Source organism: Aeromonas sp. 6P, assembly GCF_051919525.1.
Taxonomy (GTDB): domain Bacteria; phylum Pseudomonadota; class Gammaproteobacteria; order Enterobacterales; family Aeromonadaceae; genus Aeromonas; species Aeromonas veronii.
This window is the reverse complement of the sequence record NZ_JBQBEO010000002.1, coordinates 3062422-3120092: the sequence shown is the minus strand read 5'-3', so window position 1 is coordinate 3120092 and position 57671 is coordinate 3062422. Positions and strand designations below refer to the sequence as shown.

Annotated in this window: 46 protein-coding genes, 1 tRNA gene, 3 pseudogenes and 1 riboswitch (2 of these 51 only partly in view); of the genes and pseudogenes, 31 read left to right on the top strand and 19 right to left on the bottom strand. The window is 59.7% G+C overall.

Annotated features, from left to right (window positions below):
• On the bottom strand, positions 1–182 hold the beginning of the coding sequence (gene moeB / locus ACTG2J_RS14350; protein WP_113739138.1) for a molybdopterin-synthase adenylyltransferase MoeB. It extends 574 nt beyond the left edge of the window; the window shows 182 of its 756 coding nt (coding positions 1–182); it begins with the start codon at positions 180–182; its stop codon lies off the left edge, out of view.
• On the bottom strand, positions 179–1405 hold the full coding sequence (gene moeA / locus ACTG2J_RS14345) for a molybdopterin molybdotransferase MoeA (protein WP_113739139.1): 1227 nt from the start codon (positions 1403–1405) through the stop codon (positions 179–181). Before moeA ends, moeB begins: the two co-directional genes overlap by 4 nt.
• A gap of 308 nt (positions 1406–1713) precedes the next feature.
• Here moeA and folE point away from each other — a divergent pair, with 308 nt between their 5' ends.
• Positions 1714–2370: a GTP cyclohydrolase I FolE gene (folE, locus tag ACTG2J_RS14340; RefSeq protein ID WP_113739140.1), complete on the top strand. Its 657-nt coding sequence runs from the start codon at positions 1714–1716 to the stop codon at positions 2368–2370.
• A gap of 411 nt (positions 2371–2781) precedes the next feature.
• Positions 2782–4437 (top strand): methyl-accepting chemotaxis protein, encoded by a 1656-nt coding sequence (locus tag ACTG2J_RS14335; protein WP_113739141.1) that lies wholly within the window; start codon positions 2782–2784, stop codon positions 4435–4437.
• A 72-nt stretch (positions 4438–4509) separates the two neighbouring features.
• Here the strand turns inward: ACTG2J_RS14335 and ACTG2J_RS14330 are convergent, their stop codons facing one another.
• The gene (locus ACTG2J_RS14330; protein ID WP_201989056.1) at positions 4510–6240 is read right to left on the bottom strand and encodes a formate--tetrahydrofolate ligase; all 1731 of its coding nucleotides are present in this window, start codon (positions 6238–6240) and stop codon (positions 4510–4512) included.
• Positions 6241–6307: 67 nt separating this feature from the next.
• Here ACTG2J_RS14330 and ACTG2J_RS14325 point away from each other — a divergent pair, with 67 nt between their 5' ends.
• Complete coding sequence (locus ACTG2J_RS14325) at positions 6308–6736, top strand: hypothetical protein (protein ID WP_201989057.1); 429 nt, start codon at positions 6308–6310, stop codon at positions 6734–6736.
• A gap of 58 nt (positions 6737–6794) precedes the next feature.
• Here the strand turns inward: ACTG2J_RS14325 and ACTG2J_RS14320 are convergent, their stop codons facing one another.
• Positions 6795–7694 (bottom strand): LysR family transcriptional regulator, encoded by a 900-nt coding sequence (locus tag ACTG2J_RS14320; RefSeq protein ID WP_201989058.1) that lies wholly within the window; start codon positions 7692–7694, stop codon positions 6795–6797.
• A gap of 109 nt (positions 7695–7803) precedes the next feature.
• Here ACTG2J_RS14320 and ACTG2J_RS14315 point away from each other — a divergent pair, with 109 nt between their 5' ends.
• From ACTG2J_RS14315 to ACTG2J_RS14300, 4 genes are all read left to right on the top strand, one after another.
• Positions 7804–8364, top strand: a complete 561-nt coding sequence (locus tag ACTG2J_RS14315; RefSeq protein ID WP_005334411.1) for a YceI family protein — start codon at positions 7804–7806, stop codon at positions 8362–8364.
• Complete coding sequence (locus ACTG2J_RS14310; protein ID WP_201989059.1) at positions 8364–9101, top strand: hypothetical protein; 738 nt, start codon at positions 8364–8366, stop codon at positions 9099–9101. Before ACTG2J_RS14315 ends, ACTG2J_RS14310 begins: the two co-directional genes overlap by 1 nt.
• A 182-nt stretch (positions 9102–9283) precedes the next feature.
• Positions 9284–10408, top strand: a complete 1125-nt coding sequence (locus tag ACTG2J_RS14305; RefSeq protein ID WP_439997622.1) for an adenosylhomocysteinase — start codon at positions 9284–9286, stop codon at positions 10406–10408.
• 76 nt (positions 10409–10484) lie between these two features.
• The gene (locus ACTG2J_RS14300) at positions 10485–10793 is read left to right on the top strand and encodes a SelT/SelW/SelH family protein (protein WP_139410592.1); all 309 of its coding nucleotides are present in this window, start codon (positions 10485–10487) and stop codon (positions 10791–10793) included.
• A 114-nt stretch (positions 10794–10907) separates the two neighbouring features.
• Here the strand turns inward: ACTG2J_RS14300 and ACTG2J_RS14295 are convergent, their stop codons facing one another.
• Both ACTG2J_RS14295 and pepT read right to left on the bottom strand, forming a co-directional pair.
• Positions 10908–12617: a lysophospholipid acyltransferase family protein gene (locus ACTG2J_RS14295; protein WP_201989063.1), complete on the bottom strand. Its 1710-nt coding sequence runs from the start codon at positions 12615–12617 to the stop codon at positions 10908–10910.
• Positions 12618–12819: 202 nt separating this feature from the next.
• Complete coding sequence (gene pepT / locus ACTG2J_RS14290; protein WP_113739146.1) at positions 12820–14043, bottom strand: peptidase T; 1224 nt, start codon at positions 14041–14043, stop codon at positions 12820–12822.
• Positions 14044–15057: 1014 nt separating this feature from the next.
• On the opposite strand from pepT, the gene speA reads away from it, so the two are divergent.
• Both speA and ACTG2J_RS14280 read left to right on the top strand, forming a co-directional pair.
• Positions 15058–16959, top strand: coding sequence for a biosynthetic arginine decarboxylase (gene speA / locus ACTG2J_RS14285; RefSeq protein WP_005344160.1), 1902 nt, complete (start codon positions 15058–15060; stop codon positions 16957–16959).
• Between the two features lie 271 nt (positions 16960–17230).
• The gene (locus tag ACTG2J_RS14280) at positions 17231–17419 is read left to right on the top strand and encodes a hypothetical protein (RefSeq protein ID WP_005334402.1); all 189 of its coding nucleotides are present in this window, start codon (positions 17231–17233) and stop codon (positions 17417–17419) included.
• 74 nt (positions 17420–17493) lie between these two features.
• Here ACTG2J_RS14280 and ACTG2J_RS14275 read toward each other — a convergent pair whose 3' ends face one another.
• The 3 genes from ACTG2J_RS14275 to ACTG2J_RS14265 form a co-directional block, all read right to left on the bottom strand.
• Positions 17494–17787: a hypothetical protein gene (locus ACTG2J_RS14275; protein ID WP_162628361.1), complete on the bottom strand. Its 294-nt coding sequence runs from the start codon at positions 17785–17787 to the stop codon at positions 17494–17496.
• A 282-nt stretch (positions 17788–18069) separates the two neighbouring features.
• A complete protein-coding gene (locus tag ACTG2J_RS14270) occupies positions 18070–20076 on the bottom strand; it encodes a methyl-accepting chemotaxis protein (RefSeq protein WP_439989509.1) in 2007 nt (668 codons plus the stop codon).
• Between the two features lie 212 nt (positions 20077–20288).
• Entirely contained in the window at positions 20289–21584 is a 1296-nt protein-coding gene (locus tag ACTG2J_RS14265) for an amino acid permease (protein WP_021229327.1), read from the bottom strand.
• Between the two features lie 251 nt (positions 21585–21835).
• Between ACTG2J_RS14265 and ACTG2J_RS14260 the strand changes: the two genes are divergently transcribed.
• The 7 genes and pseudogenes from ACTG2J_RS14260 to ACTG2J_RS14230 all read left to right on the top strand — a co-directional run bounded on the left by ACTG2J_RS14260 (position 21836) and on the right by ACTG2J_RS14230 (position 30057).
• The gene (locus ACTG2J_RS14260) at positions 21836–22219 is read left to right on the top strand and encodes a Rid family detoxifying hydrolase (protein WP_005344164.1); all 384 of its coding nucleotides are present in this window, start codon (positions 21836–21838) and stop codon (positions 22217–22219) included.
• 22 nt (positions 22220–22241) lie between these two features.
• A pseudogene (locus tag ACTG2J_RS14255) lies at positions 22242–23530 on the top strand (L-cysteine desulfidase family protein).
• 64 nt (positions 23531–23594) lie between these two features.
• On the top strand, positions 23595–24248 hold the full coding sequence (locus tag ACTG2J_RS14250) for a helix-turn-helix transcriptional regulator (RefSeq protein ID WP_005334376.1): 654 nt from the start codon (positions 23595–23597) through the stop codon (positions 24246–24248).
• Positions 24249–24401: 153 nt separating this feature from the next.
• A complete protein-coding gene (locus ACTG2J_RS14245) occupies positions 24402–24989 on the top strand; it encodes a histidine phosphatase family protein (protein ID WP_201989076.1) in 588 nt (195 codons plus the stop codon).
• Between the two features lie 323 nt (positions 24990–25312).
• The gene (locus ACTG2J_RS14240) at positions 25313–26938 is read left to right on the top strand and encodes a methyl-accepting chemotaxis protein (RefSeq protein ID WP_019445953.1); all 1626 of its coding nucleotides are present in this window, start codon (positions 25313–25315) and stop codon (positions 26936–26938) included.
• 287 nt (positions 26939–27225) lie between these two features.
• Positions 27226–28419, top strand: coding sequence for an enoyl-ACP reductase FabV (fabV, locus tag ACTG2J_RS14235; RefSeq protein ID WP_005353312.1), 1194 nt, complete (start codon positions 27226–27228; stop codon positions 28417–28419).
• A 162-nt stretch (positions 28420–28581) separates the two neighbouring features.
• Positions 28582–30057 carry a YfcC family protein gene (locus tag ACTG2J_RS14230; protein ID WP_005334369.1) on the top strand — a complete coding sequence of 492 codons (1476 nt, stop codon included), beginning with the start codon at positions 28582–28584 and terminating at the stop codon, positions 30055–30057.
• A 63-nt stretch (positions 30058–30120) separates the two neighbouring features.
• On the opposite strand, the gene ACTG2J_RS14225 is transcribed toward ACTG2J_RS14230, so the two are convergent.
• Entirely contained in the window at positions 30121–31335 is a 1215-nt protein-coding gene (locus ACTG2J_RS14225; RefSeq protein ID WP_005334367.1) for a pyridoxal phosphate-dependent aminotransferase, read from the bottom strand.
• Positions 31336–31716: 381 nt separating this feature from the next.
• On the opposite strand from ACTG2J_RS14225, the gene ACTG2J_RS14220 reads away from it, so the two are divergent.
• The gene (locus ACTG2J_RS14220) at positions 31717–31929 is read left to right on the top strand and encodes a DUF1653 domain-containing protein (protein WP_005334366.1); all 213 of its coding nucleotides are present in this window, start codon (positions 31717–31719) and stop codon (positions 31927–31929) included.
• 270 nt (positions 31930–32199) lie between these two features.
• Positions 32200–32889, top strand: a complete 690-nt coding sequence (gene aqpZ / locus ACTG2J_RS14215) for an aquaporin Z (RefSeq protein WP_331378079.1) — start codon at positions 32200–32202, stop codon at positions 32887–32889.
• A gap of 92 nt (positions 32890–32981) precedes the next feature.
• Here aqpZ and ACTG2J_RS14210 read toward each other — a convergent pair whose 3' ends face one another.
• Positions 32982–33731: a lytic transglycosylase domain-containing protein gene (locus tag ACTG2J_RS14210; protein ID WP_414627608.1), complete on the bottom strand. Its 750-nt coding sequence runs from the start codon at positions 33729–33731 to the stop codon at positions 32982–32984.
• 328 nt (positions 33732–34059) lie between these two features.
• Here ACTG2J_RS14210 and ACTG2J_RS14205 point away from each other — a divergent pair, with 328 nt between their 5' ends.
• Positions 34060–34500, top strand: coding sequence for a GNAT family N-acetyltransferase (locus ACTG2J_RS14205; protein ID WP_041980377.1), 441 nt, complete (start codon positions 34060–34062; stop codon positions 34498–34500).
• A 5-nt stretch (positions 34501–34505) separates the two neighbouring features.
• Here the strand turns inward: ACTG2J_RS14205 and ACTG2J_RS14200 are convergent, their stop codons facing one another.
• Entirely contained in the window at positions 34506–35048 is a 543-nt protein-coding gene (locus ACTG2J_RS14200; protein WP_005353308.1) for a DUF1439 domain-containing protein, read from the bottom strand.
• Positions 35049–35145: 97 nt separating this feature from the next.
• On the opposite strand from ACTG2J_RS14200, the pseudogene cls reads away from it, so the two are divergent.
• A pseudogene (cls, locus tag ACTG2J_RS14195) lies at positions 35146–36628 on the top strand (cardiolipin synthase).
• Between the two features lie 107 nt (positions 36629–36735).
• Entirely contained in the window at positions 36736–37998 is a 1263-nt protein-coding gene (locus tag ACTG2J_RS14190; protein WP_113739158.1) for a DUF945 family protein, read from the top strand.
• Between the two features lie 79 nt (positions 37999–38077).
• On the opposite strand, the gene purU is transcribed toward ACTG2J_RS14190, so the two are convergent.
• Positions 38078–38914: a formyltetrahydrofolate deformylase gene (gene purU, locus ACTG2J_RS14185; protein WP_019445959.1), complete on the bottom strand. Its 837-nt coding sequence runs from the start codon at positions 38912–38914 to the stop codon at positions 38078–38080.
• A gap of 259 nt (positions 38915–39173) precedes the next feature.
• Positions 39174–39330: riboswitch (FMN riboswitch) on the top strand.
• 104 nt (positions 39331–39434) lie between these two features.
• On the opposite strand from purU, the gene ribB reads away from it, so the two are divergent.
• Positions 39435–40088, top strand: a complete 654-nt coding sequence (gene ribB, locus ACTG2J_RS14180; RefSeq protein ID WP_005334344.1) for a 3,4-dihydroxy-2-butanone-4-phosphate synthase — start codon at positions 39435–39437, stop codon at positions 40086–40088.
• 225 nt (positions 40089–40313) lie between these two features.
• Positions 40314–40556: an Lpp/OprI family alanine-zipper lipoprotein gene (locus tag ACTG2J_RS14175; RefSeq protein WP_005334342.1), complete on the top strand. Its 243-nt coding sequence runs from the start codon at positions 40314–40316 to the stop codon at positions 40554–40556.
• A 172-nt stretch (positions 40557–40728) separates the two neighbouring features.
• Here ACTG2J_RS14175 and ACTG2J_RS14170 read toward each other — a convergent pair whose 3' ends face one another.
• Positions 40729–41577: a tetratricopeptide repeat protein gene (locus ACTG2J_RS14170; protein WP_113739159.1), complete on the bottom strand. Its 849-nt coding sequence runs from the start codon at positions 41575–41577 to the stop codon at positions 40729–40731.
• The gene (locus ACTG2J_RS14165; RefSeq protein WP_113739160.1) at positions 41574–42296 is read right to left on the bottom strand and encodes a 4'-phosphopantetheinyl transferase family protein; all 723 of its coding nucleotides are present in this window, start codon (positions 42294–42296) and stop codon (positions 41574–41576) included. Before ACTG2J_RS14165 ends, ACTG2J_RS14170 begins: the two co-directional genes overlap by 4 nt.
• Before the next feature lie 275 nt (positions 42297–42571).
• Here ACTG2J_RS14165 and ACTG2J_RS14160 point away from each other — a divergent pair, with 275 nt between their 5' ends.
• The 4 genes from ACTG2J_RS14160 to ACTG2J_RS14145 all read left to right on the top strand — a co-directional run bounded on the left by ACTG2J_RS14160 (position 42572) and on the right by ACTG2J_RS14145 (position 46812).
• Positions 42572–43060: a C40 family peptidase gene (locus ACTG2J_RS14160; protein ID WP_005334331.1), complete on the top strand. Its 489-nt coding sequence runs from the start codon at positions 42572–42574 to the stop codon at positions 43058–43060.
• A gap of 148 nt (positions 43061–43208) precedes the next feature.
• The gene (rlmF, locus tag ACTG2J_RS14155) at positions 43209–44180 is read left to right on the top strand and encodes a 23S rRNA (adenine(1618)-N(6))-methyltransferase RlmF (protein WP_113739161.1); all 972 of its coding nucleotides are present in this window, start codon (positions 43209–43211) and stop codon (positions 44178–44180) included.
• Between the two features lie 245 nt (positions 44181–44425).
• The gene (locus ACTG2J_RS14150) at positions 44426–45151 is read left to right on the top strand and encodes a MaoC family dehydratase (RefSeq protein ID WP_019445964.1); all 726 of its coding nucleotides are present in this window, start codon (positions 44426–44428) and stop codon (positions 45149–45151) included.
• Between the two features lie 245 nt (positions 45152–45396).
• Positions 45397–46812 carry an SLC13 family permease gene (locus ACTG2J_RS14145; protein ID WP_113739162.1) on the top strand — a complete coding sequence of 472 codons (1416 nt, stop codon included), beginning with the start codon at positions 45397–45399 and terminating at the stop codon, positions 46810–46812.
• A 116-nt stretch (positions 46813–46928) separates the two neighbouring features.
• Here the strand turns inward: ACTG2J_RS14145 and ACTG2J_RS14140 are convergent, their stop codons facing one another.
• A complete protein-coding gene (locus ACTG2J_RS14140) occupies positions 46929–47915 on the bottom strand; it encodes a DUF481 domain-containing protein (RefSeq protein ID WP_113739163.1) in 987 nt (328 codons plus the stop codon).
• Between the two features lie 39 nt (positions 47916–47954).
• A complete protein-coding gene (locus ACTG2J_RS14135) occupies positions 47955–48863 on the bottom strand; it encodes a L,D-transpeptidase family protein (protein ID WP_234923082.1) in 909 nt (302 codons plus the stop codon).
• Positions 48864–49301: 438 nt separating this feature from the next.
• On the opposite strand from ACTG2J_RS14135, the gene ACTG2J_RS14130 reads away from it, so the two are divergent.
• A tRNA-Ser gene (locus ACTG2J_RS14130) sits at positions 49302–49391 on the top strand.
• Between the two features lie 86 nt (positions 49392–49477).
• Here the strand turns inward: ACTG2J_RS14130 and ACTG2J_RS14125 are convergent.
• Positions 49478–52612 (bottom strand): multidrug efflux RND transporter permease subunit, encoded by a 3135-nt coding sequence (locus ACTG2J_RS14125; RefSeq protein WP_439997621.1) that lies wholly within the window; start codon positions 52610–52612, stop codon positions 49478–49480.
• A 15-nt stretch (positions 52613–52627) separates the two neighbouring features.
• Entirely contained in the window at positions 52628–53785 is a 1158-nt protein-coding gene (locus tag ACTG2J_RS14120; RefSeq protein ID WP_439997620.1) for an efflux RND transporter periplasmic adaptor subunit, read from the bottom strand.
• 157 nt (positions 53786–53942) lie between these two features.
• Between ACTG2J_RS14120 and ACTG2J_RS14115 the strand changes: the two genes are divergently transcribed.
• The 3 genes and pseudogenes from ACTG2J_RS14115 to ACTG2J_RS14105 all read left to right on the top strand — a co-directional run.
• Complete coding sequence (locus tag ACTG2J_RS14115; RefSeq protein ID WP_439997619.1) at positions 53943–54671, top strand: response regulator; 729 nt, start codon at positions 53943–53945, stop codon at positions 54669–54671.
• On the top strand, positions 54668–55753 hold the full coding sequence (locus ACTG2J_RS14110; RefSeq protein WP_439997618.1) for an ATP-binding protein: 1086 nt from the start codon (positions 54668–54670) through the stop codon (positions 55751–55753). Before ACTG2J_RS14115 ends, ACTG2J_RS14110 begins: the two co-directional genes overlap by 4 nt.
• 421 nt (positions 55754–56174) lie before the next feature.
• Positions 56175–57671: pseudogene (locus tag ACTG2J_RS14105) on the top strand (SNF2-related protein); it runs 2378 nt beyond the window's last position.

Genomic DNA, 57671 nt, shown 5'->3' with positions numbered 1-57671 from the left:
AGGGTGAGCTGGCCAACTCCGGCTACCGCCAGATACTGGCTGGCGGCGCAGCCAAGGCCACCAGCGCCGATCACCAGCACACGGGCCTGCTTGAGCGCCTCCTGTCCCTCGAAGTCGAAGGATTTGAGGATGATCTGGCGGTTGTAGCGCAGCAGTTCGGCGTCGCTCAGGATCTCGCTCACAGCAGCAACCCCCCGAATGGCTCCACGGTCACCGTCTCGCCCGCGGCAACGCGGCCCCGTTCCCGTTCAAGAACGATGTAGCAGTTGGCTCGCGACAGTGAGCTGAACACGGCGGAGTCCTGCGAGCCGGTGCTGCGCACCTCGAGGCCGTTTGGCCCCTGACTCAGGATGCCGCGCTGGAAGTCGAGTCGGCCCGGGCTCTTTTTGAGTGGCTCGGCCGCAATGGCTTGCAGCTGGAGCGGGCGCTCGAAGTGCTGGCCCGCCAGCTTGGCCAGCGCCGGTTGCACCAGCTGATCGAAGGTGACCATGGCGGAGACGGGGTTGCCCGGCAGGCCGAAGAACCAGGCGCGGGGCAGACGGCCAAACGCAAACGGCTTGCCCGGCTTGATGGCAAGCTTCCAGAAGCCAATCTCGCCGAGCTCGTCCAGCAGTTGTTTGGTGAAATCCGCTTCCCCCACCGAGACGCCGCCGGTGGTGATGAGTACATCGGCCTCTTCGTCGGCGCGGATAAAGGCAGCGCGTAGCTGGGCCGGATCGTCGGGGATGATGCCAAGGTCGAGGCAGTCGCAGCCCATGCGCGCCAGCATGGCCCGCACGCCGTAGCGGTTGGAGTCATAGATATCGCCGTGGGCGAGCGGGGTACCGACCGGTTTGAGCTCATCGCCAGTGCTGAAGATGGCCACTTTCAGCGGTCGGCGCACCGCGACGGTAGCCACGCCGAGGGAGGCTAGCAGTGGCATCTCTCTTGGGGTGAGGCGAGTGCCGGCTGGCAGCACGCAGGCGCCCTTGCCGATATCGCTGCCGGTGCGGCGGATATTCTGGCCCGGTTCGGGTTGCGTAAGAAAAGTGATCCGATCGCCGTCGGCCTGCGTTTCTTCCTGCATCACCACCGCATCGGTGCCTGCGGGAACCGGGGCGCCGGTCATGATCCGCACGCAGTGGCCGGCGGGCCACTCGCCCTGATAGGGCTGACCGGCAAACGCTTTGCCCGCCATGATGAGCGGGGTGCCAGCAGTGAGATCCGAAAGGCGCACGGCGTAACCGTCCATGGCGGAGTTGTCGAAGGGGGGCACGGCGAGGGGAGAGGCGATGTCGCTGGCAAGAACCCGGCCAAGGGCCTCTGGCAGGGGCTGCTGCTCGCTGTCGCAGCAGCAGGCGAGTTGTTCCAGCATCCCTTGCAGGGCATCGCTTAAGGGGAGTAGTCCGCTGGTATCAAATCCCATCGTCATGACCTCTTTCTATGATTGAAGGCGGGATTATCACAAAAATCCCCGGGGATGGGCAGGTTATCTCAAGGATTCTCGGGGTAATCGGCGCAGAAACGGGGGTAGATGGCCATAAAGTATGAGGTGACGCACAAGTTGACTTGAATCTTGGCGGCAATGGCCGTTTACTATGCCGCCATAACAGATGGCCGTTACATCCCGAGTGGCGACCATTACAGCGATACCGTCGGCCCTGTACGCCGCCATAACATAAGGGGTTGCTCCTTGAGCGGCCCTCACAGTCCCTGAGCGTGGGAGAGAAGATAATGACAACCTTAAGTCCGGAAGCCTTGCTGGTCAGGGCTGCCCTCGAAGCCCAGGGACTGGAAACCCCCCTGGTCACCAACGAGCTGAACAGCCAGGAGAAGCGGGAGAAGATCGAAGGCCATATGCGCTCCATCATGGAGACCCTGGGGCTGGATCTGGCCGATGATAGTCTGGCCGAGACGCCGCATCGCATCGCCAAGATGTACGTCAACGAGATCTTCTCCGGCCTCGACTATTCCACCTTCCCCAAGGTGACGGTGATCGAGAACAAGATGCAGGTGGACGAGATGATCATGGTGCGGGACATCAGCCTCACCAGCACCTGCGAACACCACTTCGTCACCATCGACGGCATGGCCCATGTGGCCTATATCCCTCGTGGCAAGGTAATTGGCCTGTCGAAGATCAACCGAATCGTGCAGTTCTTTGCCCGCCGTCCCCAGGTGCAGGAGCGGCTGACCCAGCAGATCCTGCTGGCGCTGCAGACCCTGCTCGGTACCAAGGATGTGGCTATCAGCATCAAGGCGACCCACTACTGCGTCAAGGCACGCGGCGTGATGGACTCCACTTCCTATACCACCACCACCTCCCTCGGCGGGGTGTTCAAGACCCAGCCCGATACCCGGGCCGAGTTTCTCGGTGGCCTGCGCGGATAAGATGGCGGTTGTTTTGTAACCGCCACGCTGAATAAACGAGACGCCAGCAGCCATTGCTGGCGTTTTTCATTGGTCCCGGATGAGAGTGGCGGCCTGCAACGGCTTGGCCCGTGTGGCTTGCCTTATGCAAACGTTATGCATTTTTCCGATTTATTCATCTGAGCGGTATATTTAATCGAACACGAAAAACCCCTCGTTTTCACCTTACAAAAAGTAACCGGGCAGACTCTTTCCGAACCGTCACAATCCGGTTACTCTAGCGCCCCCTCACGGCTCTCGCTGCCGCTCATGGAATTCAGAGATATTCATCAAGGTTGGATGGTGCGCCACTGAACAGGTGGCCAGATAGTTCATGCCAGGAGGGCGTGAACCGGACGAGTGCTACGAATTTAACGACCACCAGGATATCCCATGAATACCAGTTCCATGACCATAGGCAAAAAACTCACCGCCGGCTTTGCCGTGCTCGGTTTGATGGTCGCCTTTATCGGCGGTTTTTCCCTTGTCCAGTTTGGCAACATGAATGATGTTGCCATCCGGTTTACCGACAGCATCTTGCCAGCGGTCAATCGCACCAGCGCGATCGGGGATTCTCTCGGTGAGTTGCGTCGTTATGAGCTGGGTTATTTCGTGGTGGCTGCCGAGCCGCTGAAAAGGGCTGAATATCGGAGTATTGCCAGTCAACAGCTTAACTCGATCGCGCAGCAGCTGATTGCCCATGACAAGACGATCTGGCCTGAGGATGTGGCGGAGCGCCGTACCTTCGATACGGTGAAATCTGACTGGGATCGTTACGTCGCCCTGCACCAGCGAGTCAAACAGCTGCAAGACAGCGATCAGCTTGCCGAAGCCCAACGCATCTTCCTTGAGGAGGGAGTTCCCCTTTACACCGCGCTGAGCAAGTCAGTGGCCTCCCTTATCCAGATTAACCATGGTTATGCGTCTGAATCCCGCAGCGACATTGTCGACTCTTATCAATCCGCCAACCTGAGCGTCACCATCGCACTGGTGCTCGGTCTGCTTCTTGTGGTGGTGCTCTCCGTGGTACTGACCCGCCAGATCCGCGACCCGCTGATCATGCTGGCCCGTCAGGCCCAGCGTATTGCCAATGGCGATCTGGGTCAGGGCGAACTGCAGCAGTGGATCCGTGACAGCCGCTTCAACCGTGATGAACTGGGTCAGCTGGGCTCCGCCATCAACCGGATGCAGGGCTCCCTCTCCGATCTGGTGAGCGAGATCGCCGGCTCCGTGAGCCAACTCAGCAGCGCAGTGGAGGAGGTGAGCGCCATCTCCAGCCAGTCTGCCAGCGGCATGGCCATCCAGCAGAACGAAGTCTCCCAGGTGGCGACAGCCATGAACGAGATGCAGTCCACCGTCAACGAAGTGGCCCGCAACACCACGGATGCCATGAGCGCCGCCAAGGATGCCTCCCGCACCTCCGCTGCCGGCAGCGAAGTGGTACGCAGCTCCATTGCCAGCATCGAAGAGGTGTCGGTCAAGATTGAACAGGCAGGCACAGTGGTGCAGCAGCTGGAGGCCGACAGCGCCAACATCAGCGTGGTGCTGGATGTGATCCGCGATATCGCCGGTCAGACCAACCTGCTGGCCCTTAACGCCGCCATCGAAGCGGCCCGTGCCGGTGAGCAGGGTCGTGGTTTTGCGGTCGTTGCGGATGAAGTGCGCTCCCTAGCCCAGCGTACCCAGGACTCCACCGCCGAGATCAGCAAGATGATCGAGCTCTTGCAGAGCCGCGCCGCCGAGGCGGGCAACGCCATGCAGCTGAGTCGTCACCAGATGCAGGAGAGTGTCGGTCTGGCGCGGGATGCCGGTACCAGTATCGAGACCATCAACGGTGCCGTGGTGCGCATCACTGACATGAACACCCTGATCGCCACCGCCACCGAAGAGCAGAACGCGGTGACCGAAGAGCTCAATCGCAGCATCGTCAACATTCACAATGCCGCTGACGAGAATGCCCAGGGCGCTCATCAGATCGCCCAGGCTTGCGTCGAGCTGAGCAAGCTGGCCAACACCCTGCACCATATGACCCAGCGCTTCACCCTCTAAGGGGTGATGCATGGATAACAGAAGGCCCCGCCAATTGGCGGGGCCTTGTTGTTTCTGGCGTTGTGGAAGGGCTCAGCTCAGGCCGACTATCTCGCCGTTCTCATCGATATCGATATGGCGATAGGCAGGCAGACTGCCCAGCCCCGGCATGGTCATGATGGGGCCCGCCAGCGCATAGACGAAGCCTGCACCGGCGCAGAGCTTCACCTCGTCGATGGGCACCTCGAAATCGGTCGGTACTCCCTTGAGGGCGGGGTCATGGCTGATGGAGAGCGGCGTCTTGGCCACGCAGATGGGCAAGTGATCCCACCCTTCGGCGGAGAGCTGGGCCAGCTGCTGGCGCGCTCTGTCGGAGAGCTGCACTCCGCGGCCGCCGTAGCCGCACTCCACCAGGGTCGCCAGTTTGGCGTCGAGGCTCGCCTCGTCGGGGTAGAGCAGTTTCACCTTACCGGGTTGCTCGCAGGCGGTGACCACGGCGCGGGCCAGCTCGCTGGCACCGGCACCACCCTGGGTGAAGGCGTTGGAGATGGCTGCGCCACAGGCGCCGGCTTGCTGCGCTTCATGGGCCAGCAGCGCCAGTTCGGCCTCGCTGTCGGTGGGGAAGCGGTTGATGGCGACCACCACCGGCACCCCGTAGCGGCGGGCGTTCCTGATATGCCAAGCGAGGTTGGCGCAGCCCTGCTTGAGGGTCGGCAGATCTTCCCCTTGCAAGCTGGCTGGCAGCGGCTGGCCCGGGCGGATATCGAGCAGGCCGCTGTTGGCCTTGAGACCGCGCACCGTGGCCACCAGCACCACGCAGGCGGGGGTAATACCGGATTGGCGGCTCTTGATGTTGAAGAATTTCTCCAGCCCCATGTCGGAGCCAAAACCTGCCTCGGTCACCACATAGTCGGTCAGGCCAAGGGCGATGCGATCGGCGATCACCGAGGAGTTGCCGTGGGCGATGTTGGCAAAGGGGCCGGCGTGTACCAGCACCGGTGTCTGTTCGGTGGTCTGCATCAGGGTCGGTTGCAGCGCATCTTTGAGCAGCACCGTCATGGCGCCCGCTACTTCCAGCTGTTCGGCGGTGACGGGCTTGCCGTGAATGTCGCGGGCCAGCTGGATGCGGCCGATGCGATCGCGCAGATCCTTGAGATCGCTTGCCAGCGCCAGAATGGCCATCAGTTCGGAGGCGGCGGTGATGACGAAGCGATCGCTGCGCTCCACACTATCGGCAGCGCCCCCCTGTCCAATCGTGAGGTGGCGCAGGGCGCGGTCATTCATGTCGAGGGTGCGCGGCCAGAGGATGTTATCGGCATCGATATCGAGCCGCGGCAGGCCGGTTTTGGCGGTGAACTTGGCACCCAGTTTCTGTTCGTGGAACAGGCGGGCATCGAGGGCAGCTGCCGCCAGATTGTGGGCCGCCGTTAGGGCGTGAAAATCGCCGGTGAGGTGGAGGTTCATCTCCTCCATCGGCACCACCTGGGCGTGGCCGCCACCGGCTGCCCCCCCCTTGACCCCGAATACCGGCCCGAGGCTCGGTTGGCGGATGGTTGCGATGCTGGGCTGGCCGATATGGTTGAGCCCCATGGAAAGGCCAAGGGTGGTCACCGTTTTCCCTTCACCGAGCGGGGTAGGGGTGATGGCGCTCACCAGTACCAGCTTGCCGCTCTGTGTGGGCTGAGACTTGAGCAGGTCGAGGCTGAGTTTGCCTTTGCAGTGGCCATGAGGGCTGAGCAGGTGCTGGGGGATGGCGAGGCGTTCGGCCAGCGCGTGAATGGAGAGACGGGGGGACTGGCGGGAGATCTCGATATCGCTTAGCATCAGCACCTCGTTGGCATATCGGGGTAAAATATGCGGCGCAGTCTAGTGGAATATAACGGGTAATCCAATGACGAAAACGATTTTATTTGGTGAGGGTGAGGTTCGTCAGAATCCTGTTCTGCTGGATCTCAACGAACTCTATCATCCCCCCAAGCAGCCGATGACGGCGCTGGGGATTGTCAGCGCGCTGGTGCCGCTGTTCGGTTTCGGCTGGCAGGCGATGACCCAGGACCCCGAAACCCAGCTGCGCCACGAGATCCGCAAACGGGTCAACAAGCACAAGACCGACGAGGCAAACCTCATTCTGATCCTGCAGCTGGCCGCCATGTTTGACTGCCCCGAGATTGAAGTGGCGCTCCCCTATGCCCTGAGTGAGCCGCAGTTGTCGGTTGTCCGCACCCGACTGCCACGCTGGCAGTTGCACCCCGAGCAGGAGCGTCTGCTAGCCAAGCTCACCCCTGTTGCCGCATCCACCACCGCACTCGACCAGCGTTAGGCTTCAAGCCGGACCAGCAGGCCGGACAGTCAGGCCGTATCCTCTGCTCTGGCAATCATCACGGCTTATCCCACTGTTGCGGGGCGAGATAGCGCTCCTGCACGAACTCGATAAAGCAGCGCACCTTGGCCGAGACGAAGCGGCGGTGCGGATAGACCGCATAAAGTCCCACCTCTCCCTTGTCCCACTCTGGCAGCAGGCTGACCAGTTGCCCTGCCCGCAGCGCCTCCCCCACGATAAAGGTGGGTTGCAATATGATGCCCTGATCATCACAAGCGGCGCGGGTCAGCGCCACCCCGTTGTTGGCCCGCAGCGGCCCCTGTGGCCGGATGCTCTGCTGCTCGTTTCCCCGTTTGAAGTGCCACTCCGGCTGGGTCAGGGTGTAGATCAGACAGTCGTGCTGCTTGAGATCCTCGGGTTTTTCCGGTCTGCCCTTGCGTGCCAGATAGGCGGGGCTGGCGCAAAGCTCGACCCGAATGGTGGCCAGTTGGCGCGCCACCAGCGAGGAGTCGCTGAGGTGGCCGATCCGCAGCGCCAGATCGAATCCCTCTTCCACCAGCGCTACCCGTCGGTCACTGTACTCGATATCGAGCTTGAGATCGGGAAAGCGCTGGCGAAACAGCGGCAGGGCGGGGGAGAGGTGCAGATAGCCAAAATCCATCGGCACCGAGAGCTTGAGGGTGCCGTTCGGCTGCTGGTTGTGGTGGGTCAGCTGGCTGTGGGTCTCTTCCAGCTCTGCCAGCAGGGCGAGGGAGCGCTGGTAGTAGAATTGGCCCGCTTCGGTGGGATTGACCTGACGGGTGGTGCGCGACAGCAGCCGGGTGGCGAGGGACTCCTCCAGCTGCTGCATCAGTTTGGAGGCCATGGCGACCGAGATGCCGAGCTGGTTGGCGGCCTTGGTAAAGCTCTGGCACTCCACCACCTTGATAAAGGTGCGCATGGCGGCGATCTGGTCCATTTTCCATCCTCAGTAAATAATGAATTTAATAAATCACTGATTATTCATCTTCAGAACGAGGTTAGCATTTTAACCACTGATGTGAACCCCAAGATGAAGGAACGAACGGATGAAAATGACCAAGGCTCTGCTGGCCTCCTGCCTGTTTATGGCTACCCCTCTGATGGCGGCGGATTACGATGTGGATGCGGCGCACACCACGGTGCAGTTCAAGGTGGGTCACCTGGGCTTCTCCGAGCTGGTGGGTCGCTTCAACACCTTCAGCGGCACCTTCAGCATGGATGACGCCAACCCGGCGGCGGCCAAGGCGAGCTTTGAAGTGGATGCCGCCAGCGTCGATTCTAACCACGAAGCCCGCGACAAACACCTGCGCAGTCCTGACTTCCTCGACGTGAAGCAGTATCCCAAGATGACCTTCGTCAGCTCCGCTTACGAGGGCACCAAGGATAAAGGCGTGCTGAAAGGGACCCTGACTCTGCACGGCGTATCCAAGGAAGTGGCCTTCGATCTGGTCAAGATCGGTGAGGGCAAGGATCCCTGGGGCGGCTACCGCAGCGGCTTCAACGCCTCCACCACCATCAAGCGCAGTGACTTTGGCGTGAGCTACATGCTGCCCGGCATCCCGGACGAGATGAACATCAACCTGTTTGTCGAAGGCGTGCGCAAGTAATGGGCGCGGAACTTCTGCTGCAAACCCTGGCGGCTCCTCTGGGAGCCGCTTTGCTATCGTGGCGCTGGCCGCGACTGGGTTATCTGTGGGGCGCCCTGGCGCTCTGGCTGGTGGGCTCCTTGCTCGGCGGTCTCTATGGTATTCCGGCCAAGGCGTGGCAGTGGCTGCCGCTGACCCTGCTGGTGCCCGCCATTGCGGCTCAGGTGAACTATCAGCGCGGTTCGCTGCTGCTCTTTGCGGTGTTCAGTGCGCTGGTGTGGTGGCAGGGATTGGCCTCGGTACTGGCGAGCGAACCCGGGATCTGGCTGGCGCTGCTGCCCGCCATCCTCTGGTTTGGCTGGAGCACCTTGCGCTGTGATAGCCGCGAGGGGCTCGGGTTTGCCCTCGGTTTTATCTGGCTGGCGCTGGTGATCGGCATCGATGGCAGTCTGCTGATTGCCCAGCTGGCCGGTGCGCTGGCCGCTTTCGCCGGTTTTCGCGCCCTGCTTGCCACCTTTGTTGGCATCAAGGTAGCACCCGCCGGTCTGGCGCTGGCCCTCGCCTTCGTCCAGATGCTCGCCTGGCAATATGTGGAGGTGCCGCTGGTGGTGTTGCTGCCGGTCTGGTTGCTGCCGCTGCTGGAGTGGGCATTGCGTGACAAACCGTTGCCAGTGCGTTGGGTGGGACTGATCCTGCTCGCTGCCGCGGGAACCGGGCTCAGCCTGTGGTGGGTGTGGCCTGCTGCTTCTTTGTACTGATTTTTGCATGAAAAACAGGCAATTACAGTCATTTTTGCATACCCGCTCATACTCTTGGCAGATAATGATTGAGCCACCTATGTGTTTCAGATAAAAAGGTTTTTCATTTTATTTGGACACACACAGAACCCGGCCGCGCCGGGTTCTGTTTGCCTGCTTTGCGGCACATAAGGAGGCCACAGTTGCGCAGTCAAGGATCTGAGCATCTGTTTTTTCGCCATTTCACCGGACAGGGACGTATCGATGGTCTCTGTATTCTGCTGGTCACTCATCTGCTTCCCGATCGCCCCCGTTTTATCGAAGCGCTTTCCCGGATTGGGCGGATTGGTGCCATTTTACCCAAACCGAAATCGGTACACGGCCCGACCCTGGAGTGGGTATCCCAGCACTATCCGGTGCTGCCCCTCAACCGGCGCTGGACCAATGATCCCGGCAGTCTCATCCAGCAGATTGCGCCGCTGGTGGCCCCTCACGAGCGGTTGCTGATCCTCGATATTGGCGGTTACTTTGCCAAAACCCAGGTGATCTTGAGTGAATACTTCGGCCCCCGTTTCCTCGGGGTGGTGGAGATGACCGAGAACGGCCATCAACGCTATGAGCAGGAGGTGCTGGCGACCCCTGTGGTGTCGGTGGCGCGCAGCCCCCTCAAGCAGGCCGAGGATATCCAGATTGGTTTGAGCGTGGTCTACTCCGCGGAGTCGCTGGCCCGCAACCTCAACCGTACCTTCAACGTCTGCGAAGCCGTGCTGTTTGGCTATGGCAAGGTGGGGCGCAGCATCGCCCGCGACCTGCGCTGTCGCAACCTCCATCTAGGGCTGGTGGAGACCGATGTGCTGCGACAGGTCGAAGCGCTCTCTCACGGTTTTCGCTTGATCACCAAGGCTGAAGCCTTGAGCCGCGCCGAGCTGGTGATCTGCTCTACCGGCAACGGCTCCCTGGACTTGGCGGATCTGCAGGCGCTGCGCCACGGCACCATGGTCGCCTCGGTCACCTCGGCCGACGACGAGTTTGCCTTCTCGCTGGCCCAGTTGCCGTGGCCGAGCGAAGAGGTGTGCCCCCATGTGCTGGCCCTCAACCGGCCGGATGGCACCCAGATCTACCTGCTCAACCGGGGCGAGGCGGTCAACTTCGTCCATGGCGCCGTGATTGGCGAATATGTCTATCTGGTGCTGGCGGAGATTATGGAAGGGATCCGGATGCTGGCGGCATGCCCTCTTGCTCCCGGCCTGTTCGAGCTGCCAGAATCGGCGATGCGTACCATTGCCCGCCATTGGCTGGCCGATTTTCATGGGGTTGATCAGCACTGATTTGACCAAACCGGGATTGGCCATTGGGCGGCAGTACGCCACTTCCCGCCATTATCGCTTTTTTATGGAGTCACTCATGACCGAGTCTGAAACCCTGATCAGCAAACCCCGCATCGAAATCCGCTACTGCACCCTCTGTCGCTGGATGCTGCGCGCCGCCTGGCTGGCGCAGGAGCTGCTATCCACCTTCGACAGCGATCTGGGGGAGGTGGCGCTGGTGCCGGCCAGCAAGGGGGAGTTCCGCATTCTGGTGAACGGGGTGCAGGTGTGGGATCGGGTGGTCGATGACGGCTTCCCCGAGGCCAAGGAGATCAAGCAGCGGGTGCGTGACGTCATCGCCCCTGAGCGGGATCTCGGCCACTCGGATCGCAAGACGGCCGAGTAACGCCAGATGGGCCGAGCGCCTCGAAAAGGTGCTGAGCATTAGATCGAAAGGAGAGGGAGGCGATGGCCTCTCTCTCCTTTTTTGCCTTTGGCTGTTTGCCTGGCTCCAGCAGGGTTATAAGCGCGGCTCGGCCAGATTACTGCCGATATAGCGGGCCCGCTTGTGGGACTTGATGCGGCTCACATCGACCCACACCAGCCCGTCGATGCAGTGGTTGAAGTCGGGGTCGATGCCAAAATCCATAAACTGCACCCCGCCCGGCTCGCACAGCTCGGAGTACTGCTTGTAGAGCGTGGGGATGGCGCAGCCCAGATTGTCGAGACGAGCCTTGAGTGTTTTGAGATCGGCGCCGTAATCCAACCCCTCGAACAGAGGTTGCGTCTCGGGGTAGGGACGGCGGGAGGGGGCCAGCGCCAGCTCGGGGGCAAAGTGCTGGCGGTAGAAGCTCACCAGCAGATCCTTGGCCGCCGGCGGCAGGCTGCCGGAGAGCGACACCGGGCCAAACAGGTAGCGGTAGCGGGGATAGCGGGCCAGATAGGCACCGATGCCGAACCAGAGATAATCGAGCCCCCGCTTGCCCCAGTAGACGGGCTGGATAAAGCTGCGGCCAAGCTCGATGGCCTGCTCCAGCCGGGGCAGCAGCTTATCCTCAAAGCCGAACAGGGTGTGGCTGTAGAGGCCATCCTTCCCCTTGCTGGCCAGCAGCTCCGCCACCGGGGCGAACCGGTAGGCGCCGATAATATCGAGTCGGGCCGGATCCCAGAGGATCAGGTGGTGATAGTCGTTGTCAAAGCCATCGAGATCCCGCCGCTTGCCGGAGCCTTCCCCCACTGCGCGAAAGGCGATCTCCCGCAGTCGCCCCAGCTCGCGCAGGATCACCGAGTGGCTCAGTTCGTGGCGGCGGTAGAGGTAGATCCCCTGACCATCCGGGGTGGTGCCGAGCTGCTCGCAGCTTTCGATGGCCTGTTTGAGCTGGCGGCGATCCTCCGGCAGGGCGATGGGGGCCTCGGTCTGCAGGCGCCCTGCCTTGCCACGGCCAATCCGGTAGAGGTGGTTGCGCACCAGCCGCGCCGCCGTCTTGGCGGGCAGCTCCTGAAAACTGCCGAGCGGAATGCGCGCTCCTATGGTCACCGGCAGGGTCTGCCCCTGCTGGCGAAACAGCTGGCGTACCAGCAACAGGGCGGAGGCGGGCTTGTTGAGCCAGGAGGCGAGATAGAACCAGAGGCTGTTGCGCCCTCCCAGATGGATGGGCACCAGCGGGGTGCGGGTGCGCTGGGCCAGTTTGATAAAGCCTGCCTGCCAGGGGCCATCTTTTACCCCCTTGAGGCCAAACCGAGATACTTCGCCTGCGGGGAAGATCACCAGTGCCCCTTCATGGGCGAGGTGTTCGTTCATGGCGAGGATGGCCTGTCGATCGGTCTTGCCCTCCATATTGTCCACCGGCAATAGCAAAGGGCGCAGCGGCGCGAGCTGGGCCAGCAGCTGGTTGGCGACGATCTTCACATCGGGGCGGATGCGACCGAGCAGTTGCAGCAGCGCCAGTCCATCCAGCGAGCCGATGGGGTGGTTGGCAACAAGAATGACCCGGCCGCTGGCGGGAATATGCTCCAGTTGCGCCTCGCTGACCCGATAGTCGAAATCGAGCTGGGTCAGCGCCTGCTCGACAAAGTCGAGGCCGCGCAGGTGCGGGTAGCGGGCGGCAAAGTCGGCAAAGGCACGTTCGTTGAGCAGCCAGCCCAGCAGCCGCTTGAACAACGGGGTAAGCAGAGGGTAGCCAAGCAGGCGGGGGAAGTGCTGGGTCAGCAGGGTATCGATAGTGAACATCTGGAGGGCTCCGGCGATCCGTTGCTCCCAGCATGATGTGGCACTGTTCCCGCGACATGTCAGCGGGATGACAGTTTGATGGCAGCGGCAGTCAGTAGCTCCTGAGCGACCCTCCCCGGTTTCCCTTTGTTGATGGGTGATGGCCAGATAGCAAGGGGGGAGCCGGTTAACCGGCTCCCCCCTTGGTTGTCATGGTAATCGATTAACCGCGCCAGGCTGCGGTGAGGCGCACCAGCTCCACCAGGGTGGCGACCGATTTCTCCATGGATTGCAGCGGGATGAACTCGTGCTTGCCGTGGAAGTTGTGGCCACCGGTGAAGAGGTTGGGGCAGGGCAGGCCCATAAAGGAGAGGCGGGCGCCGTCGGTACCGCCGCGAATGGGCTTGATTTTCGACACCACGTCGGCGGCTTCCATGGCGGCCTTGGCCAGCTCGACGATATGCATGTGCGGCTCAATCTGGCTGCGCATGTTGCGATAGCTGTCGGCCAGGGTTAGCTCGATGCGGGCCTTCGGATATTCGGCCTGTAGGGCGGCCACCCGGCTCTGCATCTCGGCCTTGCGTGCGGCGAAGTGCTCGTCGTCGAAGTCACGGATGATGTAGTGCAGGGTGCTCTCCTCCACGGTGCCGCTCATCTGGGCCAGATGGAAGAAGCCCTCATACCCTTCGGTGCACTCCGGGGTCTGCTCGGCAGGCATGGCGGCGTGGAAGCGGGCGGCCAGGGTCTGGCTGTTGATCATGCTGCCCTTGGCGGTGCCGGGGTGGACGTTATTGCCGATAAAACGCACCGTGGCGCTGGCGGCGTTGAAGTTTTCATACTCCAGCTCGCCCAGTTCGCCGCCATCCACGGTATAGGCCCACCTGGCCGGGAATCTCTCCAGCGGGAACAGGTTGGCGCCACGGCCAATCTCTTCATCCGGGGTAAAGCCGACCCAGATATCGCCGCGCGGGATCTCGGGGTGGGCCTGCAGGTGGTCGATGGCAGTGAGGATCTCGGCGATACCCGCCTTGTCGTCGGCGCCAAGCAAGGTGGTGCCGTCGGTGGTGATGAGGTCCTGACCCAGATAGTTTTTCAGGAAGCGGTAGTCACGGATGGCGAGCACCTCGTCACCCTTGCCAAGGCAGATGTCGCCGCCCTGATAGTTTTCGATGATTTGCGGTACTACGTGCTCCGCCTCGTAGTCGGCGGTGTCCATGTGGGCAATCAGGCCGATAGCGGGGGCGTCCGGCTGGTTGCCCGGCAGGCAGCCGGTGAGGTAGCCGTGTTCATCCAGGGTGACCTGGCTCAGCCCCAGCGCCTTCATCTCTTCTTGCAGGGCACGGGCAAAGATCAGTTGGCCTTCGCTGCTGGGGCAGGCTGGATTGGTCTCATCGGAGCGGGTATGAAAAGTTACGTAACGCAGAAAACGCTCAAGCAGGGTATCCATTAGTCAGCCTCTAACCGATTGTGAGCGGTCATTGTGGCCAATCCGTGCGGGGTACTCATTGCGTCAGCGCAGGTTTTTCCCATTTTTTGACGCAAGGGAAGAGCGGCGAATGTGCGGCGCGCGGGGCAACGTCCGGGAGGGAGATCGCATAAATGTGGCATTTATTGCGATATTTAGGCGCTGGCGGTGGCGGCCAAATTCCCCTCAGCCACCGCACAGCAAGGCGTCAGCCCAACCATGGCGTTTTCGCACACTTTTCAAGGGGAAACCGGGCTGTCGCATAACCTGCGCCATCCCAGAGCCTGCCTGCCCGCCAGCAAGATTTGATCGACTTATTAAAAGGGGATTTTGAACACTATTTTTTATTGTCACTGCCCGCGGTAAGTGTGTACACTCCGCGCCGATCCAAGGGCAACCCTGAAGCAGGCAGAGCCGCCAGAAACCCGACCGATCATACGCCTATAGGGCGAGGCACGCAGAAACGACAGACACTGCTGGGGAATGGTTTCTTTAATACCGGTTAGGCTCCGGTATCAGGGAGAACAACAGACTCTCATCCTTCATTTGACCGAGTGGGCCACCGGCTCATCATCTTCCCTTGTCATGGGCGGTCACTGACGGTGAGGTGGGCTGTGGTTGTTGTCGTCTATCAACACGCATGCGTGCTGGCGCCTTCGCTTCTCTTCCTTGGAACCCTCTCCTTCTGTCGGGATCGCTGCCGAATGATGAACTGACGGCGTGGCTGATGTCGTCTGTCATCAAAGTACCGCGGCGCTACGGCATAGTGGCACCGCATACCGTTGAGCTTGATGTAAAGCCACCAGCCCCACATCAAGACTCGTTACTTCCCCAAGATCCACCAGGCAGCCTCTGGCTTGCCGCGATGTGCAAAGCGTTGGTTTGGGTGGCTGCGTCTCGTGATGGCAGCGCTCGCCGTACTCTGCACTAGATGGTCTGGATGTGATTGAGGGTAACGAAGGCGACTTTGGGTCGCTCATTTGCGAGGCATAGCCCATGACTAACTGGTCCAGCAAGGACTCCTTGAAGGTCTACAACGTTCCCTACTGGGGTGCGGGTTTTTTCAATATCAATGACGCCGGTCATGTGACCGTCGCCCCCGACAAATCACGCCCTGACGCGCATATCGTGCTCTCTGACGCCATCGAACAGTTGCGTCAGTCCGGGCTGACCACCCCCGTGTTGCTACGCTTCCCCGACATTCTCAAGAGTCGGGTCGATGCGCTGTTCAACGCCTTTGGTCAGGCCATCGAGAAGTCTGGCTATGAAGGGGACTACCTCTGCGTTTACCCGATCAAGGTAAACCAGCAGCGTCGTGTCATCGAGACCATCAGCCAGTCCTACAGCGACAAGCCCCGGCTTGGCCTGGAAGCTGGTTCCAAACCGGAACTGCTGGCCGTGCTGTCCCATCACCATGAGCAAGGCTCGGTGATCGTCTGCAACGGTTACAAAGACCGCGAATATATCCGCCACGCCCTCTTGGGCAACCTGATGGGCCACAAGGTCTACATCGTGGTGGAGAAGCCCTCCGAACTGGAGATGGTGCTGGACGAGTCAGCTCGTCTCAATATCAAGCCCAACATCGGGGTGCGTGCCAAGCTCGCTTCCACCGGCTCCGGCATGTGGGAATCGAGCGGCGGCTCCATGTCCAAATTTGGTCTCTCCGCCTCCCAGATCCTGGCGCTGATCGAGCGTCTGCGCGGGCTGGGCAAGCTGGATTGCCTGCAACTGCTGCACTTCCATCTGGGCTCCCAGATCGCCAATATCCGCGATATTCAGGGTGGCATCCGCGAGTGCGGCCGTTTCTACGCTGAACTGCGTCGCCTCGGTGCCAACATCGAAGTCGTGGACGTCGGTGGCGGCCTGGGTGTGGACTACGAGGGAACCCGTTCCCAGAGCCACTGCTCCGCCAACTACAGCCTCTCCGAGTACGCCAACAACGTGGTATGGGGCATCGGCGATGTCTGCCGCGAGTTCGACCTGCCGCACCCGACCATCATCAGCGAGTCTGGCCGTGCCCTGACCGCTCACCACGCCGTGCTGGTTACCAATATCATTGGTGCGGAAGGGGTGGAGATGAACGACATCAGCGCGCCGGACGAAGATGCACCGACCATTCTGCAGAACATGTGGAAAGGCTGGCTGGATCTGCGCAGCGAAGATCCCTCCCTGCTGGAGATCTTCCATGACTCGGTGGCAGATCTGGGTGACGTGAATACCCAGTACACCATGGGCCTCTTGAACCTTGAACAGCGTGCCTGGGCCGAGATGCTGCACCAGAACACCTGTCTGGCGCTCAAAGAGATGCTCAACCCGGTCAACCGCAACCACCGTGCGCTGGCTGACGAGCTGAGTGAAAAGCTGGCGGACAAGTGCTTTGCCAACTTCTCCCTGTTCCAGTCCCTGCCGGATGCCTGGGGTATCGGTCAGGTATTCCCGGTGATGCCGCTGGCTGGCCTCGATCGTCCGCTTAGCCGTCGCGGTATCCTGATGGATATCACCTGTGACTCCGACGGTCAGGTCGAGCACTATGTCGACGGTCTGGGGGTCGAGAGCACCCTGCCGATGCCGGTCTACGGCGAGAACGAAGAGTGCCACGTCGGCTTCTTCCTGGTCGGTGCCTACCAGGAGATCCTGGGGGATCTGCACAACCTGTTCGGTGATACCCACTGCGCGGAAGTGTGGCTGGACGAAGAGGGCAAGATGGACATTCGCAACGTGGTGCGTGGCGACACTGTCGACCAGCTGCTGCGTTACGTCAACATCGACCCGTCCGTGATCCGCGAAAACTACCAGCGGATCGCCGCTCACCCGGCGCTGGACGATGCCACTCGCAAAGCCCTGCTCGACGAGCTGGAGCTGGGCCTGCAAGGCTACGCCTATCTGGAAGACGAATAAGCTTTCTGTTTGCCCCTCGCTTTTGAGGGAAAATCAAAAACGGCGCCTGCGGGCGCCGTTTTTGTTACCGGGGGCCATCCGGCGATATGACGGTGTGCTCGGTCCATCTTCATTTGGATAACCTATGATGGCTCGGGGCATCCGCAAGCCACAGATCTGGCAGATATCTATCCCTTTCAGCCGCTTCCATTGATCTGCATCAAGCTTGAACCTCGGTGGTTATTTTACGGTCAGGAGTGATGTTGATGGGATGTAACAAAAGGATGTGCATATGGAACTGAAAAGGGACCCGAGATGCTATACCGACGTCTGTATCGACGGTAAGTGGTATCACTACGACCACTGCAGCACCAATGTCTACATGCTGATGGGAGGCGCCGCGCCGAGCCTTCAGCTGGCCTATGAGCCGAGCAGCGAAGAGGAGCTAATCGAGATGCTCCAGCAGCTGGGGCGCTTCTGACTCACCGAATTGATGTCTTGCCATATGGCCATCGGGCACGTTGCCACGATGGCCACGACTCTTTACCGTTGTACCTAATCTCGACGGGTTTTATTGCCTAATAGCCCCTTGCCTAGCTCCAGCATGGCTACGGCCGCAGCGTAGCTGCTATCGGACTTGCCTATCTCATCGGCCACATAGAGGAAGTTGGAGCGATACTTCTCCACCGCCTCGCGCGGGTTAGCTGCGTCGATAAAATCCTCTTCCACCTCGAACCCCTGCGTCAGCAGCGCCGCTTTCTCGGGCAGGAGGGTGGGGGAGGCCATGTCGATAAAAGTGTACTGCTGCCGGTTGGAGGCCGGGATAGAGAAAAATTGGTACTTCGCCATTTGCGATACCTCGCCTGAACGGTTGTGTCGTGATGCGAGCTTCCTCTCGCCGAACTCTTGTCGAACTGCCTCTCGGGCGTCGAACTGATCCCCGGGCCTGTGGCTGGCAAAAAGGTAACGTTCGAATCTTATTGTGGCTGAAGATTACTCCGCTTTATCCTCATCGCACAATGGGTAGTCGATACTTTTTTCGCCAAGAAAAACAATGCTGCCTGATCGTCTGAATTTGCAAAAAACCAGCCCCGGTAGGGGCTGGCGATGGAGTGGGGGGCGGTGGCTGGCTCAGAGCACGAAGCTCTGTACCATGGCGCGCAGCTGTTCGGTGAGCTGGTGGATCTGGCGGGCTGCATCGCGGGCGGCGTTGGCCACTTGCAGCGCCTCGTCGCTGCCATCCGAGATGCGCACCACGTTGCGTTCGATCTCGTTGACCACGGCGCCCTGCTGCTCGATAGCGCTGGCGATGATGGCGTTGGTATCGACCATTCGATCCACCTTCTCGGTGATGGCGCCGAAAGCCTGTTTTGCCTCCTGCGCCAACCCGACCCCCTCCTGTGCTTCATGACTGGCCGCCGACATGGCGGTGACCGAGGCGCGGGCGCCGGATTGCAGCTGTTCAATCATCTGCTGGATCTCGACGGTAGCCCCCTGGGTGCGGTTGGCAAGAGATCGCACCTCGTCGGCCACCACCGCAAAGCCGCGACCCTGCTCACCGGCCCGGGCCGCTTCGATGGCAGCGTTGAGGGCCAGCAGGTTGGTCTGTTCGGCGATGCCACGGATCACGCTGATGACGCCGCCAATCTGGCTGCACTGCTGTTCCAGTTGACCAATGCTCTCGGCGGTGCGCAGCACTTCGCGGTTGATATGGTCGATGGCCTTGATGGTGCGCTCCACCACATCCTCGCCCTGACCGACCACGTTCTGCGCCTCCTGGGTCATGCGGGCGGCTTGCAGGGCGTTGCCCGCCATGTCTTGTGAAGTGGCGGCCAGCTCCTTGATGGCGGTGGCGACCTGATGGGTCTCCCCTTGCTGATCGGCAATGACCTCCTGTGAGCGGCAGGTGCGCGCTTCGATCTCGGTGGCGCTCTCCACCACGGTGACGCCATTTTCACGCACTTGCAGCATCAGGGTGCGCAGGGTCTCCAGGGTCACGTTGTAATCCCGGCTGATGGCGGCCAGCTCGTCCTGACCGACGATCTCGATATGCTGGCTAAGATCCTGGGCGTTGACCCGGGCGGCAATATCACGCACCCGCCCCACGGTTTCGCGCAGGGAGAGATAGGCGCCGATCATCAGGTAGAGGTAGAGCAGCAAGCTGACGGTCAGCGGCGCGGTGACCCACCAGAAGTGGCGCTGGTTGGCGGCCAGCCGCTGATGCAGATCGGCCTCCAGCCGCTGGCGTACCTGGCCTGCCAGCGCGGTGATAGCCTCGTCCATCTTATCCCCCAGCGCCTGTACCTCCTTGGTGGAGAGTTGCACCAGCTGATCCTTCATCATCTTGTTTTCCATGGTCTCGACCCCCTGACGCACCAGCTGTATCAGAGCATCGGTCTGCTGACCCAGCTCGGCGCGGTAGGCCGGTTCAATCTGGTAGAGCAGGGTCAGATCGGCCTCCAGCTCCTGCATGGTGGCGCTGATAAGGTCGAGACGAAAACGCAGGCCGCTGTAGCCCTCTGCCTGAAACAGGCCGAAATCGGCGATGGTGGCGGCGCGATCCCGCACCTGGGCCAGCAAGTCGCGCAGCTGCGGCAACCGCTCGCTGGCGAGGATTACCATGTAGTAGGTACCGAGCGACGGATCCTGGATCAGGCTGCTACTGGCGGTAATGTGCTTGTAGAGGTGGCGCACCTCGGTCAGCAGCTTGTCGTGGCGCAAGTTGCTCTGCTCCACTTCCAGCTTGCCCGCTTCACTCTGCAGGGCGGCCCAGCCCTGCTGGATCACCTCAAAGGAGGGGTTGTTCTGGCGGGTGTCGGCAAAGGCTTGCAGGCTCTGATCAACTGCTTGTGCGGCTGCCTTGACCTGATCATCACCGACCGGATCCACCTCATGGGCGTGACGGGTCACCAGATTGCGATGGGTGAGCAGGGCTTGCTCGATAGCGGGCACGGGGGCGAGATTGGCCACTCCCGCCAGCTCGCGGTTGGCCTGCGCGTTGTCATCCTGCAGCCGCCCCAGCAGATTGGCCATGCTGTAGGCCAGTGGCAGCAGCATCAGGCAGGACCAGAGCAGGAATTTATATTTGAAGGAGAGCTGATTGCCCAGCCGGATGGCGGGGTTGAAAATCCATTTCATGTTAAGCCTCGATACCTGAGTGCGGGCGTGAGTCGTGTTGCCTGAATAGTACTCCGAGCGGCCTCCCTTGGGTGATGGCCGGTTGCAAGTTGTGATCCCCTTGGCTTTTTGCCCCGCGGGGTGACTTGGCAGCCGCAGCGACAGAGAGGCGGGTTGCGCCAATAAAAAACGGGCCACCCGAAGGTGACCCGCGGTCGATAAGGGGACACCGATCAGTTGAACGCCAGGAAGGGCGAGACACAGAGCAGCAGGCCGGTGACGATGATGATGTAGAGGGAGGTGCCCTTGTACTTGTGCAGCGCCGGTACCTGATAGACCAGATAGGCCGGGATGAGGCAACCCACCATGCCGAAGATGGGGCTGCAGATGGAGGTGAAGCTCAGTACCGGTGCGTTGAGCACGATGGCACCCCAGGAGAGCATGACGGTAAACACCATGATCCCTTTGCCTACCAATCCTTTGTTGATGCGGTTTTCCGGCAGCACCCGGCGCAACAGGTTCATCGCCAGACCCTGACAGGCTTCACGGAAACCGAGGTAAACGCCGAAGTAGGCGGTCATTACCGCAAAGATGTTGAGGGTGAGGCTCAGGAGCTTGAGGGTCTGGCCGGGCATCCCCTGGGCTACCATGGCCAGCGCGGAGATGTTCTCTTCAGAGGCTTTGACCGCCTGATCGTGGCCCATGGCCAGAGTGAAGGAGACCGCGTAGAAGAACACCACCACAAACAGGATGCCGAAGGCGATATTCATGGCGCGCATCGCCTTGAAGCGGGCCACTTCCAGCGACTTTTCCCGCGAGCGGTAGGAGATCACCATGGGGCTCAGGCTTTGAATAAAGAGGATGGAGGTGAGAGTGAAGGGGAGCATGATGATGGCATCCTTCATCCAGTCACCGGCAGCGGGCATGGCGGTGATGTTGGCCGCATCCCACTTGTCCACCATCATCAGGCCGAGCACGGCCACCACGCTGATCTTGGTCAGCACCATAAAGGTGGAGATCTTGAACAGCAGGTTCTCGCCGCGCGAGGCCAGCGCCACCAGACCGCAGATCAGCACCAGACCGTAGAGCGGGTTTTCGGAGAGCAGGCCGTCGGTGACGCCGAAGCTCTGCAGGAAGGAGGCGCTGTCATTGGTGATGGCGGTGGAGTAGACGAAGACCCAGATCACCAGCATCACGAAGTAGAGCGCGCCGAGCAGCACACCCCAGTTCTTGCCGAGGTAGCCGGTGATGACGCTGGGGTAATCCTTGCACTCCGGCGAGGTGGCCAGGGTGTTGATAAAGAGGCGCTGGAACATGTACATGGCGGGGTAGCCGATCACCGCCGAGAGCAGAAAGACCCACAAGCCCATCAGACCCACCTGTACCGGCAGGAAGACGATCCCTGCGCCGATGGCCATGCCGATGCTCATGATGATCCAGCCCCAGTCGGTGCTGTCGAAGCGAACCGCTTCTTTCCATTCCAGCGTGCCCATCACGGGGCTGGCGAGTGTAGTGCTATGCGCGTCCATTAAAACCTTCTTTTTTGTAGGGATGTGGGAAAGCGGCGCAAATATAGTTGAATGAAACTGTCATAAACAATGCCCATAAGAGTACTTTTGTTCAAATCAGGATGGTGATCACGGTTTATATTGAGGCCGAAAGGTGCCTTTAAACGCCATTTTTGTATCTTTTTGTTGAATGGATAAAATAAAAAGCAAATAATGTTGAACGGAATGAGATTCATGATTGCAAAAAAAATTGCACAAACAGGAGTGGCTATATGAAACGCATCATCACAGCAGCAGCGGCACCTGACGCTATCGGTCCCTACAGCCACGGCACTGCCTATGGCGACCTTATCTTTACCTCCGGTCAGTTGCCGGTCTGCAAGCAGCAGGGTGGTGTGGTGGAAGGGGGGATTGCCGCCCAGACCCGCCAGTCACTGGAAAACCTGAAATCCGTGCTGGAAGCCGCTGGCGGCTCGCTGGATACCGTGCTCAAAACCACCTGCTACCTCGCCGAGATCAGCGATTTTGCCGCGTTCAACGAGGTCTATAAAGCCTATTTCCAGAAAGATTGTCCGGCGCGCAGCTGCTTCGCAGTGAAGGATCTGCCGATGGGCGTCAAGGTTGAAGTGGAAGCGATCGCCCATATCGCTCGTTAATGCTGATAAAAAGGTTCAAGTGATGAAACAAGCGTGGCAGCAGTATCTGCAGATTATTCAACAGGTTGTCAAACCAGCGCTGGGTTGTACCGAGCCAATCGCCGCCGCTTATGCCGCGGCTGTCGCCGCTCGGCAACTGGGGGGGAGCCCGGTCGCCTCGAGGTTGCGGTGTCGGACAACCTCTATAAAAACTCGATGGGTGTCTATGTGCCGGGCACCGGCAAGATCGGTCTGGCCATTGCAGCCGCGGCCGGTGCCATCGGCGGCAACGCCGATGCCGGGCTGGAGGTGCTGGCCGCGATCCAGCCAGAACAGGTGGAGCGTGCCCAGCAGCTGATCGATGCTGGCAAGGTGCAGGTGAGCCGCACCGCCGCCCCCGAGTTTATCTTCTGCCGCGTGACCGTTTATGGCACTGATGACAAGGGTGAAGAGCACAGCGCCGAAGTGACCCTCTGCGGCGGTCATACCCGCATCGTCGAGCAGCGCCGCGATGGTGAAGTGACCTTCACCGCCGATCAGAGCCAGGGCGGCGCCACCGGTTCCATCTGCGATGGCGTCGATATCAGCATCGCCGCCATCTACGAGTTCGCTACCCAGGTGGAGTTCGAGCAGATCCGGTTCATCCTCAAAGCCTCCGAGCTTAACGGCAAGCTCTCTGCCGAGGGGATGAATAACCCCTATGGCCTGGAGATTGGCCGCACCATGCAGCAGAACATCAATGCCGGTCTTATCGGCGAGGATGTGATGAACCGCATCGTGATGATGACGGCGGCCGCCTCCGATGCCCGCATGGGGGGCGCGACCCTGCCAGCCATGAGCAACTTCGGCAGCGGCAACCAGGGCATTGCCGCCACCATTCCGGTGATGGTGATTGCCGAGCGCTTTGCGGCCAGCGAAGAGCAGCTGGCTCGCGCCCTCATCATGAGCCATCTGGGCGCCATCTATATCAAATCCCACTATCCGCCGCTGTCGGCCTTCTGTGGCAATACCGTGACCAGCGCGGCCGCCTCCATGGCCATGGTCTATCTGGCGGGCGGCAGCTTCGAGCAATCCTGCTTCGCCATCCAGAACGTGCTGAGCGACAGTGCCGGCATGGTGTGCGACGGGGCGAAAGCCTCCTGCGCCATGAAGGTGAGTACCTCCTCTGGCGCGGCGGTGCGCGGCTTCCTGATGGCTCTCAACAGCCACTCGGTGTCGGGGCAGGGGATCGTCGCCGGCGACGTGGATCAGACCATCCGCAACGTCGGCCAGATGGTGAAGGAGGGCATGTCTGCCACAGACAGCACCATTATTGATATCATGTCCGCCTGATGTCCCTGTCGGTTGCTGCCCGGCGCCTATTGTCCGGCAGCAACCCTTGCAAGAAGGTCCCATTGTGAAGCTGCAAGAGTTGAGTCCGAGCGATTTTGAGATCCTCAAGTCGATGGAGAACATAGTGGATGGCATCGCCGCCATGTATGGCCAGCACACCGAAGTGCTGCTCCACAGTCTGGATGCGCGCAATCCCTCGATCGTCAAGATTGCCAACGGCCATATCACCGGCCGCAGTGTCGGCGCCCCCATCACCAACCTGGCGATGATGAAGCTCAAGAGCGGGCAGGATATCTCCAGCCCCTACATGACCAAGTGCGCCACCGGCAAGACCCTGCGCTCCATCACCACCGTGATCCGCAACGGGGAGCACAGGGCCATCGGGTTGCTCTGCATCAACAGCGACATGGATGCCCCGTTGCAATCCGTGCTACGGACCATGATGCCGGAGTGCATGCATCCCCACGAGAGCCATGCCACCCCGGAGGTGTTTGCCCGCAACATCGACGAAGCGCTCAACAGCACCATCGACACCGTCAGTGCCGAGGTGCGTGGCAACGAGGCGGTGCCTCCGTCCCAGAAGACACGGGTCATCGTCAATCAGCTGCACGACATGGGGATCTTCGAGCTTAAAGACAGTGCCCAGATTGCGGCGCGCCAGCTCGGGATCTCGGTCCACTCCATCTACCGCTATCTGCGGGAGATCAAGAAGGGCTGAGTCGATACACTCTGGCCAAATTGGCAGCAAACGGGTCAGCCTTGACCCGTTTTTTACGCCCGCTTTAGCCTCTCTGTTTGGGCCATCCTTCGGGCTATCTGCTATCATCTTCCCCCTTTATTTTTCTATCTCTCTGAACATGCTGGAGAAATCATGTCTCGACTCATCTATCTGCTGCGCCACGGCCAGACCCGCTTCAATGCCGAGCAGCGTCTGCAGGGGCGTTGCAACTCCGAGCTGACCGACAAGGGCGAGGCGCAAGCCATCGCCATGGGGCGGCGGCTTGCTGGCGAACTGGCGGAACCCGCCCGCTGGACCGTCTATGCCAGCCCGCTCGGCCGTGCTCGCCAGACTGCGCTGCTGGTGTGCGAGCAGCTGGGGTTGGCGGCAGAGCGTATCGTCTGGGACGACCGGTTAATGGAGCTGGGGATGGGGGAGTGGGAGAGCTGCCAGATACCGGCGCTGCGTCTTGCCCACCCCGAGCTCGATACCGGCAAAGGGGACTGGTATCTGCAGGCACCGGGGGCCGAGAGCTCCGAGAGCATTCAGCGCCGGGCACACCAGTGGTTGCAGGATCCTGCCATCGCCGAGCGGGCCATCGTCATCTCCCACGGCCTGCTCGGTGCCATGCTGCGTGGCGTCTATGCCGATCTCGACTATGAGGCGACCTGGTCACAGGAGTTGCCGCAAGATGCCTTCTATAAGCTGCAGGATGGTCACGTCACCCGCATTGCTTGCTAGTTTCGTGGACGTTGCCGCCATCAGTGCATGGACGATGCAGGCTGCAACACGCTACGGATTTTGCTTTGCGAAGATTAGACATCAACGAAATGATGAATAGACTAAAAAGCGCACTATCAATAAGGACATTAGTCCTTCTCCTGCGGTGATGTGTTTAAGGTCTGGTTTTGCGAACAGGTTGCAACTTGCATTGCACTATGGTGCACAGACCGCGCTTTTTTAATGAGGTAAGCGGGTGATTGTATTGAAATGAGTGGTCGCGTGATGCTTGGTGTATCAATTGCATATTAAACGACCAGTGGCCTGAGTATGAGGACGACACCATGAAAGGGATCTCGGTTCGTAGCAAATTATTGATGCTGGTTGTGGTACCGCTGTTTTGTATGATTTTGCTGTGCACTCTCTCCCTTTGGGGGATGCGCCTGATGAATCAGGCTGCCCATCAGGTGAATGAAGAGGAGGTGCAGCAGTTATCCGAACTGAAGCTGATTTCAGACTTGTATGCGGTCAGTGTCGTTGATGCGATCAATAAAGCGCATGTTGGATTAATCACCCGTGAAGAGGCAAAACGTTCCGTTACTGAAGCGCAGTTAAAAGCCGCAACGGAATGGAAGCGTTACATGGCCCAGAAGATGTCTGCGGAAGAGCGGGCGATAGCGGAGTCTGCCCAGGTATTGATGAACAAAGCCGACATTACACTGGATGGTATTCAGAGTGATCTTTCATTAAAAGCTCCTCTTGATAAGGCAATTCATCAGTTATACAGCACGGTTGATCCTTTTAATGAGGAGCTGGGCAAGCTGGTTGAACTCCAGCTGAGATTTGCAGATGAACATGTTGGTACCTTGGAAAGTCTGGCCGTTGATTTTTCATTTGCCTTCCTCTCCATTACCGGGATTGCCTTGTTCGCTTTATCCGTGCTGGGGATCTGGATTTTTCGCGGGATCAGTCAACCGCTCACCGCTTTGCGCAGAGCGCTTTACAAATTGCAGCATGAGCAGGATTTGACCGTCACCGTCCCTGTTATTCGGGAAGATGAATTGGGGCAAGTCGCACGGGCGCTGAATGATATGGTTAGCCATTTCCGCAGATTGATTGGCGAAATGGATGACGTGGCCGAACAGTTATCGACAGGCGCCGATGCACTGAACGAGCTGGGGCTAACCAGTGCTGAACAAATGGCCCAGCAGCGTCTGGAGACAGATCAGAGCGCTGCGGCGATGAATGAGATGAGCGCAACGGTTAACGAAATCGCCCAGAATACAAATAGTGCCGCAATTGCCGCCCGTCAGGCTGAAAACAAGGCAGAAGAGGGGCAAGCGGTTGTCAAGGAGACCATTGGGAATATGGCTCTGCTCTCTGGTCAATTACAAAATACATCCACTGTGCTGCAAAACCTGGCTATCGAGAGCAATAACATTACTCAGGTGATGGGGGTTATTCGCTCGATTGCCGAACAAACCAATTTATTGGCACTGAATGCGGCAATTGAAGCCGCCAGAGCGGGTGAGCAGGGGCGTGGCTTCGCTGTTGTGGCTGATGAAGTCCGGGTACTTGCTCAGCGCACCCAAAACTCTACCGGAGAAATCCAGAACACCGTCAATCGCCTGCAACAGAATGCAACTATGGCTGTTGATAGTATGAATATCGGATTATCTGAAGTGGAGAAGACGAATACCCTGATGCTGACCTGCGGCGTCTCTTTGGAAGAAATTGTGAGTGCGGTGGATGATCTGAATAATCTCAATGTGCAGGTCGCTGCTGCAGCCGAAGAGCAAAGCAAAGTCACCGAAGAGATGACGCGCAGCATGGTCAATATTGCCGATATCGCAGTACATACCTCGGACTCGGCAGCCCATGTATCGGCCAAGTGTCAGCGTCTTGATGAGATGGCCAAGTCAATGAGAACACAGATTAATCATTTTAAATGGCGCTCACATGCCGCTTGATATAATTCGATGACATTACCCCCAGGCCCCGAGAGTTCGGGGCCTTTTTGTATCATGTTGGTCGTACTGCACCTGCGTTGAAACATGTCATCGGTTTCCATAGATATGGGGAGATTCATTACCGGACTGATGAAGTGAGGCTTTCCGAAAAATTGTGCATTTTTGACGGCAGCCGTCACCCTGAATGGCCATTTTTGCCGCAGTTCAACACATCAGAGCACCTTATCGCGGCAAGATGAGGTATCTTATGCCCCGATTTCATCCATTAAACGGATCCGAGACCCCATATGATCATCAAACCCAAGGTTCGCGGCTTTATCTGCACCACCACTCATCCGGTCGGTTGTGAAGCCAATGTTCGTCGCCAGATCGCTTATACCAAGGCCAAGGGCACCATCGAGAATGGTCCCAAGAAGGTGCTGGTGATCGGCGCTTCCACCGGTTATGGCCTGGCCTCCCGGATTGCGGCTGCCTTCGGTAGCGGCGCTGCCACCCTCGGCGTCTTCTTTGAAAAAGCGGGCACCGAGTCCAAGACCGGTACCGCTGGCTGGTACAACTCTGCCGCCTTCGACAAGGCAGCCAAAGAGGCGGGCCTCTACGCCAAGAGCGTCAACGGCGATGCCTTCTCCAACGAGTGCCGCGCCAAGGTGATTGAGCTTATCAAGCAGGATCTGGGTCAGATTGATCTGGTTGTCTACTCCCTGGCCTCTCCGGTGCGCAAGATGCCGGAAACCGGCGAAGTGGTGCGCTCTGCCCTCAAGCCCATCGGTGAGGTCTATACCACCACCGCCATCGATACCAACAAGGATCAGATCATCACCGCCACCGTCGAGCCGGCGAACGAGGAAGAGATCCAGAACACCATCACCGTCATGGGCGGTCAGGATTGGGAGCTGTGGATGGCTGCCCTGCGCGATGCCGGCGTGCTGGCTGACGGCGCCAAGTCCGTGGCCTACTCCTACATCGGTACCGATCTGACCTGGCCAATCTACTGGCACGGCACCCTGGGCCGCGCCAAGGAAGATCTGGACCGCGCCGCTGCCGCCATCCGTGGCGATCTGGCTGCCAAGGGCGGCACCGCTCACGTGGCCGTGCTCAAATCCGTAGTGACTCAAGCCTCCTCTGCCATTCCGGTGATGCCGCTCTACATCTCCATGGCCTTCAAGATCATGAAGGAGAAGGGCATTCACGAGGGCTGTATGGAGCAGGTGGATCGCATGATGCGCACCCGTCTCTACGCGTCCGACATGGCGCTGGACGAGCAGGCTCGCATCCGCATGGATGACTGGGAACTGCGTGAAGATGTGCAGCAGACCTGCCGCGACTTGTGGCCATCCATCACCAGCGAGAATCTCTCCGAACTGACCGATTACACCGGTTACAAGCAGGAGTTCCTGCGCCTGTTCGGTTTCGGTCTGGACGAGGTCGATTACGATGCGGATGTAAATCCGGACGTGAAATTCGACGTGGTCGAGCTCTGAGTCTGACTCAAGTGAAAACAGGGCCCCGCGGGGCCCTGTTTTTTTGGCAAAAATCCAGCTAATTTGCGGAATTTTATTATCAGCGATCACCTTTTCCCCATATCAAACCCGCTAGTCTTGCGCTGATCGGATCACAGACGGCATTGCCGAGGAACGGAAGCTATGACCACTCCAAACGAGGCGCCCAAGAAGCGCCAACTTCCCACTGTCTATACCCTGCTTTTTATTATCATCGCCCTGATGGCCGCCCTCACCTGGGTGCTGCCAGCGGGCAAATATGACTATGTCACCGCCAAGACCCAGCAGCCGGTGGCGGCAGCGGCCGTGGCCGATTACAGCGGCGACGAGCGGCTGTTGCCTGTACCCGGCAGCTACACCGAGTTACCCGCCCACCCGCAAGGGGTATTCGAGGTGCTCAAGGCCCCCATTCAGGGCTTTCACAAGGCGGCCGACGTAGCGCTGTTCGTGCTCATCATCGGTGGTTTTCTCGCGGTGACCATGCAAAGCGGTGCGCTCGATGCCGGGGTGGGGGCCATTGTGCGCGGCTTTGCCGGCCGTGAGCGGCTGCTAATTCCTGTGTTGATCGCCCTGTTTGCCCTCGGCGGCTCCACTTTCGGCATGGCGGAGGAGACGGTGGCCTTCTGGGCGCTGATCGTGCCGGTGATGATGGCGGCGGGCTTTGATCGCATGGTGGCGGCGGGGATTATCCTGCTTGGCTCCGGGGTCGGGGTGCTTGCCTCCACCGTCAACCCGTTTGCCACCGGCATTGCCTCCGGTTTTGCCGGTATCCCCATCGGCGAAGGGATCGGTTTGCGGGTCATCCAGTGGCTGCTGCTGGTGATCTTCGCCTCCTGGTTCGTGATGCGCTACGCCAAGCAGGTGCAGCAGGACAAGTCCCGCTCCGTGCTGGCCGACATCGTCTATGACGACGAGTTCTCCCAGATGAAGAGCGGCAACCTCGCCTTCACCGGCAAGCAGAAGCTCACCATGCTGGTCTTCTTCGGCACCTTCCTGCTGATGATTTACGCGGTGGTGCCCTGGTCGGATTTGGGGATCGACGTGCTGCCCACCTTTGGCTGGTGGTTTGACGAGCTCTCGACCCTGTTCTTCAGTGCCTCCATCCTGATTGCGCTGATCAACCGGATGCCGGAGTCCAACTATGTGGCGACTTTCCTGAGCGGCGCTCGGGATCTCATCGGGGTAGCGCTGGTGGTGGCGGTGGCGCGCGGCATCTATGTGGTGATGGAGCAGGGCGTCATCATCGACACCATTTTGCACTGGGCTGAAGGGCTGGTGACCGGACTCTCCTCATCGGTCTTCATCCTGATGGCCTATCTGGTGCACATCATCCTGAGTTTTTTCATCCCCTCCACCTCGGGGCTGGCGACCGTCTCCATGCCGCTGATGGGGCCGCTGGCTGACTTCTCCGGTATTTCGCGGGATCTGGTGATCACCGCCTATCAGTCCGCCTCCGGCTGGATCAACCTGTTCGCCCCTACCGCCGCCCATCTGGTGGCCGGTCTGGCGCTCGCCAAGATCCCCTACGATCGCTTTGTGCGCTGGGTGCTGCCCTTTATCATAGGCGTAGCCCTCATCACCATGGCGGTGCTGGTGGCCGGTGCCCTGCTGCACGGCTGATGGCACGGATACAACGACAGATAACAAAAAGGCTCCCGCGGGAGCCTTTTTCATGTGCTTTGCTTACTGCTTGTAGCCCTTGAGGAAGCGGGCGAGGCGGCCGATGGCATCCTCCAGCTCCTCTTCGCGGGGCAGGAACACCAGCCGGAAGTGATCCGGCGCCGGCCAGTTGAAACCGGTGCCTTGCACCAGCAGCAGCTTCTCCTGCTGCAGCAGGTCGAACACCATCTTCTGGTCATCGCGGATGTCATACACCTTGGGGTCGAGGCGGGGGAACATGTAGAGCGCCCCCTTGGGTTTGACGCAGGAGACCCCGGGGATCTCGTTCAAGAGCTCCCATGCCTTGTCCCGCTGCTTGCGCAGGCGACCGCCCGGCAGGATCAGCTCGTTGATGCTCTGATAGCCACCAAGGGCTGTCTGGATAGCGTGCTGCATCGGCACATTGGCACACAGCCGCATGGAGGCCAGCATCTCCAGCCCTTCAATGTAACCGCGGGCACGGCCTTTTGGACCGGTGATGACCATCCAGCCCTGACGGAAGCCGCAGGCGCGGTAAGCCTTGGAGAGGCCGTTGAAGGTCACCACCATCACATCGTCACACAGGGTGCAGACGCTGGTGTGGGAGATATCGTCGTAGAGGATCTTGTCGTAGATCTCGTCGGCGAAAATGATGAGGTTGTGCTGGCGGGCGATTTCGATCACTTCCAGCAGGAACTCGCTGCCGTAAACTGCACCGGTCGGATTGTTGGGGTTGATCAGTACCAGGCCGCGGGTGCGCGGGGTGATGCGGGCGCGGATATCGTCGAGATCCGGGTACCAGTCAGCCCCTTCGTCGCAGCGATAGTGCACCGCATGGCCACCGGAGAGAGTGACGGCGGCGGTCCAGAGCGGGTAGTCGGGGGAGGGCACCAGCATCTCGTCGCCATTGTTGAGCAGCGCCTGCATCGCCATCACGATCAGCTCGCTGGCGCCATTGCCAATGTAGATGTCGTCGATATCGACCTTGCGCATCCCTTTTTGCTGGTAGTACTGCATCACCGCTTTACGGGCAGAGAAGAGCCCCTTGGAGTCGCAGTAGCCCTGGCTCAGCGGCATGTTGAGGATGACATCCTTTATGATCTCTTCCGGCGCATCAAAGCCAAACGGGGCCGGGTTGCCGATGTTGAGCTTGAGAATGCGGTGGCCTTCGTCTTCGAGACGGCGAGCCTCTTTATGCACCGGGCCGCGGATGTCATAGCAGACATCGTCGAGCTTGTGCGACTTGTCGATTGTGAACATGGTGAGTGTGATTCCTTCCCCACAGGGACGCGTTGGCGAAAAAGGCGATTTTTAGTATCAAATTTCTTTTCCCCTATTCTTCACAGAATTGAATGCTAGAACAATCCTCTTTTTAGAAGAATTCCCTGATTTTTAGCCCTAAAACAGGGTTGCTAGAACGTTAAATTCAGCACGATCTTTGGTGCTAACCAAGGTTAACTAGTGAAACATGGGGAACGAATTAACAATGCTGCCTGACTGTGTTGCAATATCCGGATCCTGTGGCACGATTGGCTTGTGTAAAAAATCGTCTTCGTCCCCCTTTTCGATGAGTTGAATGGCACTCATGGTGTCATCTTTATGTGGTTCGCTCATCGGTGTTCACTTCTGCGAGGTTTTCCCATGCAAGCACCCGTTCCAGGCCGCTATCGCCACTTCAAGGGGGGTTACTATCAAGTGCTTGCCCTGGCTCTGCACACTGAAACCCAGGAGCAGCTGGTAATTTATCAATCCGAACAGGATGGTCAGGTGTATGCCCGCCCCGTCGCCATGTTTATGGAGTGGATTGAGCATCAGGGGCAGGTTGTCAGCCGTTTTGCCCCTGCAGGAGACTGACCACGCCTCCGTTTTTATCGTTCAAGGGATGAGCACTCGAGCTAAATGGTGTCACAAGTTGTCGCATGACGCCCTTGGGTATGAGATGTGCAGCCGGCTGTCTTAATAATAAATCCCTTATCTAATCAACTAATTGTGACGAATATCACATTCAATGAGCTCTGCCTGCCGGGTTCGCAATCTGGACTCACACTCCCATAATGCTGCGCTTGTTCAAGCATGGGCCCTTCTCGGGTCTTGTTCGGTGTTATCTCAAATGGGAGAAATAATGTGAAACCTGTTGCTGCTGAGTTTATGGGCACTTTCTGGCTGGTATTGGGCGGTTGCGGCAGTGCCGTGCTGGCTGCAGCCTTCCCTCACGTCGGTATTGGTCTGCTGGGGGTCTCGCTGGCTTTCGGTCTGACCGTGCTGACCATGGCGTTTGCCATCGGTCATATCTCCGGTTGCCACCTCAATCCGGCCGTGACTGTCGGCTTGTGGGCGGGTGGTCGTTTTCCGGCATCCGGTGTACTGCCTTATATCGTGGCGCAAGTGTTGGGCGGCATTGCCGCCGCTGCCGTGCTTTACGTGATTGCCAGCGGTCAGGCCGGGTTTGATCTCTCTGCCGGTTTTGCTTCCAACGGCTACGGTGAGCACTCTCCGGGTGGTTACAGTCTGACTGCCGCACTCGTATGCGAAATGGTGATGACCGGTTTCTTCCTGTTCGTCATCATGGGCGCCACCGATAGCCGTGCGCCTGCCGGTTTCGCGCCGATCGCCATCGGTCTGTGCCTGACCCTGATCCACCTCGTCAGCATTCCGGTGACCAATACCTCGGTCAACCCGGCCCGCAGTACCGGTGTTGCGCTGTTTGTCGGTGACTGGGCTATCAGCCAGCTGTGGCTGTTCTGGCTTGCCCCGATTGTCGGTGCCATTCTGGGTGCGCTGGCTTATCGCCTGGTGGCGACTGAGCAGAAGTAATCATTTGCGAAACAAAGTGTGGTATCGACACGCCTGCGGGCGTGTTTTTTGTTTCTGGAGGGGCGAGAAAAGAGCATTAACTGAGGCTAACCTCAGAGCCCTTTGGCCTGCAGCATCTCTTTGTAGCGCAGGTGGAGGAGCTGGACGCGCTCCACATAGGCACGGGTTTCCGCATAGGGCGGGATACCGCCATGTTTTTGTACGGCGCCCGCGCCGGCATTGTAGGCCGCGGTCGCCAGCGCCACGTTGCCGTCATACTGCTTGAGCAGTCCCGCCAGGTATTTCACTCCGCCGAAGATATTCTGCTCCGCCAGCAAGGCATTGCCGACCCCCAACTCCCGCGCCGTGGCGGGCATCAGCTGGGTCAGCCCCATCGCTCCCTTGCGGGAGACCGCAAGAGGATTGAAAGCGGATTCCGCATGGATCAGCGCCCGGATCAGCGCAGGCTCAACCTGATAGGTCTTTGCTGCTGCCTTGATGGTGCTGGCATAGTCATAGAGAAACAGTCCTGTGGTCTGCCAGTTGACGCTGGATTTGGGGTCGCAGGCGAAGCAGTCGTTGAACAGCAGCAGTTCGTAATGGCCCTGTTCGGGCGCCATGTCGGAGTAGCGAACCACCCCGTTTTGTTGCACCGATTTATAGACCTGGATCTGCTTCTTGCCGTTGGTGGCGACTACCGCTGTTTGAGCGGTGTCGGGTTGTGAAGCGGGAGTGGCATCTTTGCTCGGACGCAAGGGGGAGGGAGCTGCGGTCAGGAAGATCACCTCCGCGGGGGGGGGAGTCTGGCTCCATCCGCTCAGGGGGATCAACAACATATGGCCTGCCAGCATCCATGCTTTCAACCCTGATACTCCTTCTTGTGATGACCATGTTGAGTAAAGCATCATGACGAGGGCAGAACAAGCTGCCAACAGGGGGCAAATGATCCGATTCGGTGACCGGGATCAAAGTATCCGCCGCAATAAAGGATTGTCATCATAAAGCACAGTTTTGGCAGTCGGGCGGTGGGTCATGGCCTCTTCCACCGGGTAAGCAAGCTGCCCACGACGTCCGCTTTTTTGTTGACGAAAGGCATGCTATCGTGCTGGCGTCATGTGGTCGGATTAGCGCACCGTATCTGGCACTAATAACTGATTATCAAAGGATTTGTCTGTGACAAGCAAGCTGGCGATGGAACTCACTTTCGAAGAGTACTGCGACGCCGACCTCTCCCTTATCAGGGACTATTACGAGACGACGTTTTCCCACTATGTGCCGGATCTGGCCGAGCGGATCTTTGTCGTACGTGATGCTCACTGGCTGGTGGGGGCGGTTCGGTTGCGGGACGAGGAGGAGTTTTACCATCTGTGCGGCTTTCGCCTGTTGCCCCACTACCAGTCGCTGGGATTGGGGTCACGGCTGCTGCAGCACGCCTGTCACGGTCTGTTGGACAAACCTGTGGTCTGTCAGGCGCTGCCCTTCGAGAAGCCTTTCTATCTCAAGGCCGGGTTTGCCGATATGCCCCTCAATCAATTGAGCGGGTCGCTTTTTTCCCTCTACGAGCGGCAGCAGCAGCAGGGTTATCAGGTGGAGCTGCTGGTACGGGATACCACCCAGCCCCTCCTGAATTGAGCGGTTTAGCGGGGTTTGGTCAGCAGGTGGATCTTGCCCGGTGACAGCTCCAGCCCCAGCAGATTCTCCTTCAGCCAGGCCTGATCCGGGTCCTTGTCATTGAGTTTGTAGACCGGTTTGGTCTCGAGCCGCTTCTCCATGCTCTGCAGCAGCATGTTGAGCATCAGCCCGAACTTCTTCTCGGCCGCCTCCGGCTCCAGCTTGTACTCCACCAGCTTCATGTTATCGAGAAACAGCGCGCTCTGACTCTTGTCATAGCGGGGCCTCGCCTCATAGGTCATCTGCAGGCGGGCGTCATATTCGGTATTGTCTGGCAGGGCGATTTTGAGCTTGCCCTTGCCATAGACCCGGGCGGTATCGGGGCGTTGGCGACCGATTTGGACGTCGCTCTGCTCAAGCGTCACATGGGCCTTGATGATGCCCGGCAGCTCCAGCTGTTTGTCGACTTGCACCTGAGATTGCAGGTACTGGTTTATCTGTTGCTCATTGATGTCATATGAGCCTTGGCCTAGCATGGCCAGGCTGAGCAGCATAGATTGCAGGATCATGCGTGCGACCTGATAGAATGGATTTGCCTTACAGCATACCATCACGGCCGGTTGGGGTCTGCCCACCGCGCTGTTTGTCGATTAGAAGGAGTCCCCGTTGTTTAACGGTCTGGAACACGATCTTCAACTGCTGTTTTCCCGTTTTCTGGGTTGGCTGCTACTGCTTTTTCATACCGTGATTGTCACCGGTGTGTCGTTTCGGGTGGTGATGAAACGCCGTCCCATCGGGGTGTCGCTGGCCTGGCTGGCGCTGATCTATGCCATTCCGTTTGCCGGGGTTGGCTTCTATGTGCTGTTTGGTGAAATAAAGCTGGGGCGCCGCCGTGCCGAGCGCGCCCAGGCCATGTATCGCCCTTATGCCATCTGGATCCGCCAGCTGGCCCGTCTGTTCCCGCAGCACTGCTGCGAAGTGGGCGCCAAGGCACAGCCGCTGCACGATCTTCATCCAGGGACGGCTCGCCATGCCGATGCTCTCCGGCAACCGCATGACCTTGCTCAACAAGCCGGACTGGATCTTGCGCGAGATAGCCCAGGATATCCGTCGCTCGACGCTCTCCTGCTATCTGGAGTTCTATATCTGGCATCCGGGCGGCGATGCCGACGAGGTGTGCGAGGCGCTCATTGAAGTGGCGCAACGAGGCGTGGATTGTCGCTTGCTGCTCGATTCGGTGGGCAGCAAGCAGTTCTTCCGCTCCCACTGGCCCAAAAAGCTGCGCAAGGCGGGGGTCAAGCTGGTGGAGGTGCTGCCGGTCGGCGCCTGGCGCATTCTGTTCCAGCGTCAGGATCTGCGGATGCACCGCAAGCTGGTGGTGATTGATGACAGGGTGGGTTACACCGGTTCCATGAACATGGTGGATCCCCGTTTCTTCAAGCAGGATGCCGGGGTCGGCCAGTGGGTCGACATCATGATCCGGGTGCAGGGGCCCATGGTGCCGCTGATGTGGTCGATCTTCGTCTGGGACTGGGAGATGGAGACCGGCGAGCGGCTGCTCGACAGTCTGCAGCATGAGCCGGAGGCCTGGCCCCAGACCAACTACCGCGCCCAGCTGATCCCGTCCGGCCCCTTCGTCGGCGGCGACTGCATCCAGCAGAGCCTGTTGCTGGCTATCTATCAGGCGCGCAGTCATCTGGTGCTGACGACCCCTTACTTTGTACCCGACGATCCGCTGGCGGCCGCACTCAGTTCGGCAGCGGCGCGCGGGGTGCAGGTGCAGTTGGTGTTGCCGGCACGCAACGACTCCATCATGGCCAATTACGCCTGCAACGCCTTTATGGAGGAGCTGCTGGCGGCCGGGGTGGAGATCTACCGCTACGATGCCGGTCTGCTCCATACCAAGAGCGTGCTGGTGGATGATGACTTCGCGCTGGTGGGGACGGTCAATCTGGATCGGCGCAGCCTCTGGCTCAACTTCGAGGTGACCCTGCTGGTGGATAACCCCTCGTTCGTGGCCCAGATGACCCGGCTGGTACAGGGCTATATGGCGGAAGCCACCCCGATGACCCTGGCCCAATGGCAGGCCCGCCCCTGGTACAAGAAGGCGATGGAGAACATCTTCTATCTCTTCAGCCCCTTGCTGTGATGTTGTGGCGAGCCGCAAGAAAGTGGACTCGCCATCTGATTGGACTTGCCTAGCCCCGAGTCCGCCCCGTAGAGTGCAGTGACAACTCCCTGGAGACACATGGATATATGAAAAAGATAGTGGCCCTCGCCGTGGGTGCGGCACTGGTAGGTGGTGGTCTGGCTGCGTGCTGGTACACGGGCAACAGCTTCGACAACATCATGGCGGAGCAGATCGCCAAGGTGGAGAAAGAGAGTGGGCTCGACATGCAATGGCAGCCGGGCAGCAGCAACCTTTTCACCCGTGACGGGATCCTGAAGGTCGTGGTAACGCCGGAGGAGCTGGCTGCCATCGACAGCGAGCTGGAGGGCAGTCAGCCCATCGAGTTGCAACTGATGGTCAAGAGCCAGATCCTGCCGCTCTACATCAAGAGCCACTTCCTGCTCGATACCCATAATGGCACGCTAGCGCCGGTTTTCACCGCACTGGGCATGGAGCAGTGGGAACTCGGTCTGGAGTCGGTCACCAGTCTCTGGACCCAGGGTAACAGCAGCCGTTTCTGGGCCAATGAATTCAAGATCAAACAGGGGCTGGACGAGTTCAGCTTCCTGCCCCTGAGCGGCGAGTTCCACGGCAATCTGGAGGGGAATGGTCACCTCACCATGACCTGGCAGGGGATGACGGTCCATGAAGAGCAGAGCAAGATGGACTTGGTGCTGGCTGATCTGAAAGGGAGTGCCGACATTGCCGAGATCAGCGGTGTGCTCCTCTCGCCCCAGAGCGAGATGACCCTCTCGGCCCTCACGGTGCAACTGCCTGACAGCGTCAAGGTCGCCCTGCAGGGGATGACCACCGAGACTCAGCTGACCGGTGATGATGCCCAGACCCTCTCCAGCAGCTATCAGATGAAAATTGCCAAGCTGGATCTGGAGAACGAGACCGACACCCTGGCGGTGACCGACAGCAAGTTGGCGCTCAACCTCAACGGTCTGGATCTGGAAGGGTATCAGGGGCTGCAGGCCGCCGGTGGCAAGGGGGTTGAAGATGCCGCCATCCAGCAGGCGCTGGACAAGATGCTCAAACGTGGCGCGACCCTTGAACTGGCCGATCTCAGCGCCAAGCTCAACGGTGAGGCGGTGACCATGAAGGGGGACGTGAAGCTGGCCTCCACCTCGCTGGAGCAGCTGTTCAACAGCGACGCGGGGATGCAGGCCCTCTCCGGCGTGCTGCATGCCAGCCTTAGCGACAAGCTGGGTAAGGCGGTGCCGCAACTGGCCCCCATGCTCGATCAGCTGACCCTGATGGGTTATCTGAAGGCCGACAAGCAAGCGCTGACCTCCGAGCTGAAGCTGGAGAAGGGCGCGGTGACGGTAAACGATCTGCCGCTCTGATATTTTGCGCAGAAACAACAACGGCTCCCATGGGAGCCGTTGTTGTTTCTGGTGTTTGCATACGGGCCGTGTGGGCGAATTACTTGAAGACCACCGTCTTGTTGCCGTAGACGAACACCCGCTCGTTCAGTACCAGCTCCAGCGCGCGGCTCAGCACCGATTTCTCCACATCCCGACCCGCCTTGGCCATGTCGTCCGCACTGAAGGCATGACCGACGTGGATCACGTCCTGTTCGACGATGGGGCCTTCATCCAGATCGTCGGTCACGAAGTGGGCGGTGGCGCCGATCAGCTTGACGCCGCGATCAAACGCCTGCCGGTAGGGGCGGGCACCGATGAAGGCGGGTAGGAAGGAGTGGTGGATGTTGAGGATCTTGCGCGGATAGGCCTCGACGAAGCTCGGGGTCAGCACCCGCATGTACTTGGCCAGGATCACATAGTCAGGCTCATAGCTGTCGATGATGGCGCGAACTTGCTCTTCATGTTCGGTCCGGCTCAGATCATCGTGACTGACGGTGTGGAACGGGATATCGAACTTGCCGGTGAGCTCGGCCAGGGTATCGTAGTTGCCGATCACCGCAACGATATCCATATCCAGCGCGCCCGCGTAGTTCTTCATCAGAATATCGCCGAGGCAGTGGGTCTCCTTGGTCACCAGGATGACGATGCGCTTCTTGCCCGCCTTGACCAGACGGCGTTGGGCACCGGTGGGTAGGGCATCATCGAGGTCGGCCAGCAGGGTCTCGTCGTTGAAGCGCCCCTCCAGCTCGGTACGCATAAAGAAGCGGCCATTCTCGTGATCCACAAACTCATCGTTCTTGATGATGTTGAGCTGGTGCTTGTAGCAGATGTTGGTGATCTTGGCGATGAGCCCTTTGGCATCCGGGCAATCCGTGAGCAGTATTTTCTTTTCCATCTCTGTCATTTTCCGTTTGTGGTGTTGGCGCTGCTGTCTGCGCCGGCAGCGTTGTTCAGGCTCTCTTTTCGGGCCCTGTTTTTTGGTTTCGGGAACTATGCCATAAACCGATCCGCGCCATAAAGAAATTCGCCAGTCATGGCCTCTCGTGCTGGCGAGCGGGCCGCAGAGCGGGATCCCGGGCGCAATGTTGAAACGCTTTTCAGCCTGCGGGGGATTTTGACTGGTATCTGCAACCGTTTTTCTTTAGGCTGTCTGCGCTTATTCTCAGGGCGGGGTGCAATTCCCCACCGGCGGTATCCCGATTGACTCGGGGAGCCCGCGAGCGCCCGACTTGGCTGATTGCCGGGTCGGGGTCAGCAGATCCGGTGAGATGCCGGAGCCGACGGTCATAGTCCGGATGAAAGAGGATAAGACAGACCTTGCCGTGTTGGCCCTTGTGGGCTGGCTGCTGCATGCCCGTCTCTGTCTGCCTTTCCATGCCCTGATTCTGGTCCTTGTCTTGTTTAGGAGTTTTACCATGAATCAGTCTCTACTCAGTGAATTCGGTGATCCCGTTGCCCGTGTCGAAGCGGCGCTGTCTGCCTTGCGTGCCGGAGGCGGCGTGCTGGTGGCCGACGATGAAGATCGGGAGAACGAGGGCGACCTCATTTTCGCCGCCGAGTCCATGACCAATGAACAGATGGCGCTGATGATCCGCGAGTGCTCCGGTATCGTCTGCCTCTGCCTGCCCGACGAGCGGGTTCGCCAGCTCGAACTGCCGATGATGGTGGAGGCCAACTCCAGCCACTACCAGACCGCCTTTACCGTGACCATCGAAGCGGCGCAGGGGGTCACGACCGGTGTCTCGGCTGCTGATCGCATCACCACCATCCGTGCAGCCATCGCAGACGGCGCCAAACCGGGCGATCTGCACCGCCCGGGTCATGTTTTCCCGCTGCGGGCGCGAACCGGTGGGGTGCTTACCCGCCGTGGTCATACCGAAGCGACGGTCGATCTGATGCAGCTGGCTGGCCTCAAACCGTTTGGTGTGTTGTGTGAATTGACCAAAGAAGATGGCTCGATGGCGCGTCTGCCAGACCTGGTTGCGTTCGGTCGCAAGCACCAGATGCCGGTGCTGACCATCGAGGATCTGGTGCAATATCGTCAATTGTTGTCAGAACGTACAGCCTGAGCCTCATACGAAATTGTAATAAGGCAAAAATTTGGTTAACCTTTGTCCGTGCCCCCACCACACGGCACTCATTTTTTAGACGAATCTGGACAAAAACTGTTCATTCAAAAAAAAATGAGGGTTTTAATGCATTTATCTGTGGTGGGGACTATGCAAAGTAGGATTTTTTTGTGCCATAATCACGCCGCTTGCTAAACGTCTGGCGAGTTCAAGGGAGCTTTAAAAATGAAAAAATTGTTGTTGGTAGGTGTTGTTGGTCTGTCCGCTCTGCTGGGCGGTTGTGCAAACACCAGCGAACTGGAAACTTCCGTTCAGAATCTGTCTAACAAAGTTGACCAACTGGCTCAAGATGTTAGCGCAGTTCGTGCTGATCAGTCCAAAATCGCTGCTGATGTTGCCGAAGCCAAGCAAGAAGCTATGCGTGCTAACCAGCGCATCGACAACATGGCTACTTCCTACAAGAAGTAATCCATGCGAAAAAAATGGCGCAGTTTTGCGCCATTTTTTTTTGCCTGAAATTCACCGTATCTTCACTATTCCCACAGCACCTTATTCCCACAGTACCTTCTTCGTACTTGACCCATGAGGTCATGCCGGTCTCCCGGCACTCCCCCATCATTACCAGCCAGTTCGATTCCGATCAGTAGAGCAGACTATAGAGTTTGCGACGGTAGCTCTGGGCCGCCGGTGTGCTGCCCATGGTCGCCAGAATATCGAGATAGGTCTTTCTGGCATCGCCGAATGCCAAATCCCGCTTGAGGATCTCCAGCAGCAGTCCCAACGCCTCTTCCTGACGACCAGCCTGGTTGTATTGCACCGCCAGCTCCTGAGTCAGGGCAAAATCATCAGGCTGTTCTGCATGACGGGCTTCCAGCGCGCGCAGTTCCGGGCTGTCTGCCGCTTGCAGGGCCAGCGCCAGCCGTGAGCTCAGGGTATGGAAGTGGCTATCCTGCGCCGCCATCGGGATGGTGCCGAGGCGCTCCTGCGCTTCCTCCAGCAGGTTGAGGTCGAGCGCGGCCTGGATCAGCCACAGGCTGATGTCGTGACGTTCAGGAGCTAGCTGGTGTGCCTTGGTCAGATGGGCATAGGCGATGCTGGGCTGCTCGTCAGCCAGCGCCTGTTGTCCCTTGGCCAGCAACTCTTCCTCTTCTTTGGGGGCGAAGGCGGCGAAATACTGGCGCAGGGTGGCTTCATCCTGCGGTCCTTCGATGATCCCCTGTTCGTCAGGGCGACCCTGATGGAACAGCACCAATGCGGGCAGGGCGCGCAGGCCGAGCTGACTGGCCAGCGGCTGCAACTGGGGATCGTTCATATCCACCTTGGCCAGGGTGACCTGCTCATTGGCGGGCCCAACCAGTGATTCGATCAGCGGTGTCATCCCCTGGCACTCCGGCATCTGCGGAGCATGGAAATAGATGACGACCGGCTTCTTCATGGACGCATCGATAAGTTCAGCGTGAAAATTCTGGGGAGTAATGTCGACGATCATGAGTTGGACTCTTCAGAAAGGGTGTTGAGTAACATGGGGTTAAGCGAGTGGCAATTCAAGCGCTCATCCAGCCGGTAAAAGGTCACGGGGGCTGCCGTCGCCGCGAGGCTGAGCCAGCCGCTGGCAAATGGCCAATCCTGTACCTGATAAGGGGTGTCATCGAGTCGATTGTCGAGTCGCCATCCTTCCTCCGGGATAAATCGCACCTTCTCCAGTCCCGCCGCTATGCCGCCACCGTGGGCTTTCAGTACCGCCTCCTTGCGTGACCAGAGCCGGTAGAAGGCGCTCTCCTGCTCTTGAGCAGGCTGTGCGCAGAGCCACTCATATTCACTCTGTGCATAAAACCGGCGGGCCAGGGGGAGGGGATGATGCCGCCGTTTGCCCAGTTCGATATCCACCCCAAGCGGCCCCTGCGGGCAGAGTGCCAATACCAGCCAGCTGCCACTGTGGCTCAGATTGAACTGCCAAGCATCATCATGCAGTCGGGGCTTGCCGTGGGGGCCGTTGCAAAATTGCAGACTGGCGGCGGGTTGTTGCAGCCGCTCGGCCAATAGCTGGCGCAGCAGGGAGCGGCTCACCAGATATTCCTGACGCCGTTCAGGATGGGTCATGGCTTGCCAGATATGCTGCTCATCGGTTGACAGCCATTCAGGCAATTGAGCAAGCAGTTCCTGGCATACCCTGGCCGGTTTTAACAAAAAAAGATCGGTTTCGATCATTATTTTTCACTTTAAAAAGGTGCTGAAGCAGGGATAAAAGCCAGTTATCTATGAGGCCCAAGGCTCTTTTTGCGATTGTATATTGTTTGGGCATGATCACATTAATTATGAAAAATCGTGCATTTCCTTGCAAAAATGTGAGCTCGATAGGGATTTTCACTTGCCTCGATAGAATTCTTGGATATAGTCGGGTGCTGTTGCCTTATAAATTGCCCTTTGGGGCCGTATTTTAACAAGATTTACTATTTAGCGGGGATAAAGGATTGCGCCACCTGATGCTACTGCTGGTCGCGCTCGGAATGGTGGGTTGTGCCTCGGCACCCCAACCCGAGGTCGCAAGCAAGATCGAAGTTTCCATGGTTGAACCTGTCATCGAACCGGAAGCTTCCCAGACACCCGATGTGAATGAAATCCTGACTGTATATAAAGAGTGGCGTGGTGTTCCGTACCGGATGGGTGGCAGCAGCCAGCGCGGTATCGACTGTTCCGCCTTTGCCCGTGAAGTGTTCCGCAATGCCGTCGGTATCGAATTACCCCGCGATACCCGCTCCCAAGTCCATGAAGGGACGCGCGTTTCCAAGCAGGATCTGGTCGAAGGTGATCTGGTCTTCTTCAAAATCAATCGTCGTCTCAACCACGTTGGTATCTATGTCGGCAATGGTGAATTCATCCATGCCTCGACCCGAGCCGGTGTGACGCGCTCCAAGCTGGATAGCCAATATTGGCGCAACAAGTTCTGGCAAGCTCGCCGGATCGATATCTGAGTCAGGCTGGACAAACGGCTCGCAGTACGGACTGTTTTTCCAACCTCACTTGAACCGGGCTCGATAGCCCGGTTTTTTATTGCCCTCGTTTAGACTTTCCCGAGTCAAATCACTATAGTGTGGGCCCGTTTTCTTCGGCAGGCTCAGCATGAAACCCCGCATCCCATCAGCCGGTGGCCCCAAGTCGGGCGACCGCAAATCCGGACTTCACTCCCGTAATCGCCATCAGGCAGGTTACGACTTTGAGGCGCTCTGCCTGCGAACTCCCGAGTTGGCTGCCCACGTCTTTATCAATGACTACGGCACCCGCACCATCGATTTTGCCGATCCCGATGCAGTGAAGACCCTCAATCGCGCCCTGCTGGCCCATCACTACGGGATTGCCCACTGGGACTTGCCTGCCGGTTACCTCTGCCCGCCTATCCCGGGACGGGTGGATTACCTGCACTGGGCGGCCGACCTGCTAGCCGAGAGCGCAGACCAGCTCCCTACCGGCAAGGGGGTGAGGGTGCTGGATATCGGGGTGGGGGCAAACTGCATCTATCCGCTGCTGGGGGCCCGTGAATATGGCTGGCGTTTTGTCGGATCGGATATCGATCCGGTCTCGGTCAAGGCAGCCACCCTGCTGGCCAAGAGCAACGGACTCGGCAACCAGATTGAGTGCCGCCTGCAGGGTAACCCCAACCATGTGTTTCGCGGCATCATAGGGCCGAAGGAGCGCTTCGCCCTGACGCTATGCAATCCGCCGTTCCACGCGTCGCTGGAAGAGGCGAGCAAGGGGACGGAGCGCAAGCTGCGCAATCTGGGCAAGGAGGTGACAGGCGCCCCTGTGCTTAATTTTGGCGGCCAGAAGGCCGAGCTCTGGTGCGAAGGGGGCGAGGCGGCGTTTCTGGCCAACATGATTGCCCAGAGCAAGGAGTTTGCTACTCAGTGTCTCTGGTTCAGCTCGCTGGTGTCGAAAAAAGAGAATCTGCCGGGGGCGAAAAAGGCGTTGAGCCGGGTGGGGGCACGTCAGGTACGGGTGATCGACATGGCACAGGGCAACAAGGTGAGCCGGATCCTCGCCTGGTCCTTCCTGGATGAAGAGGGATTGCGTCGCGGCTGGTCGAGCGCGCGCTGACTCCCCACCACAAGGCCCGACGAGGGCCTTTTTTCATGATGAGCACCGCGAATTTCCCCTGCTGGCGGCATCTTTGGCAATCGATTTCCTCATTGGCAGATCGTGCTGGTTTACATGGTGTAAGTAGTTACTTCCGCCTTGGTACAGGTGTACGCCGAGATTTTTTTGCACTTACAGCTGAAACTTTAATAAAATAGGACTGGTTAGACCTCTTTACAGGCATTGAATCAAATAGGGATCGGTAGATGAAAGTTGTCGATTTTCTGAAGCGCAAGCGCGAAATTCTGGCGCAGCACCCCTTTGAGCTCAAGGATTGGCTCTCTCCGGCGATCCGCGACTACTGGCGTGAGTTTCAGCAAAAGGCACATCTTCACCCTTTGCTGGGGCGTGTGCTGGACTTGCAAGCCGAGTCCCAGAGCGAGCAGCAACAGGATGCAGCAACCGTGGCACAAGTAGCCAACGGTCAGCCTGCCGTGGCTCAGGAACCCGCAGTTGAGCTGGGGGCCGAGGCGGCCGAGCTCTATGCCGCCCTACAGGCCCGCATTGGTGAAGAGACCCATGTGGGCGAATGGCTGCACGTCAGCCAGCAGATGATCGATCAGTTTGCTGCAGTGACCGGGGATCATCAGTGGATCCACACCGATCCGGAGCGTGCGGCCGCAGAGTCGCCTTTCAAGACCACTATCGCCCACGGCTTCCTGACCCTGGCGCTGCTGCCGCAGTTGACCGGCTCGGTCGATGAGGCCACCCCCGAGTTCCCGACCGCCCGCATGGTGGTGAACTTCGGGCTGGATCAGGTACGTTTCCCTTACCCCATCAAGGTGGACAGCAACATCCGCGCCCGCACCAAGCTGGCCCGGGTCACCCCCATCAAGGGTGGGCTGGAGTTGCTCAAAGAGATCAAGGTTGAGATCGAAGGGATCCGCCGCCCGGGTTGCGTCATCGAGTCGGTGACCCGCATCTACTTCTGAGCCCCCTCATCGGCATGAATGGTGAAACGGGCCCGCTGTCGTGTGCAACGAACAGCGGGCCCGTTTTTTTGCCTGTTTGTTGCAAGGGTTGAGGCGTCAGCTATAGCGTGCCGACCCCAGCTTGATATGACTCACAAAACGGTGCGCCGTGCAGTTAGCCAGCTCTCATTTTGGCGAGTTGGCCGCGTGAGGCGATAGCATGTTATGCCACTATTGGTTTCTTACTCCCGATCCTGGAGACAATAGTGCCCATCAATAACAAGATTATTCTGCCACTGCTGCTGAGCCTCACCATCCTGCTGATCCCGACCCACTGGATCCCGCTGGAGGGGATCACCGTCATCGAGCAGCGGGTCGTGGCCATTTTCGTGCTGGCCGCCCTCTGCTGGATCCTGGAGCCCATCCCTATCTTTGCTACCTCGGTGCTGATCATCGTGCTGGAGCTGCTGCTGCTCTCCGACAAGGGGCTCTGGTTCATGACTGCCGACAAGGCTGAACCGGGGTTTGGTGAGCTGCTCAAGTCCACCGAGGTGATGGCGACCTTTGCCTCGCCGGTTATCATGCTGTTTCTCGGTGGTTTTTTCCTCGCCATTGCGGCGACCAAGTACCATCTGGACGTCAATCTGGCGCGGGTGTTGCTGCGCCCGTTTGGTCAGGATCCCCGGATCGTCATGCTGGGGCTGATGTTGATCACCGCCACCTTCTCCATGTTTATGAGCAATACCGCCACCACCGCCATGATGCTGGCCATCCTTACCCCGGTGCTGGCGGCGTTCCCCGACAAGGACCCGGCCAAAATCGGCTTTGTGCTGGCCATTCCGCTGGCGGCCAACCTCGGCGGGATCGGCACTCCCATCGGCACTCCGCCCAACGCAGTGGCCCTCAAATACCTGACCGGCGAGCATGCCATCTCGTTCGGCCAGTGGATGGGATTTGCGGTGCCCTTTGTGGTGCTGTTGTTGCTGCTTGGCTGGTTCCTGCTGGGGCGCTTCTTCCCGAGCACCCTCAAGCGGATGGATCTCAAGATTGAGGGGCGCTTTATGCAGACCCCCCGCGCCTGGGTGGTCTACCTCACCTTTATCACCACCATAGTGCTCTGGCTGCTGGGGGATCTGCATGGCATGAGTTCCTACGTGGTCGCCATGATCCCGGTAGCTGTGTTCCTGACCACCGGCATCATCACCAAGGACGATCTGCACAAGATCTCTCTCGATGTGCTCTGGCTGGTCTCGGGCGGTATCGCGCTGGGGCTGGCGCTGGAGGACTCCGGGTTGGCCGAGCGGCTAATCACCCATATTCCGTTCCACGAATACTCCACGCTGGCGGTGCTGATCGGCGCCTGTCTGCTGGCAGTGGTGATGGCCAACTTTATGTCCAACACCGCAACCGCCAATCTGTTGCTGCCACTGGTGGCAGCGCTGGCGGTCAGCATGCCGGAGCTGGTAGAGTGGGGCGGCAGTCACACCCTGATCCTGGCGGTCACCATTTCGGTTTCGCTCGGGATGTCGTTGCCCATCAGTACCCCGCCCAATGCGCTGGCCCACGCCACCGGTCTGGTGGAGAGTCACCAGATGGTGCGCATCGGCGTCATCATGGGGTTGGTTGGCACCCTGCTGGCGATGGTGTGGATCTACCAGATTGCCGCTTGGGGACTGATCTGAGCGTACGGCCGGTTTCTCATCTGTTGCCTGCTCCATCATCGGAGAAGTGCCATGGCAGGTGATGACCAAAACAGAAAGAGGAGCCGACTTGGCTCCTCTTTCTGTTTGCAGTTGACTCAGAAACTGGCGCCCAGATTGAGCAGGTGCCTGAATTCGGTCTCTTTGTACTTTTGCTCGAGACCGACGAAATGCACTTCGCCATCTTCCCACTCCATCTCGCTCGACCAGGAGAGGCGCAGGTGGTCGTTGAAGTAGTAGCGCAAGCCCACGCTGCCAGCCACATCTCGATTCAGAGTGATATAGGGGGAGGGTTGATCCAGATAGAGCAGATAGCGCCCCTGACTGAACAGCTCCAGTTTTTCCCGCCATATCGGGATGGGTTGGCGATAATCCCAGTTCATGCTGGCAAAGGGGTAGTCGATGATCCGGTTGCCTTTGAAGAGCAACCCAATCCCGCTCTCTTCTCTGAAGTAGGCCTTGCGCAGACCCCCTTGTGCTACGAACTCCAGCCGACGGCGCTTCTCGTTCCAGAAGCGGTAACCCGGCCCGGTACCATAGTCGAGGCTGAGGTAGTTGCTTTCCAGCATGTCATATTCGGCATTGAGCGAGCTGCGCAAAAACCACTGCTGATCGAAAAAGTAGTCAATGGTCGGGTTCAGTTTGTAGTCGTGGTTATCGGTGACGCTGTCAGACGTTTCGTAGGAGTACTCTCCGGAGAAGCTGTAGCGCCAGTCCAGATTGGCCAACTCGGTCTTGCCCTTGAAGTTGACGTTGTTGGTGTGCTTGTCCTTGTGTTTGAGCTTGATGTTGAGATCGCCACTACCGGTCCAGAGCCAGGCCTTGCGTTCATCCTGCTCATCCTTGAACAGGGTGAATCCACCTTTGGCGGTCGCCTTGGGTTTATCCTGATGCTCTAGTCGCCAGCGCTTGATGGCATCCCGCTTGACGGTAACGGCACCGGTATAGGGCAAAGAGATGCGTACCGACTCATCGCCAATCTCTTCGATGGTACCGGTCAGACGATCGCCATTGTTCATCCAGAGAATGTCTTTGGCCCACAAGGAGTGACAGGCCAACAGGAGTAGGAGGGGCAGGAATTTCATGAGGTAAGGTGACTCCGGTGTGACTCGGGCGCTGGTGACTTAGCCACTGACAAGTTGGCTGCTGATGGGGCGGGGCAGGCCATTTTTGCTCTCCAGCGCCGCCGTCACCTCATCCTGCATCACATCAGGTGCGCTGATAAAGCTTTCTACGGCCGGTGATAGCATCAGCGGGGCGCCATTTTCAAGCTCCTCTTCGGTGCGGGAGAGCGGGGAGTGTACCTCCAGCCAGCGGCGACCATCCGGTTCGATGGCTACCTTGACCGGTTGATTAATGACCCGCACCGGCGTGCCGATCGGCACAATCTTGAACAGGGCCTCGATATCGTCAGGTCGCAGCCGGATGCAGCCTGCACTCACCCGCAGACCGACGCCAAAATCCTTGTTGGTGCCGTGGATCAGGTAGTCGCGCTTGCCATAGCCAAGGCGCATGGCGAACTTGCCGAGGGGATTCTCCGGGCCGGGGGGCACTACGGCGGGCAGGGTGATCCCTTTTTGCTCCAGCCAGGATTTGCGCACCATGGGGCCGGGCACCCAGGTCGGGTTGGGATTCTTCTCGATGACCGTGGTGGTCATCTCGGGTGTCTCACGGCCGATATCACCGATCCCGATGGGCAGCACGATGACCTCGCTCTTCCCTTGGGGGAAGTAGTAGAGGCGCAGTTCTGGCAGATTGATGACGATCCCCTCGCGAGGCACATCTGGCAGCAGCATCTGGGTGGGCAGCGTCAAGCGGGTACCCGGCTTGGGTAAATAGGGATCTACACCCGGATTTGCCTCAAGCAGCGCCAAAAATCCAATTTGCGTATTTTTGCCAACCAGTTCCAGATGTTCATTCTGCTGGATGATGTAATCCTCCAGCTCACCGATGAGGCGACTCCCGGCAGGTGGCAGCTGGTAGCGTTTGGCCTCTGCCGGCGCCGCGCAGAGCAGGATCGCTGCCAGCAGCATGGAAAGGGCGGGCGTTAAGGGTAGGGGCTTGAGTTTCGGCAATCGCATAAGAAGATCCATCAGTTCAATCGGGGCGGAACATCATCAACACAGCCGCCAGGATGGCGCGATTGTTCCTCAATCAGCCCATGATTACCAGCTTGCCGCGCACTCGCAATGATGTGGGGATACATAGGAAACCTGCCAAAATCGGCATCACCCATAAATTTGAGCGCCAAGCAGGAAAAAGAGACGCCTCATGGCAATGGGTTAATATCACGATATGGATAATGGCCGGGTGTGTGAGCGGGTGGACACAGGGCTATACAGGGCGGCCTCGCAACGCGAACATCACGCGCCGCATTGTGAGCCTGCTCCCAGATATCTGATTCAGCCATTTGATATCTAAGAAATTTTTATTGCATCCTCGGCCCAGCTTGGGTAAAAATCTCTCCCCACGGAGAGATGCCGGAGTGGCCGAACGGGATTGACTCGAAATCAATTGTGGCAGAAATGCCACCCAGGGTTCGAATCCCTGTCTCTCCGCCACATACCAAGCCCAACCTGTTTAGCAGGTTGGGCTTTTTCTTTTGGTGATGTGCTGAGGGACTATCCGGCCGCCAGTGTATCTGTGGTCATCGATCCGGATGAATGCTGTTGGATGCTCGCCGTGCCCGCCAGGCTTGAATGCGCGCCTGGGTACCGATGACGAAGACGAAGAAGACCGGTACGAAGAAGATAGCCAGCAGGGTGCCGCTGATCATGCCGCCAAACACGCCGGTGCCGATGGCGTGCTGGGTCTCCGCGCTGGCGCCACTGGCGAGCATCAAGGGCACCACCCCGAGGGTGAAGGCCAGTGACGTCATCAGAATGGGGCGCAGGCGTAGGCGGGCAGCAGTGACAGCTGCATCAAGCAGTGAGCGCCCTTCGCTCTGCAACTGGCGCGCAAACTCCACGATGAGGATGGCATTCTTGGCCGACAGACCGATGATGGTGATCATGCCTACTTTAAATAAGACGTCGTTGGGCATGCCGCGCAGCATCACGGCCGCGACGGCACCGAGCATGCCCAGCGGCACCACCAGCATCACCGAGAGCGGGATCGACCAGCTTTCATAGAGTGCCGCCAGCACCAGGAAGACCACCAGCGCCGACAACAGCATCAGCAGAGGGGCCTGCTCGGCCGACTGGCGCTCTTGCAACGACTGTCCCGTCCAGGCCAATGCGAAGCCTGGCGGCAATTGCGCCACCAGGCGCTCCATCTCCGCCATCGCCGCTCCGCTGGATATGCCGGGCGCAGCCCCCCCGGCAATACGCACGGCAGGGAAGCCATCGAAGCGCATCATCTGTTGCGGCGATTCGCGCCATTCCGGTGTCACCACCTCCCGCAAGGGGACCATGCCGCCGCTGGCATTGCGCACCCGCAGGCCGAGCACGTCATCGAGCTGCATGCGCGCCGACGCGTCGGCCTGCAGAATGACCTGCTGCATGTGCCCGCCGTTGGGGAAGTCGTTGACGTAGAGCGACCCCATTGCGGCCGACAGGGTACTGCTTACGCTGGCGAACGAGAGTCCCATGGCTTCGGCCTTCTGTCGGTCGATCTCGAGGTGAATGCTCTCGCCGGGAGGCAGATTGTCGGGATACACATCACTGACTACCTGGCTGTTGGCGGCCAGTTCCAGCAGTTGGGCCTGAGCGGCCAGCAGCGCGGCTTCCCCCCGGTTGGCTCTGTCTTGCAGGAACAGGGTGAAGCTGGAGGCGGTGCCCAGCTCGTCGATGGCGGGCGGCAGCAGGCTCATTACCGTGCCTTCAGGAATATTTGCCATGGCTGCTTGTGCCAGATCTGCCTCTTCGGCTGCCATGGCGCCATGACGCTGATCCCAATCTTTGAGCATGGTGAAGGCCATGGCGGCATTGGGGCCTGCGCCGGAGAAGCTGAAGCCCTGCACCACCAGGTTGGTGTCCAGCGCCTCGCGAGAGGCGACGTGAGCCTCGAAGGCCTTGACCACCTCAAGAGTACGCTCGCTGGTGGCGCCGGTCGGCAGCTGGATGGAGGTCATGAAGTAGCCCTGATCCTCGTCTGGCAGGAAAGAGGAAGGCAGCTGGGCGGCGGCGATGGCCAGCACGGCGCAGAGGGCGGCAAAGGTTGCCATCATCCGTCCGCTGCGCCCGACCAGCCGGGTTACCCGCGCACCGTAGCCTGCCGTGAACCGCTCGAAACCCCGGTTGAAGGCACCGAAGAAGCCGCGCCTCTCATGATGATCCGGACTGACCGGACGCAGCAGGGTGGCGCAGAGTGCAGGCGTCAGGGTCAGGGCGAGGAAGGCCGAAATCAGGATCGACACCGCCATCGACAGGGTGAACTGCTGGTAGATGACCCCCACTGAGCCGCTGCCAAACGCCATGGGGAGGAATACCGCCGTGAGCACCAGGGTGATGCCGATCACCGCCCCGGTGATCTCCTTCATGGCCTGCGAGGTCGCCTCACGGGGCGACAGCCCCCGGGTGGCCATCAGGCGCTCGACGTTCTCCACCACCACGATGGCGTCGTCGACTATGATGCCGATGGCCAGCACCATGCCGAACATGGTGAGGGAGTTGATCGAAAAACCGGCCAGCAGCATCACCGCGAAGGTGCCAAGCAGAGCGATGGGGGCGACGATGGCCGGGATCAGGGTGTAGCGCAGGTTCTGCAGGAAGAGAAACATCACCAGAAACACCAGCACCATGGCTTCCAGCAGGGTGTGGATCACCTTTTCGATGGAGACCTTGACGAAGGGGGCCGAGTCAAACGGGATCGAATAGGCCATGCCCGCCGGCAGGGTGGGGGCGAGCTGGGCGAGACGGGTGCGCACCGCATCTGCGGTACGCACGGCGTTGGCGCCGGGGGAGAGCTGGATGGCGGCGCTGGTGGCGGCCACGCCGTTCTCCCGGTTGGAAAAGGCGTAGGATTGCGCCCCCAGCTCGACCCGAGCGACATCACCCAGCACCAGCTTGGCGCCATCGCCACCGGCTCGCAGCACGATGGCGGCGAATGCCTCGGGGGTCGTCAGTTGGCCTTGAACCGTGAGGGGAACCGTCAGGCGCTGGCCAGGCAGGGCGGGTTCGTCGCCGAGGCGCCCCGGTGCAATCTGGATGTTCTGCTGCTCGATGGCCTGCGCCACCTCGCTGATGGTCAGCCCGTAGGCGGCGAGTTTGGCCGGATCTACCCAGATGCGCATGGCCTGCTCGGCGCCGAACAGTTGCACTCGTCCTACCCCGTCGATGCGGCGCAGCTCCTGCACAATATTGCGTGCCATGTAGTCGTTGAGGGCAACCTCATCGAAGCGGCCATCCGGTGAGGTCATGCCGACCATCATCAGAAAGCCGGATGAGGCGGACTCCACCTGCAGGCCGGTTTGCCGCACTGCTTGTGGCAAGCGAGGTTCGACCGCCTTGATGCGGTTTTGCACGTCCATCTGGGCCAGCTCCGGATCGGTGCCCGGCTTGAAGATGGCAGTGATCTGCGCGCTGCCCGAGGCGTCCACCGACGACTCGAAGTAGAGCAGGTTCTTCACTCCCGACAGCTCGCGCTCGATAAGGCTCACCACCGCATCGTTCAGGGTCTGTGGCGTGGCGCCCGGATAGGTGGCATAGAGGGTCACCGACACCGGCGCCACCGAGGGATAGCGGGAGATGGGGAGCTTGGGGATGGCGATGACCCCTGCCAGCACGATGAACAGGGCGAGCACCCAGGCAAACACCGGACGATGGATAAAAAACTGCGGCATGGATAACTCTCCGATTCAGCGAATGCCACCGTCAGCCGGTTGGCTGACAGCGGGTGGTTGCCAGGGGGAAGCTGTGACCTGAACCCCCGGGGTCAGACGGTCGATCCCTTCGATCACCACCTGTTGCCCGGCACTGAGCCCGGATGCGATGCGGTACTGGCTATTCACCAGTTCAGCGGTGTTGACCGGAACCAGCTGTGCCTGCCCCTGGCCATCCACCACCCACACGCTGGTCTGACCCGATGTGCGAACTACCGCCTGCTGGGGCACGGTCAGGGCGTTGGCATAGCGGGCACGGGGGATGCGCGCCTGCACATAGAGGCCGGGCAACAGCCGCCGCTCAGGGTTATCCACCAGCACCCGCAGCAGCACGTCGCCGGTTCCGGCATCGACCTCGATACCGGAGAAGAGGATGTGCCCCTGCATTCCCAGTGGCGTCCCATTGCTGCCGAGGATCTCCACCGTCAGTTCCGGTGCCGTTGAGCCAGCCTGTTGGTGCAGGGATTCCAGCACAGAGGCCGGTTGACGCACATCGACGTAGACCTGATCAATCTGCTGGATCCGGGCCATGGGGGTGGCATCGATTGGCGACACCAGAGCCCCTTCACTCACCAGCGCCTGATCGATACGTCCGGCGATGGGGGCCTCCACGCTGGCAAATTGCAGGTTCAGCTGGTGCCGGGCCAGAGTCGCCCTGGCCTGGGCTACATCGGCGGCCGCCTGATCCCGCTGGGAGATCGCATCGTCATAGGTCTGGCGGCTGATGGCGTCGGTGCGCAGCAGCGGCTTCAGGCGGTCAATCTGGATGCGGGCGCGGGCCAGCACGGCCTCGGCCCGTTGCAATGCGGCGGCGGCGCTGTCGACATCGGCCTTGAAGGGGGCCGGGTTTATCTGGAACAGCACTGTGCCTGCGCTGATCTCGGCGCCCTGCTCGAACAGGCGGCGCTGTACGATGCCGCTGATCTGGGCGCGAATGTCGGCGCTGCGCAGTGCCGCCACCCGGGCGGGCAGATCCTCGCTGATGACAAGCTCCCGACCAGTCAGAGTCAGCACCGATACCTGAGGCGGGGCGGGTGCCTCCTGCTCTTGCGGCGCAGCGTCGCACCCCGCCAACCCGAATGCGGCAATGACGGCGAGCAGGGCGCCCGCATACCGCTGTTTTACAAACATCATCCACTCACCTCGTTAAACCGTCTCTCCGGTGTGATGTGACCGGAGAGTGCATCGAGCGGCCATTATGGCGAGGGGCTATTGCGAATGATTCGAGGCTTTGTGGAGAATCCATGGAGGCGATGATAAAGTTCAACGCCACCTTTTTTCGAGTCCGACTATGTCCCATCTCAATGCTTCCGCCAGCCCGGCGGGCCAGTCACTGGTACTGATTGCAGAGGATGAAGCCGAGATCGCCGACATCCTCGCCGCTTACCTGCAACGTCATGGCTTGCGCTCCCTGCACGCCGCCGATGGCCGTGAAGCGCTGGCCATGCATCAGGCATTCAAACCCGACCTCCTGCTGCTGGATGTGCAGATGCCGCAACTGGATGGCTGGCAGGTGCTCAGCGAGATCCGGGCGCGTGGCGACACGCCGGTGATCATGCTGACCGCCCTCGATCAGGATCTCGACAAGCTGACGGGGCTGCGCATGGGGGCGGATGACTATGTGGTCAAACCCTTCAATCCGGCCGAAGTGGTGGCGCGAGTGCAGGCCGTGCTCAGGCGTACCCGGGCCGTAAAGCCTGCCACGGCGAACGTGCTGCGGGTCGGCCTGTTTCAGATCGATCTGGAGAGCCACGAGGCCAGCATTTTCCGCGATGACCAGCAGCAGGTGCTGGAGCTGACCCTGACCGAGTTCAAGTTGCTCGCCTCTTTGATGCGGGCGCCGAAACGGGTGTTCAGCCGCGCCGAACTGCTGACCCACTGCCTGCCGGAGGGGGATACCCAGGAGCGCACTGTGGATAGCCACATCAGCAAGTTGCGCAAAAAACTGGAGACACACGGCATTCAGGGGGTCCCCGCCAGTGTCTGGGGGGTTGGCTATCGCTTCGGGGGCGATGCATGAAATCGGCGCCCGGCCTTCGCAGGCAGATCATCCGCTCCCTGGGGCTGATGACGCTTGGTATCATCTCCCTCGCGGTGATCGGCACCTATGTGTTTTATGGCATCGCCGTGGCGTTTGTGCCGGGCAGCATCTCCGAGACCTGGGTGCCCTCCAGAGTCGAGATGTTATGGATCGGCTCCACCATTCTCATTGCATTGGGGATGGCGCTGTACGTGGCGGTTCGCCTCTCTCGCCGCATCCTGACTCCCCTCAACTCGGTGGCAACCAGCCTGCGCGAGGTGGCCGAGGGCAAACTCGATGCCCGCGTGCCGGAGGATGAGCATGCGATCGGGGAGACGGCTCAACTGGTGCGCGACTTCAACGCCATGGCCGAGCGGCTGCAGAGCATGACCCGCGAGCGGGAGTTCTGGAATGCCGCCATCGCCCACGAATTGCGCACTCCCGTCACCATTTTGCGCGGCCGTTTGCAGGGGCTGGCCGAAGGGGTATTTCCTCCCAGCAGCGAACTCTTCGAGGGATTGCTGCGTCAGGTGGAGGGGCTCAATCACCTGATCGAGGATTTGCGGGTATTGAGCCTCAACGACAGCGGCCATCTGGAGTTGCAGCGGGCCGAGGTCAGGCTGGCCGACGAGCTTGCCGTGGTGCTTGAGGCGTTTGCCAGCCCTCTGGCGGCGAGCGGATTTGTGTTGCAGCGGGAGCTGGATAGCGAACTTCATGTCTGCTGCGATCTGTTTCGTATCCGTCAGGCTCTGATGGCGCTGTTGGAAAATGCCCAGAAGCACGCGCTGCCTGGCCTGCTGACCGTGCGGCTGCATCGCTCGGAGAGAGTGTGTGTCCTGAGTGTGGAAGATGAGGGGCCAGGCATCAGCGAGGAGATCGCCGCCTGTATCTTCGATGCGTTTCGTCGGGGAGATCCGTCACGCTCGCGCAAGAGCGGCGGCAGCGGACTCGGACTCGCCGTGGTCAAGGCGATTGCCGAGGCGCACGGTGGCAGCGCGGTTTGCCTAGCTACCGGACGGGGAGGGAGCCGATTCGTGCTCTCCTGGCCCATCTCGGCCATGTCCGGTGGCCCTGAAATCTAGCCTGGGGGCGACAGGTTCACAGCTGACAGCTGCCCGCACAGGGGCGTTCGACAAGCGACCGTTATAGGGGGTTCTACCGCTTGTGCCGGGTGAGCAGGAGGGGTTGGGACATGGCTCATTTGGCGCGAAATCATGATTTTTTGCCGCTAAAAATTGAAACCGTTTTCAGAAATCCTTTTCAACTGTGATCCGCTTCAAAGCTTTTTCGGGCGCCAACCTCTAGCATTGGCTCCACGAATTAGGGGCTAGCGCTCCCGATTTTCCCGCTGTGGGAGGTAACCGGATGATCCGGCTATTTCCTTCGTTACTTTCGACGGTCATCATGGATGGCCGTTTTTTTTTGAGTTATTTCACGGTAAAGGGTCGAGCCGCTGGCGCTTTACCGTTAAAATTCCGCTTTTGCACTTGCCCGTGAGTCTTGATGTCTGCGTCCACCCTCTCTTCGGATAGTTATGCCCTGCTCGCCACCCTGCAATTGCAGCGCGTTGCCAGTACCCGTTTGCTGCAAGAACAACTGGCGATAGGCCATGCCCTGATCGATAAACTGACCCGACTGCAGGATGCGGGGCTGGTCAGATTGCGCGGGGAGCAGCAGTGGAGCCTGACCGCCGAGGGGACGCTGGCGCTGATCCTGGGGGTGCGTGCCGGTCTCTGCCCGGCGCCGGACTGGAGCCGGGTGCCCTCATTGACCGGGCAGGATCTCACCCATGCGGTGGTGCGCGAGCTCTGCCGCGGCAAGGCGGGGGAGATCCCGACCTATTTCTCGGCCAGCGATCTGCTGACCCTGCTCGATACCCCGGACGCTCACCAGTTGCTGGCGGGCTCCAGCCCCGCCTGGCAGCAACTGCTGCTGGAGCACTTCTCGCTGCAACTCTTGCTCGATGCCCCCTATGAAGAGCGCTGGCCGCTGGCCAATGCGCTGGTGCGCTGCGCCCCCGAGGTGCAGGCCAGGGCCAAAGCGTTCGAGGCGGAGTGGCGCTGGCTCTGCGGGGATGGCGAGAGCACCTCGCCAACCGGCGAGGACAAGGATGCCGCCCCCGGCTGGCCAGCCCTGCAGGCGCTGGCCCAACAGAGCCAGAGCGGCCCGCTTGGCGAGCGACTGCTCACCGCGCTGGGCCAGTGGCAGGCAACCGATGAGGGTGAAGCGGGCCAGTGGCCCCGTTCATTCAGCGCCCTGCTCTGGCTGGGCTGGTTGCAACAGGCCGATCCCGTCATCGCCAGCGAACAGCGCAAGAAGTGGCAGCGCAGTCTGACTGGCCAGTTCCCCCTGCTTGCCGACCTGCTAAGCCAGTGGGCGGGCGATCGACACGGTCAGGCGGTCGGCCTGTTCGATACCCTGCAACTGCCGGTGGAGGAGCTCCACTGGGGCTATCTCTGGCTCGATCTCTGCGCGCTGGCCCGTCACGGTGCCCAGAGCCCGCAGGTGGCCATGTTGCACAAGTGGGATCTCTCCCATCTGCTCGATGCCGAGCCCCATCATCGCCTGATGGCCTTTTGTCAGGATCTGCTGCGCATCTTGTTGGGCGAGGCGGCCAAAGGGGCGCCCCTGTGCCAACTGCGCGGCAGTGAGGAGAGGGCGCAAGAGGGCAGTGACGAGCAGGATGATGACGGGGACGAGGATAAAACCGCGGCCTCTGCCAGCTGGCTCAACTGGTTGCAGGGGCTGGGACGCTCCAGTGGCGTGCGCAAGCCGCAGGAGCGGTTGGTGTGCTGCTCCATGCCGACGGCCCCGAGCTGGAGTGCAAGATCCAGAAGCTGAGCACCAAGGGGGAGTGGACCGCCGGTCGCCGGGTCGATCCGGCCCTGCTCTCTACCCAGTATGCCGCCATGCTCGATGAGCACGACTGGGCACTGGTTCGCACCCTGCCACGGGTGATGGGACGACTGCCGCGGGATGTCTGGGCGCCGCTGGCCGATC

What these genes read in the sequence shown, in the direction of transcription:
- ACTG2J_RS14150 (WP_019445964.1), top strand. Translation starts at nt 44,426, where the DNA reads ATGAAAGTTGTCGATTTTCTGAAGCGCAAGCGCGAAATTCTGGCGCAG.
- ACTG2J_RS14140 (WP_113739163.1), bottom strand. Translation starts at nt 47,915, where the DNA reads ATGAAATTCCTGCCCCTCCTACTCCTGTTGGCCTGTCACTCCTTGTGG.
- ACTG2J_RS14245 (WP_201989076.1), top strand. Translation starts at nt 24,402, where the DNA reads ATGTCTCGACTCATCTATCTGCTGCGCCACGGCCAGACCCGCTTCAAT.
- ACTG2J_RS14135 (WP_234923082.1), bottom strand. Translation starts at nt 48,863, where the DNA reads ATGCTGCTGGCAGCGATCCTGCTCTGCGCGGCGCCGGCAGAGGCCAAA.
- ACTG2J_RS14330 (WP_201989056.1), bottom strand. Translation starts at nt 6,240, where the DNA reads ATGCTAAGCGATATCGAGATCTCCCGCCAGTCCCCCCGTCTCTCCATT.
- ACTG2J_RS14265 (WP_021229327.1), bottom strand. Translation starts at nt 21,584, where the DNA reads ATGGACGCGCATAGCACTACACTCGCCAGCCCCGTGATGGGCACGCTG.
- ACTG2J_RS14115 (WP_439997619.1), top strand. Translation starts at nt 53,943, where the DNA reads ATGTCCCATCTCAATGCTTCCGCCAGCCCGGCGGGCCAGTCACTGGTA.
- ACTG2J_RS14190 (WP_113739158.1), top strand. Translation starts at nt 36,736, where the DNA reads ATGAAAAAGATAGTGGCCCTCGCCGTGGGTGCGGCACTGGTAGGTGGT.
- ACTG2J_RS14230 (WP_005334369.1), top strand. Translation starts at nt 28,582, where the DNA reads ATGACCACTCCAAACGAGGCGCCCAAGAAGCGCCAACTTCCCACTGTC.
- ACTG2J_RS14260 (WP_005344164.1), top strand. Translation starts at nt 21,836, where the DNA reads ATGAAACGCATCATCACAGCAGCAGCGGCACCTGACGCTATCGGTCCC.
- ACTG2J_RS14170 (WP_113739159.1), bottom strand. Translation starts at nt 41,577, where the DNA reads ATGATCGTCGACATTACTCCCCAGAATTTTCACGCTGAACTTATCGAT.
- ACTG2J_RS14270 (WP_439989509.1), bottom strand. Translation starts at nt 20,076, where the DNA reads ATGAAATGGATTTTCAACCCCGCCATCCGGCTGGGCAATCAGCTCTCC.
- ACTG2J_RS14110 (WP_439997618.1), top strand. Translation starts at nt 54,668, where the DNA reads ATGAAATCGGCGCCCGGCCTTCGCAGGCAGATCATCCGCTCCCTGGGG.
- ACTG2J_RS14225 (WP_005334367.1), bottom strand. Translation starts at nt 31,335, where the DNA reads ATGTTCACAATCGACAAGTCGCACAAGCTCGACGATGTCTGCTATGAC.
- ACTG2J_RS14295 (WP_201989063.1), bottom strand. Translation starts at nt 12,617, where the DNA reads ATGTTCACTATCGATACCCTGCTGACCCAGCACTTCCCCCGCCTGCTT.
- ACTG2J_RS14200 (WP_005353308.1), bottom strand. Translation starts at nt 35,048, where the DNA reads ATGATCCTGCAATCTATGCTGCTCAGCCTGGCCATGCTAGGCCAAGGC.
- rlmF (WP_113739161.1), top strand. Translation starts at nt 43,209, where the DNA reads ATGAAACCCCGCATCCCATCAGCCGGTGGCCCCAAGTCGGGCGACCGC.
- ACTG2J_RS14220 (WP_005334366.1), top strand. Translation starts at nt 31,717, where the DNA reads ATGCAAGCACCCGTTCCAGGCCGCTATCGCCACTTCAAGGGGGGTTAC.
- ACTG2J_RS14240 (WP_019445953.1), top strand. Translation starts at nt 25,313, where the DNA reads ATGAAAGGGATCTCGGTTCGTAGCAAATTATTGATGCTGGTTGTGGTA.
- speA (WP_005344160.1), top strand. Translation starts at nt 15,058, where the DNA reads ATGACTAACTGGTCCAGCAAGGACTCCTTGAAGGTCTACAACGTTCCC.
- fabV (WP_005353312.1), top strand. Translation starts at nt 27,226, where the DNA reads ATGATCATCAAACCCAAGGTTCGCGGCTTTATCTGCACCACCACTCAT.
- pepT (WP_113739146.1), bottom strand. Translation starts at nt 14,043, where the DNA reads ATGGATACCCTGCTTGAGCGTTTTCTGCGTTACGTAACTTTTCATACC.
- ACTG2J_RS14175 (WP_005334342.1), top strand. Translation starts at nt 40,314, where the DNA reads ATGAAAAAATTGTTGTTGGTAGGTGTTGTTGGTCTGTCCGCTCTGCTG.
- ACTG2J_RS14205 (WP_041980377.1), top strand. Translation starts at nt 34,060, where the DNA reads ATGGAACTCACTTTCGAAGAGTACTGCGACGCCGACCTCTCCCTTATC.
- ACTG2J_RS14125 (WP_439997621.1), bottom strand. Translation starts at nt 52,612, where the DNA reads ATGCCGCAGTTTTTTATCCATCGTCCGGTGTTTGCCTGGGTGCTCGCC.
- purU (WP_019445959.1), bottom strand. Translation starts at nt 38,914, where the DNA reads ATGGAAAAGAAAATACTGCTCACGGATTGCCCGGATGCCAAAGGGCTC.
- ACTG2J_RS14275 (WP_162628361.1), bottom strand. Translation starts at nt 17,787, where the DNA reads ATGGCGAAGTACCAATTTTTCTCTATCCCGGCCTCCAACCGGCAGCAG.
- ACTG2J_RS14300 (WP_139410592.1), top strand. Translation starts at nt 10,485, where the DNA reads ATGACCGAGTCTGAAACCCTGATCAGCAAACCCCGCATCGAAATCCGC.
- ACTG2J_RS14310 (WP_201989059.1), top strand. Translation starts at nt 8,364, where the DNA reads ATGGGCGCGGAACTTCTGCTGCAAACCCTGGCGGCTCCTCTGGGAGCC.
- ACTG2J_RS14315 (WP_005334411.1), top strand. Translation starts at nt 7,804, where the DNA reads ATGAAAATGACCAAGGCTCTGCTGGCCTCCTGCCTGTTTATGGCTACC.
- ACTG2J_RS14165 (WP_113739160.1), bottom strand. Translation starts at nt 42,296, where the DNA reads ATGATCGAAACCGATCTTTTTTTGTTAAAACCGGCCAGGGTATGCCAG.
- ACTG2J_RS14160 (WP_005334331.1), top strand. Translation starts at nt 42,572, where the DNA reads ATGCTACTGCTGGTCGCGCTCGGAATGGTGGGTTGTGCCTCGGCACCC.
- ACTG2J_RS14335 (WP_113739141.1), top strand. Translation starts at nt 2,782, where the DNA reads ATGAATACCAGTTCCATGACCATAGGCAAAAAACTCACCGCCGGCTTT.
- ACTG2J_RS14120 (WP_439997620.1), bottom strand. Translation starts at nt 53,785, where the DNA reads ATGATGTTTGTAAAACAGCGGTATGCGGGCGCCCTGCTCGCCGTCATT.
- ACTG2J_RS14280 (WP_005334402.1), top strand. Translation starts at nt 17,231, where the DNA reads ATGGAACTGAAAAGGGACCCGAGATGCTATACCGACGTCTGTATCGAC.
- folE (WP_113739140.1), top strand. Translation starts at nt 1,714, where the DNA reads ATGACAACCTTAAGTCCGGAAGCCTTGCTGGTCAGGGCTGCCCTCGAA.
- ribB (WP_005334344.1), top strand. Translation starts at nt 39,435, where the DNA reads ATGAATCAGTCTCTACTCAGTGAATTCGGTGATCCCGTTGCCCGTGTC.
- moeA (WP_113739139.1), bottom strand. Translation starts at nt 1,405, where the DNA reads ATGGGATTTGATACCAGCGGACTACTCCCCTTAAGCGATGCCCTGCAA.
- ACTG2J_RS14320 (WP_201989058.1), bottom strand. Translation starts at nt 7,694, where the DNA reads ATGGACCAGATCGCCGCCATGCGCACCTTTATCAAGGTGGTGGAGTGC.
- ACTG2J_RS14325 (WP_201989057.1), top strand. Translation starts at nt 6,308, where the DNA reads ATGACGAAAACGATTTTATTTGGTGAGGGTGAGGTTCGTCAGAATCCT.